The sequence below is a fragment of the Cryptosporangium japonicum genome (genome assembly GCF_039524755.1).
Lineage (GTDB): Bacteria > Actinomycetota > Actinomycetes > Mycobacteriales > Cryptosporangiaceae > Cryptosporangium > Cryptosporangium japonicum.
In genome coordinates this window covers 1-57,671 of record NZ_BAAAGX010000017.1, presented here as the reverse complement: position 1 = coordinate 57,671, position 57,671 = coordinate 1, and the positions used below count along the sequence as shown (strand labels likewise).

General features: G+C 72.5%; 53 protein-coding genes and 1 pseudogene (1 of these 54 running past the window's edge). 27 read left to right on the top strand and 27 right to left on the bottom strand.

Annotated elements, in window-relative coordinates; translation table 11 throughout:
* The 5 genes in view from aceB to ABD437_RS22170 are tightly spaced (at most 57 nt apart) and all read left to right on the top strand, a layout consistent with a single transcriptional unit that may run on beyond the window.
* A protein-coding gene (aceB, locus tag ABD437_RS22190) for a malate synthase A (RefSeq protein ID WP_425558214.1) crosses the window boundary here: on the top strand, positions 1-1,537 show its 3' portion. Its footprint begins 11 nt before the window's first position; 1,537 of the gene's 1,548 nt are visible here — the last part of the coding sequence; its start codon lies beyond the left edge, outside the window; the stop codon is at positions 1,535-1,537.
* Positions 1,538-2,764, top strand: coding sequence for a DUF6986 family protein (locus ABD437_RS22185; protein WP_344650819.1), 1,227 nt, complete (start codon positions 1,538-1,540; stop codon positions 2,762-2,764).
* Between the two features lie 57 nt (positions 2,765-2,821).
* On the top strand, positions 2,822-4,150 hold the full coding sequence (gene allB / locus ABD437_RS22180) for an allantoinase AllB (RefSeq protein ID WP_344651004.1): 1,329 nt from the start codon (positions 2,822-2,824) through the stop codon (positions 4,148-4,150).
* Entirely contained in the window at positions 4,147-5,235 is a 1,089-nt protein-coding gene (gene alc, locus ABD437_RS22175; protein WP_425558203.1) for an allantoicase, read from the top strand. Before allB ends, alc begins: the two co-directional genes overlap by 4 nt.
* Positions 5,201-5,686 carry a DinB family protein gene (locus tag ABD437_RS22170; protein ID WP_344650818.1) on the top strand — a complete coding sequence of 162 codons (486 nt, stop codon included), beginning with the start codon at positions 5,201-5,203 and terminating at the stop codon, positions 5,684-5,686. The genes alc and ABD437_RS22170 overlap by 35 nt, the downstream gene beginning before the upstream one ends.
* Here ABD437_RS22170 and ABD437_RS22165 read toward each other — a convergent pair.
* Complete coding sequence (locus ABD437_RS22165; RefSeq protein ID WP_344650817.1) at positions 5,683-7,134, bottom strand: PucR family transcriptional regulator; 1,452 nt, start codon at positions 7,132-7,134, stop codon at positions 5,683-5,685. The two genes, ABD437_RS22170 and ABD437_RS22165, sit on opposite strands and share 4 nt — an antisense overlap.
* Before the next feature lie 145 nt (positions 7,135-7,279).
* Here ABD437_RS22165 and uraD point away from each other — a divergent pair, with 145 nt between their 5' ends.
* Genes uraD through ABD437_RS22145 form a run of 4 tightly spaced genes read left to right on the top strand, consistent with a single transcriptional unit; the run spans position 7,280 to position 10,249 of the window.
* Complete coding sequence (uraD, locus tag ABD437_RS22160) at positions 7,280-7,771, top strand: 2-oxo-4-hydroxy-4-carboxy-5-ureidoimidazoline decarboxylase (RefSeq protein ID WP_344650816.1); 492 nt, start codon at positions 7,280-7,282, stop codon at positions 7,769-7,771.
* Positions 7,768-8,079 (top strand): hydroxyisourate hydrolase, encoded by a 312-nt coding sequence (gene uraH / locus ABD437_RS22155; RefSeq protein WP_344650815.1) that lies wholly within the window; start codon positions 7,768-7,770, stop codon positions 8,077-8,079. Before uraD ends, uraH begins: the two co-directional genes overlap by 4 nt.
* Positions 8,080-8,081: 2 nt before the next feature.
* Positions 8,082-8,906, top strand: coding sequence for a factor-independent urate hydroxylase (gene pucL / locus ABD437_RS22150; RefSeq protein ID WP_344650814.1), 825 nt, complete (start codon positions 8,082-8,084; stop codon positions 8,904-8,906).
* A complete protein-coding gene (locus ABD437_RS22145) occupies positions 8,903-10,249 on the top strand; it encodes an 8-oxoguanine deaminase (RefSeq protein ID WP_344650813.1) in 1,347 nt (448 codons plus the stop codon). Before pucL ends, ABD437_RS22145 begins: the two co-directional genes overlap by 4 nt.
* A 251-nt stretch (positions 10,250-10,500) precedes the next feature.
* Here the strand turns inward: ABD437_RS22145 and ABD437_RS22140 are convergent, their stop codons facing one another.
* Positions 10,501-11,157, bottom strand: coding sequence for a cutinase family protein (locus ABD437_RS22140; RefSeq protein ID WP_344650812.1), 657 nt, complete (start codon positions 11,155-11,157; stop codon positions 10,501-10,503).
* A gap of 214 nt (positions 11,158-11,371) precedes the next feature.
* On the opposite strand from ABD437_RS22140, the gene ABD437_RS22135 reads away from it, so the two are divergent.
* From ABD437_RS22135 to ABD437_RS22105, 7 genes are all read left to right on the top strand, one after another.
* Positions 11,372-14,239, top strand: coding sequence for an NACHT domain-containing protein (locus ABD437_RS22135; RefSeq protein WP_344650811.1), 2,868 nt, complete (start codon positions 11,372-11,374; stop codon positions 14,237-14,239).
* Between the two features lie 217 nt (positions 14,240-14,456).
* Positions 14,457-14,759, top strand: a complete 303-nt coding sequence (locus tag ABD437_RS22130) for an urease subunit gamma (RefSeq protein ID WP_035848995.1) — start codon at positions 14,457-14,459, stop codon at positions 14,757-14,759.
* Complete coding sequence (locus tag ABD437_RS22125; RefSeq protein WP_344650810.1) at positions 14,756-15,082, top strand: urease subunit beta; 327 nt, start codon at positions 14,756-14,758, stop codon at positions 15,080-15,082. The genes ABD437_RS22130 and ABD437_RS22125 overlap by 4 nt, the downstream gene beginning before the upstream one ends.
* On the top strand, positions 15,079-16,791 hold the full coding sequence (locus ABD437_RS22120; protein ID WP_344650809.1) for an urease subunit alpha: 1,713 nt from the start codon (positions 15,079-15,081) through the stop codon (positions 16,789-16,791). Before ABD437_RS22125 ends, ABD437_RS22120 begins: the two co-directional genes overlap by 4 nt.
* On the top strand, positions 16,791-17,483 hold the full coding sequence (locus ABD437_RS22115; RefSeq protein ID WP_344650808.1) for an urease accessory protein UreF: 693 nt from the start codon (positions 16,791-16,793) through the stop codon (positions 17,481-17,483). The genes ABD437_RS22120 and ABD437_RS22115 overlap by 1 nt, the downstream gene beginning before the upstream one ends.
* A gap of 46 nt (positions 17,484-17,529) precedes the next feature.
* Positions 17,530-18,192, top strand: coding sequence for an urease accessory protein UreG (ureG, locus tag ABD437_RS22110; protein WP_344651003.1), 663 nt, complete (start codon positions 17,530-17,532; stop codon positions 18,190-18,192).
* Positions 18,182-18,925 carry an urease accessory protein UreD gene (locus tag ABD437_RS22105; protein WP_344650807.1) on the top strand — a complete coding sequence of 248 codons (744 nt, stop codon included), beginning with the start codon at positions 18,182-18,184 and terminating at the stop codon, positions 18,923-18,925. Before ureG ends, ABD437_RS22105 begins: the two co-directional genes overlap by 11 nt.
* Positions 18,926-19,011: 86 nt before the next feature.
* On the opposite strand, the gene ABD437_RS22100 is transcribed toward ABD437_RS22105, so the two are convergent.
* Entirely contained in the window at positions 19,012-19,662 is a 651-nt protein-coding gene (locus ABD437_RS22100; RefSeq protein ID WP_344650806.1) for an ArsR/SmtB family transcription factor, read from the bottom strand.
* A 74-nt stretch (positions 19,663-19,736) separates the two neighbouring features.
* On the opposite strand from ABD437_RS22100, the gene ABD437_RS22095 reads away from it, so the two are divergent.
* Positions 19,737-20,933 carry an MFS transporter gene (locus ABD437_RS22095; protein WP_344650805.1) on the top strand — a complete coding sequence of 399 codons (1,197 nt, stop codon included), beginning with the start codon at positions 19,737-19,739 and terminating at the stop codon, positions 20,931-20,933.
* 162 nt (positions 20,934-21,095) lie between these two features.
* Here the strand turns inward: ABD437_RS22095 and ABD437_RS22090 are convergent, their stop codons facing one another.
* From ABD437_RS22090 to ABD437_RS22075, 4 genes are all read right to left on the bottom strand, one after another.
* Entirely contained in the window at positions 21,096-22,070 is a 975-nt protein-coding gene (locus tag ABD437_RS22090; RefSeq protein ID WP_344650804.1) for a DNA-3-methyladenine glycosylase family protein, read from the bottom strand.
* A gap of 33 nt (positions 22,071-22,103) precedes the next feature.
* Positions 22,104-22,637: an MOSC domain-containing protein gene (locus ABD437_RS22085; protein ID WP_344650803.1), complete on the bottom strand. Its 534-nt coding sequence runs from the start codon at positions 22,635-22,637 to the stop codon at positions 22,104-22,106.
* Between the two features lies 1 nt (position 22,638).
* Positions 22,639-24,768: a serine/threonine-protein kinase gene (locus tag ABD437_RS22080; RefSeq protein WP_344650802.1), complete on the bottom strand. Its 2,130-nt coding sequence runs from the start codon at positions 24,766-24,768 to the stop codon at positions 22,639-22,641.
* A 234-nt stretch (positions 24,769-25,002) separates the two neighbouring features.
* Complete coding sequence (locus ABD437_RS22075) at positions 25,003-25,488, bottom strand: MarR family winged helix-turn-helix transcriptional regulator (RefSeq protein ID WP_344650801.1); 486 nt, start codon at positions 25,486-25,488, stop codon at positions 25,003-25,005.
* 76 nt (positions 25,489-25,564) lie between these two features.
* Here ABD437_RS22075 and ABD437_RS22070 point away from each other — a divergent pair.
* From ABD437_RS22070 to ABD437_RS22060, 3 genes and pseudogenes are all read left to right on the top strand, one after another.
* A pseudogene (locus tag ABD437_RS22070) lies at positions 25,565-25,963 on the top strand (LLM class flavin-dependent oxidoreductase); the annotation flags it as partial.
* A 58-nt stretch (positions 25,964-26,021) separates the two neighbouring features.
* A complete protein-coding gene (locus ABD437_RS22065) occupies positions 26,022-26,363 on the top strand; it encodes a hypothetical protein (RefSeq protein ID WP_344651020.1) in 342 nt (113 codons plus the stop codon).
* A gap of 53 nt (positions 26,364-26,416) precedes the next feature.
* Positions 26,417-26,755: a hypothetical protein gene (locus tag ABD437_RS22060; RefSeq protein ID WP_344651019.1), complete on the top strand. Its 339-nt coding sequence runs from the start codon at positions 26,417-26,419 to the stop codon at positions 26,753-26,755.
* A gap of 696 nt (positions 26,756-27,451) precedes the next feature.
* Here ABD437_RS22060 and ABD437_RS22055 read toward each other — a convergent pair.
* The 7 genes from ABD437_RS22055 to ABD437_RS22025 all read right to left on the bottom strand — a co-directional run bounded on the left by ABD437_RS22055 (position 27,452) and on the right by ABD437_RS22025 (position 37,632).
* The gene (locus ABD437_RS22055; RefSeq protein ID WP_344650800.1) at positions 27,452-29,254 is read right to left on the bottom strand and encodes a diol dehydratase reactivase ATPase-like domain-containing protein; all 1,803 of its coding nucleotides are present in this window, start codon (positions 29,252-29,254) and stop codon (positions 27,452-27,454) included.
* 236 nt (positions 29,255-29,490) lie between these two features.
* Complete coding sequence (locus tag ABD437_RS22050; RefSeq protein WP_344650799.1) at positions 29,491-29,979, bottom strand: diol dehydratase small subunit; 489 nt, start codon at positions 29,977-29,979, stop codon at positions 29,491-29,493.
* Positions 29,976-32,201, bottom strand: a complete 2,226-nt coding sequence (locus ABD437_RS22045; protein WP_344650798.1) for a propanediol/glycerol family dehydratase large subunit — start codon at positions 32,199-32,201, stop codon at positions 29,976-29,978. The genes ABD437_RS22050 and ABD437_RS22045 overlap by 4 nt, the downstream gene beginning before the upstream one ends.
* Before the next feature lie 9 nt (positions 32,202-32,210).
* Positions 32,211-34,415, bottom strand: a complete 2,205-nt coding sequence (locus ABD437_RS22040) for a serine/threonine-protein kinase (protein ID WP_344650797.1) — start codon at positions 34,413-34,415, stop codon at positions 32,211-32,213.
* A gap of 179 nt (positions 34,416-34,594) precedes the next feature.
* Positions 34,595-35,029 carry a GlcG/HbpS family heme-binding protein gene (locus tag ABD437_RS22035; RefSeq protein ID WP_344650796.1) on the bottom strand — a complete coding sequence of 145 codons (435 nt, stop codon included), beginning with the start codon at positions 35,027-35,029 and terminating at the stop codon, positions 34,595-34,597.
* The gene (locus ABD437_RS22030) at positions 35,026-36,048 is read right to left on the bottom strand and encodes an acetamidase/formamidase family protein (RefSeq protein ID WP_344650795.1); all 1,023 of its coding nucleotides are present in this window, start codon (positions 36,046-36,048) and stop codon (positions 35,026-35,028) included. Before ABD437_RS22030 ends, ABD437_RS22035 begins: the two co-directional genes overlap by 4 nt.
* A 9-nt stretch (positions 36,049-36,057) precedes the next feature.
* Positions 36,058-37,632, bottom strand: a complete 1,575-nt coding sequence (locus ABD437_RS22025) for an APC family permease (RefSeq protein WP_425558202.1) — start codon at positions 37,630-37,632, stop codon at positions 36,058-36,060.
* 333 nt (positions 37,633-37,965) lie between these two features.
* Here ABD437_RS22025 and ABD437_RS22020 point away from each other — a divergent pair, with 333 nt between their 5' ends.
* Genes ABD437_RS22020 through ABD437_RS22005 form a run of 4 tightly spaced genes read left to right on the top strand, consistent with a single transcriptional unit; the run spans position 37,966 to position 41,712 of the window.
* Positions 37,966-39,189 carry a class-III pyridoxal-phosphate-dependent aminotransferase gene (locus ABD437_RS22020; RefSeq protein ID WP_344651002.1) on the top strand — a complete coding sequence of 408 codons (1,224 nt, stop codon included), beginning with the start codon at positions 37,966-37,968 and terminating at the stop codon, positions 39,187-39,189.
* Positions 39,186-40,142, top strand: coding sequence for a phosphotransferase enzyme family protein (locus tag ABD437_RS22015; protein ID WP_344650793.1), 957 nt, complete (start codon positions 39,186-39,188; stop codon positions 40,140-40,142). Before ABD437_RS22020 ends, ABD437_RS22015 begins: the two co-directional genes overlap by 4 nt.
* A gap of 9 nt (positions 40,143-40,151) precedes the next feature.
* Positions 40,152-40,916 (top strand): 3-oxoacyl-ACP reductase FabG, encoded by a 765-nt coding sequence (gene fabG, locus ABD437_RS22010; RefSeq protein WP_344650792.1) that lies wholly within the window; start codon positions 40,152-40,154, stop codon positions 40,914-40,916.
* 40 nt (positions 40,917-40,956) lie between these two features.
* Positions 40,957-41,712 carry a GntR family transcriptional regulator gene (locus tag ABD437_RS22005; RefSeq protein ID WP_344650791.1) on the top strand — a complete coding sequence of 252 codons (756 nt, stop codon included), beginning with the start codon at positions 40,957-40,959 and terminating at the stop codon, positions 41,710-41,712.
* Here the strand turns inward: ABD437_RS22005 and ABD437_RS22000 are convergent.
* Both ABD437_RS22000 and ABD437_RS21995 read right to left on the bottom strand, forming a co-directional pair.
* Positions 41,709-42,185, bottom strand: coding sequence for a hypothetical protein (locus tag ABD437_RS22000; RefSeq protein WP_344650790.1), 477 nt, complete (start codon positions 42,183-42,185; stop codon positions 41,709-41,711). The two genes, ABD437_RS22005 and ABD437_RS22000, sit on opposite strands and share 4 nt — an antisense overlap.
* Entirely contained in the window at positions 42,182-42,895 is a 714-nt protein-coding gene (locus ABD437_RS21995; protein WP_344650789.1) for an RNA polymerase sigma factor, read from the bottom strand. Before ABD437_RS21995 ends, ABD437_RS22000 begins: the two co-directional genes overlap by 4 nt.
* 44 nt (positions 42,896-42,939) lie before the next feature.
* Here ABD437_RS21995 and ABD437_RS21990 point away from each other — a divergent pair, with 44 nt between their 5' ends.
* Positions 42,940-43,578: a hypothetical protein gene (locus ABD437_RS21990; RefSeq protein ID WP_344650788.1), complete on the top strand. Its 639-nt coding sequence runs from the start codon at positions 42,940-42,942 to the stop codon at positions 43,576-43,578.
* A gap of 184 nt (positions 43,579-43,762) precedes the next feature.
* Here ABD437_RS21990 and ABD437_RS21985 read toward each other — a convergent pair whose 3' ends face one another.
* From ABD437_RS21985 to ABD437_RS21965, 5 genes are all read right to left on the bottom strand, one after another.
* Positions 43,763-44,878, bottom strand: a complete 1,116-nt coding sequence (locus tag ABD437_RS21985; protein ID WP_344650787.1) for a uroporphyrinogen-III synthase — start codon at positions 44,876-44,878, stop codon at positions 43,763-43,765.
* On the bottom strand, positions 44,871-45,224 hold the full coding sequence (gene nirD, locus ABD437_RS21980) for a nitrite reductase small subunit NirD (RefSeq protein WP_344650786.1): 354 nt from the start codon (positions 45,222-45,224) through the stop codon (positions 44,871-44,873). Before nirD ends, ABD437_RS21985 begins: the two co-directional genes overlap by 8 nt.
* Entirely contained in the window at positions 45,221-47,692 is a 2,472-nt protein-coding gene (gene nirB / locus ABD437_RS21975) for a nitrite reductase large subunit NirB (protein ID WP_344650785.1), read from the bottom strand. Before nirB ends, nirD begins: the two co-directional genes overlap by 4 nt.
* Before the next feature lie 171 nt (positions 47,693-47,863).
* Complete coding sequence (locus ABD437_RS21970; protein WP_344650784.1) at positions 47,864-48,106, bottom strand: hypothetical protein; 243 nt, start codon at positions 48,104-48,106, stop codon at positions 47,864-47,866.
* Between the two features lie 87 nt (positions 48,107-48,193).
* A complete protein-coding gene (locus ABD437_RS21965; protein WP_344650783.1) occupies positions 48,194-49,636 on the bottom strand; it encodes a gluzincin family metallopeptidase in 1,443 nt (480 codons plus the stop codon).
* Between the two features lie 262 nt (positions 49,637-49,898).
* Between ABD437_RS21965 and ABD437_RS21960 the strand changes: the two genes are divergently transcribed.
* Positions 49,899-50,309, top strand: coding sequence for a hypothetical protein (locus ABD437_RS21960; RefSeq protein WP_344650782.1), 411 nt, complete (start codon positions 49,899-49,901; stop codon positions 50,307-50,309).
* A gap of 62 nt (positions 50,310-50,371) precedes the next feature.
* Positions 50,372-51,637, top strand: coding sequence for an FAD/NAD(P)-binding protein (locus tag ABD437_RS21955; protein WP_344650781.1), 1,266 nt, complete (start codon positions 50,372-50,374; stop codon positions 51,635-51,637).
* Here the strand turns inward: ABD437_RS21955 and ABD437_RS21950 are convergent.
* The 6 genes from ABD437_RS21950 to ABD437_RS21925 all read right to left on the bottom strand — a co-directional run bounded on the left by ABD437_RS21950 (position 51,634) and on the right by ABD437_RS21925 (position 57,589).
* Positions 51,634-52,650 (bottom strand): hypothetical protein, encoded by a 1,017-nt coding sequence (locus tag ABD437_RS21950; protein ID WP_344650780.1) that lies wholly within the window; start codon positions 52,648-52,650, stop codon positions 51,634-51,636. The genes ABD437_RS21955 and ABD437_RS21950 overlap by 4 nt on opposite strands.
* Positions 52,651-52,729: 79 nt before the next feature.
* A complete protein-coding gene (locus ABD437_RS21945; protein WP_344650779.1) occupies positions 52,730-53,386 on the bottom strand; it encodes a response regulator in 657 nt (218 codons plus the stop codon).
* Between the two features lie 14 nt (positions 53,387-53,400).
* Positions 53,401-55,782 carry a sensor histidine kinase gene (locus ABD437_RS21940; RefSeq protein ID WP_344650778.1) on the bottom strand — a complete coding sequence of 794 codons (2,382 nt, stop codon included), beginning with the start codon at positions 55,780-55,782 and terminating at the stop codon, positions 53,401-53,403.
* 405 nt (positions 55,783-56,187) lie between these two features.
* On the bottom strand, positions 56,188-56,361 hold the full coding sequence (locus ABD437_RS21935; protein ID WP_344650777.1) for a hypothetical protein: 174 nt from the start codon (positions 56,359-56,361) through the stop codon (positions 56,188-56,190).
* Between the two features lie 173 nt (positions 56,362-56,534).
* Positions 56,535-57,038 carry a cysteine dioxygenase gene (locus ABD437_RS21930; RefSeq protein ID WP_344650776.1) on the bottom strand — a complete coding sequence of 168 codons (504 nt, stop codon included), beginning with the start codon at positions 57,036-57,038 and terminating at the stop codon, positions 56,535-56,537.
* Positions 57,039-57,220: 182 nt separating this feature from the next.
* On the bottom strand, positions 57,221-57,589 hold the full coding sequence (locus ABD437_RS21925; protein WP_344650775.1) for an STAS domain-containing protein: 369 nt from the start codon (positions 57,587-57,589) through the stop codon (positions 57,221-57,223).
* Positions 57,590-57,671 lie beyond the last annotated feature (82 nt).

Below are 57,671 nucleotides of genomic sequence, written 5' to 3'. Positions count from 1 at the left end.
CCCCACAACGGTCGACGGAGCGGAGACCATCCTCTCGCCCGAAGCGCTGGAGTTCCTGGCTGATCTGCACCGAACGTTCGGCGCTCGCCGCAACGAACTGCTGGCGCGCAGAAAAGAGCGTCGGGCCGAGATCGCGCGCACCGGCAAGCTCGACTTCCTCGCCGAGACCGCGACCGTCCGGGACGACTCGAACTGGAAGGTCGCGCCGGCTCCGGCGGACCTGCAGGACCGGCGGGTGGAGATCACCGGCCCCACCGACCCGAAGATGACGATCAACGCGCTGAACTCGGGCGCGAAGGTGTGGCTGGCCGACCTCGAGGACGCGAACACCCCGCACTGGGACAACGTGATCGGCGGCCAGGTTTCGCTGTACCGCGCCACCCGTCGCGAACTTCGCTTCGAGAGCAACGGCAAGAAGTACGAACTGGGCGACGATCTCGCGGTCGTCGTCACCCGTCCGCGCGGCTGGCACCTCGACGAGGAGCACATCACGGTCGACGGCAAGCCGGTCGCCGGCGCCATCGTCGACTTCGGCCTGTACTTCTTCCACAACGCGAAGGAGCTGCTCGCCCGCGGCAGCGGCCCCTACTTCTACCTGCCGAAGACCGAGAGCCACCTCGAGGCGCGGCTCTGGAACGAGATCTTCACCCGCTCCGAGGCCGCGCTCGGGCTCGGCAACTCCGTCCGCGCCACCGTGCTGATCGAGACGATCACCGCCGCGTTCGAGATGGAGGAGATCCTCTTCGAGCTGCGCGAGCACGCGTCCGGGCTGAACGCGGGCCGGTGGGACTACCTGTTCAGCGTCATCAAGAACTTCCGGGACGCCGGGCCGGAGTTCGTCCTGCCCGACCGGGCCAAGGTGACGATGACCGCGCCGTTCATGCGTGCCTACACCGAGCTGCTGGTGGCCACCTGTCACAAGCGGGGCGCGTTCGCGATGGGCGGGATGGCGGCGTTCATCCCGAGCCGGCGTGACCCCGAGGTGAACGAGAAGGCACTCGCCCAGGTCAAGGCCGACAAGGACCGCGAGGCCGGCGACGGCTTCGACGGGTCGTGGGTCGCCCACCCGGACCTGGTCCCGGTCTGCAAGGACTCCTTCGACGCCGTGCTGAAGGACAAGCCGAACCAGGTCGACCGCCTGCGCCCCGACGTCCACGTGGCCGCCAGCGACCTGCTCGACGTGGCCAACACCCCGGGTGAGGTCACCGAGGACGGCGTCCGGTCGAACGTCTCGGTGGCGCTGCAGTACCTCAAGGCGTGGCTCGGCGGGCTCGGCGCGGTCGCGATCAACAACCTGATGGAGGACGCCGCCACCGCGGAGATCTCCCGCTCGCAGGTCTGGCAGTGGATCCACCAGGGCACGATCCTCGACACCGGCGACGCGGTCACCGAGTCGCTCGTGCGCCGCATCCTCGACGAGGAGGTGGCGAAGCTCGGCGAGGGGTACGACCAGGCACGCACGCTGTTCGAGCAGGTCGCGCTGGCCGACGACTTCGTCGACTTCCTGACCCTGCCCGCCTACGCGCTGGTGCGCTAGATGCTCGACGACCTGCTCGACGAGCTCGACACCCGGCTGGCCGACACCGACGACGCCCTGAAGACCCAGCACGAGCGCACCCCGCCCGGCCGCCAGCCCGTGCACACCGTGTACGTGCCCGCGGACCGGTTCACGGCCGGGTTGCCCGCACGCTGGGGCACCGAGGCGCTGACGCTGCTCGACGAGCACGGGTCGAGCCCGGACGCGTTCGGGCTGCCGGCCGAGGCCGTGGCCGGCGCGCTGCCCCGGGTGCGGGTCAAGCTCGCGGCCGAGCCGATCGAGGACCTGCGTGTCGACTTCGAGGACGGGTACGGCTACCGGCCCGACGCCGACGAGGACGCCGACGCCCAGAAGGCCGGCCAGGCGGTCGCCGCGCTGGCCGGCCGGGACGGTGCCCCGTTCACGCTGGGGCTGCGGGTGAAGTCGATGGAGGCCCGGGACCGGCGCCGGGGTGTCCGGACCCTGGACCTGCTGGTGGGGGCGCTGACCGACGGCCCGGAGATCCCCGGGGCGTTCGTCGTCACGCTGCCGAAGGTGTCGTCGGTCGCGCAGGTCGAGGCGATGCTGTCGGTACTCGACGCGATCGAGACGGACCACCACCTCACCGCCGGAAGCGTGAAGCTCGAGCTGCAGATCGAGCTGCCGAGCGCGATCCAGGGGCCCGACGGGGTCGCGACCGTCGCGAACCTGGTGCGGGCGGCGGGCCCGCGGTGCGCCGGGGTGCATTACGGCACCTACGACTACAGCGCCGCGCTCGGCGTCGCGGCCGCGTTCCAGACGCTGGAACATCCGGTCGCCGATCACGCGAAGGCCGTGATGCTGCTGGCCGCGGTGCAGGCCGGGGTGCCGGCGGTGGACGGTTCGACGAACGTGATGCCGACCGGAACCGCCGACGAGGTGCACGCGGCCTGGGCGAACCACGCCCGGCTGGTGCGCCGCTCCCTGGAGCGGGCCTACTACCAGGGCTGGGACATGCACCCCGGCCACCTGGTGACGCGCTACCTGGCCACCTATGTCTTCTTCCGCGACGCGCTGCCGGCCGCGGTCACCCGCCTGACCACCTACCTCGGCCGCTCCTCCGAGGGCGGCAGCGTGGTCGACGAGCCCGCGACCGCCCGGGCGCTCTCGGCGGTGATCCTCCGCGGCCTCGACTGCGGCGCGTTCACCGAGGACGAGGTCCCGCTCGACGTCCCGGCGCTCCGGCAACTGTCGCGCCCCCGCTCGTAACGCACTCCCCGGCAGCGCGGCCGGTTTCCACAGCACCAGAAAGAAGGTGGCCCGGTGTTGGATGTGGTGATCCGCGCGCGGCGGGTGGTGACCGCGACCGGCGAGGTGGACCGGGCGATCGGCGTGGCCGGGGGCCGGATCGTCGCGATCGAGCCGTTCGACGCCGATCTCGGCGCGGCCGAGGAGCACACGCTCCCCGACGAGCACGTGCTCCTGCCCGGCGTCGTCGACACGCACGTGCACGTCAACGAGCCGGGCCGCACCGAGTGGGAAGGCTTCGCCTCGGCCACCCGCGCCGCGATCGCCGGTGGCGTCACCACGATCGTCGACATGCCGTTGAACAGCATTCCGCCGACGACGGACGCGGCCGCGCTGGAGGTCAAACGCAAGGCCGCGGCCGGTCAGGTGTACTGCGACGTCGGGTTCTGGGGTGGCGTCGTGCCGGGCAACGGCCCCGACCTGCGTGGGCTGCACGACAACGGCGTGTTCGGGTTCAAGTGCTTCCTGCTGCACTCCGGTGTCGACGAGTTCCCACCGGTCGACGCCACGCAGCTGGAAGAAGCACTGAAAGCACTGCACTCGTTCGACGCCCTGCTGATCGTCCACGCGGAAGATTCCCAGGCCATCGACCGGGCCCCCACCGCGCACGGCGAGCGGTACGCCGACTTCCTCGCCAGCCGTCCCCGCGGCGCCGAGAACGTGGCGATCGCCCAGGTGATCGAGCTGGCCCGGTGGACCGGCGCCCGCGTCCACATCCTGCACCTGAGCAGTTCGGACGCGTTGCCGATGCTGGTCTCGGCCCGCCGGGACGGCGTCCGGATCACCGCGGAGACCTGCCCGCACTACCTGAGCTTCACCGCGGAAGCGGTGCCCGACGGCGCGACCCAGTACAAGTGCTGCCCCCCGATCCGGGAGGCGAGCAACCGCGAGCTGCTGTGGGAGGGGCTGCGCAGCGGCGTCATCGACTGCATCGTCTCCGACCATTCCCCCTGCACGCCCGACCTGAAGCGCTTCGACATCGGTGACTTCGGGGTGGCGTGGGGCGGCATCGCGTCGGTCGAGGTGGGCCTGTCGGCGATCTGGTCGGAGGCGCGCACGCGCGGGTTCACGCTCGCCGACGTGGCCCGGTGGATGGCGCAGCGGCCGGCCGAGATCGCCGGCCTCCGGCACAAGGGCCGGATCGCGCTGGGCTACGACGCCGACTTCGCGGTGTTCGAGCCCGACGCCGGGCGGGTCGTCGACCCGGCCCGGCTGCACCACAAGCATCCGGTGACGCCCTACGCGTTCCGTCCGCTCGCCGGACTCGTGCGCGAGACCTGGTTGCGGGGTCGCCGGGTGTCCGGCTCGGAGCCGACCGGGCAGCTTCTGACCAGGGGGAACGCGTGATCGATCTGGCGGTGCGTTCGCTCGGCGGTGCCGTGATCGCGGCGAACGACGAGACGTTCGCGGAGAAGGAGAACCTGATCCGGCCGGACGTCCCGCTCTTCCGGCCGGCCACGTTCGGCCACAAGGGACAGATCTACGACGGGTGGGAGACGCGCCGCCGGCGCTCGCCCGGGCACGACTGGGCGGTGGTGCGGCTCGGCGCGCCGGGGTTCGTGCGTCAGGTGGTCGTCGACACCGCGCACTTCACTGGGAACTACCCCGAGGAGTGCTGGCTCGAAGGCCGGTACGCGAACGGATATTCGGCTCTCGACGACGACGGCTGGACGCCGCTCACCGGCCGGTTGCCGCTGGCCGGCGACTCGGCCAACACGTTCGACGTGCCCGAAGGGCCGCTGGTGACGCACGTGCGGCTGAACATCGCCCCGGACGGCGGGGTGGCCCGGCTGCGGGTGCTCGGCGACGTCGTGCCCGACCCCCGGCGGCTGGCCGGTCTCCCGCTGGACCTGGCCGCACTGGAGAACGGCGGCCGGGTCGAGGACTGCAGCAACCGCTTCTACTCCCCCGCCGACAACGTGCTGCTGCCCGGCCAGGCCCAGACCATGGGGCAGGGCTGGGAGACCCGGCGCCGCCGCGGCGAGGGCAACGACTGGCTGCTGATCCGGCTCGCCGGCCCGGGCCACGTCCGGCAGCTGGTCGTCGACACGACGCATTTCGTGGGCAACGCGCCGGGGGCGGTGCGGGTGCGTGCCGCGGACTCCCCCTCCGGCGACCAGGGCTGGACCGAGCTGCTGGAGCGGCGTCCGCTGTTGCCGGACACACCGCACTGGTTCGCCGTCGACCCGTCGATCCGGGCCACGCACCTGCGGGTGGACGTGTTCCCCGACGGCGGGCTCGCCCGGGTGCGTGCGTTCGGGGAACTGACGTCCGACGGGTGGGAATCGCTGGTGTCGCGCTGGCGGGCGGGCCTACCCGAGGCACTCCGGAACGGGCTCGACGACACCTGCGGGAAACACACCATTCACCGGCCGGTTGCACCTCACAATGAGTTCCATGACGGACCGCAGGGCTCCCTTCATCGTCGGTGACGAACGTACGACTCTGCTCTCGTTCCTCGCCTACCTCCGGCAATCCATCGTCCGCAAAGTCGAAGACCTGTCCGAGGAGGACGCCCGGCGCACGATCACGCCGTCCGGGTGGACCCTCGCGGGGTTGCTCAAGCATCTGACCGTCTCCGAGCGCTACTGGTTCCGGCACGTCTGGGCCGGTGAGCCCGGCGCCGAGTGGGACCGGCACAGCTGGGACGTCGCCGCCGACGTGACCGTCGACCAGCTGGTCGACGACTACCGGGAGGCCTGGAAGGAGTCCGACCGGTTGATCGAGGCCGCGCCGAACTTCGACGTGCCGTGCGCGGAGGAGCACCGCAACCACCGGATGTCACTGCGGTGGGTGATCGTGCACATGATCGAGGAGACCGCGCGGCACGCCGGCCACGCGGACATCTCGCGTGAGCACATCGACGGGTCCACCGGGCGCTAACCCAGGCGCAGCGCCAGGAACAGATCGACCCGGTCGTCGAGACGGCTCAGGTTCCGGTTCGTCAGTTGCTCCACCTTGGCGATCCGGTACCTGACCGTGTTCACGTGCAGGTGGAGCACCTCGGCGCAGCGGCTCCACGAGCCGGCGTGGTCGAGGAACGCGGTGAGCGTGGCCACCAGCTCGGCGTCGTGCGCGCTGTCGTAGGCGAGCACCGGGCCGAGCACCCGGTTGCGGTAGGCGCGACGCACCTCGTCCGGGACGCTGCCCAGCAGCAGCATGTGCGAGTCGATCTCGTCCGCGGTGACGACGGCGGCGGGTTCGGCGCGCGCGGCGGCCAGTCCGGCGGCGTGCCGGGCTTCCTCCAGCGCGGCGAACAGCGCGGGCCCGGCCGGCACCGGGCCGCTCAGCCCGGTCGGTAGCCGCAGGTCGCCGAGGCCGGGCCGGACGGCCGCGAACCCGGCCCTCAGCACGTCGGCCAGCCGGTCACCGGCCCGGGGCACGACGGCGAGCGTGGCCCCGTCCCGGTGACCGACGACCGGGTCGGGCACGGCGGTGCGCAGGATCTCGTCGACGAGCGCGGTGGCTCTGCCCGCGCTGACCAGCACGGTCACCGGGGTACCGGGGGTGATGCCGGCCACCCGCAGCTCGGCCGACACGTCCTGGCCCGCGGTCAGCGCACGCAGCACCTGGTCGGCCAGGCGTCGCTCGGCCCGCCGCCCGGCGTCGACCCGGGCTCGTTCCAGCGCGACCAGGCCGGCCAGTTCCTCGGCGAGCGCGGTCGCGTCGGCGTTCCCGGGCTCGGCGGGGCACGCCACGAACCAGCTGACCGTGCGGTGCCGGTCGGGGGCGTCGGCGGAGAGCAGCCGGATCGGCCCGACCGCGGCCGGAAGCCGCGGTGCGGCGAGGAACGCCCTGGTCAGTGCGGTCTGCTCGGGCGGCGGCGCGCCCGCGATGACCCCGGCCACCGGGCTCAGCACCGCGCACGGTTCGCCGAGCTCGGCCGCGGCGACGTCGAGCAGGCGGTTCAGCCCCGCGCGCCCCGCGAGCACCGCCAGCAACCGCCGACCGACCGGGCGGGAGGGTCGGCCTTCGGCCAGCACCCGCCGCGTGATCTCGGCGAACGACACCGACGCCGGCACCGCGAACAGCGGCAGCCCACGCGTGCGGCACTGCTCGACCAGCTCGTCCGGGACACCGCCGCGGGCCGCCTCCCCGGCGCCGAGCGCCGTCGCTCCGCTGGTCACGACCGCGTCCACGAACGCTTCGACGGCGTCCGGCGACCACCACACCAACCCGGTGAGCACCAGCTCACCACCGGCCAGGTACCGGCCCGGGTCGGGCAGGTCGGTCGTGTAGACGTCGACGATCGCCCGGCTGTCGGCGCCCGCCGGCAGGACCAGCGGCCGCAGCCCCAGGTCATCGGTTCCGAGCAGGTCCCCCAACAGCACCGGCCGCACCTCCTTGGAGGAACCTACAAGCTCCCCGACGCCCAGCTCGCGCGGGTTGGAGCGCGCCCGTCTGTCGCGCCGGCCGCCAAAGATGGCAGAGTTCGCCACACGCGTACCACACGACTAGGGGGCACCGTTGACCAGCGTGGACGCCTTCAACGACGCCGACGCCGAGACGGCCGCGGCGCTCCTGCACCCCTGCTGCGCGTCGACGGCCTGGGCGAAGGCGGTGGTCGCGGGGCGTCCGTACCCCGACCTGGACGCGCTGATCGCCGCGTCGGACCCGGTGGTGAAGGACCTGAGCTGGGCCGACGTCGAGGAAGCCCTGGCCGCGCACCCGCGGATCGGCGACCGGCCGAAGGTCGCGGTCACCACCGAGAAGAGATGGTCGCAGGGCGAGCAGGCCGGGGTCGCCGACGCCGACCGGGAGGTGCTGGCCGCGCTGGCCGACGGCAACGCCGCCTACGAGGCCCGCTTCGGGCACGTGTACCTGGTGTGCGCGTCGGGCCGGTCGGCCGAGGAGCTGCTGGGCATCCTGCAGGACCGGCTGGACAACGACCCGGCGCACGAACACGACGTGGTGCGCGGCGAGCTCGCGGCGATCACCCGGCTGCGCCTGGCGAAGCTGTTCTCATGAGCCTCTCGACGCACGTCCTGGACGCGGTGCACGGCCGACCGGCCACCGGCCTGCGGGTCATCTGGCACGCCGGTGACACGGTCGTCACCCGGGAGACCGACGCCGACGGGCGGATCTCCGCCTTCGGCGACACCGCGCCCGGGGTGCACCGGCTCGTGTTCGCCACCGGGGAGTGGTTCTCCGCGCGAGGTCAGCGCACGTTCTATCCGGAAGTGTCGGTGGTGTTCGAGATAGTCGACGCCGAGGCGCACCACCACGTCCCGCTGCTGCTCTCCCCGTTCGCCTACTCCACCTACCGAGGGAGCTGACCATGGCGTTCACGCTCGGGCCGAACCAGTACGGCAAGGCCGGGGTGCGGTTGGTGAGCGTCGACCGGTCCGGCGATCGGCACGTCGTCACCGACCTCACGGTCGCCAGCGCGCTCTCCGGTGATCTCGAGGGCACGCACCTCACCGGCGACAACAGCGCGGTGCTGGCCACCGACACGCAGAAGAACACCGTGTACGCGTTCGCCCGCGAGTTCGGTGTCGGCGAGCCGGAGGCGTTCGGGCTGCGGCTCGGGCAGCACTTCGTGTCCACCCAGGCGTCGATCCACCGCGCGCAGCTCACGATCGAACAGCACCGGTGGGAGCGGTTCGGGCCGCACTCGTTCGCGCGGTCCGGGGCGGAGACGCGTCGCGCCCGGGTCGTGGTCACCGAGGACGGGGCGGAGGTCTCCTCCGGGCTGGGTGACCTCACCGTGCTGAACACTACCGATTCGGAGTTCCACGGCTTCCCGCGCGACGCGTACACGACGCTCCCGGAGACCACCGAGCGGATGCTCGCCACCTCGGTGGAGGCCTGGTGGGACCACTCGTCCGCCGAGGTGGACTGGGGTGCGGCCTACACCGCGGCGCGCGAGGCCCTGCTGGCCGCGTTCGCCGGGACCTACAGCTACTCGCTGCAGCAGACGCTGTTCGCCATGGGCTCGCGGGTGCTCGCCGAGGCCCCGTCGGTGGCGGAGATCCGGCTCTCGCTCCCGAACAAGCACCACAACCTCGTCGACCTGACGCCGTTCGGCCTCGACAACCCCGACCAGGTGTACGTCGCGCCCACCGAGCCGTACGGGCTGATCGAGGGCACGGTGCGCCGATGACCACCGTGATCGACGGCTGCGCGGTCGCCACCGTCGACGCGGCCGGCACCGAGTACTCCCGCGGGCACGTCGTGGTGTCCGACGGCGTCATCGTGGCCGTCGGTTCCGGTCCGGCCCCCGCGATCGCCGGCGCCGACCGGGTGGACGCCGCCGGGTGCCTGGCCACTCCCGGCCTGGTCAACACCCACCATCACCTGTACCAGTGGGCCACCAGGGCGGTCTCGGTCGACGACGGGCTGTTCACCTGGCTCACGACGCTCTACCCGATCTGGGCGGGCATCACCGAGGCCACCGTGGGCGCGGCGGCCCGGGCCGGGCTGGCGCGGCTGGCGCTGACCGGGTGCACCACCTCCACCGATCACCACTACGTGTTCCCGGCCGCCGGCGGCGACGTGCTCGGCGCCACCATCGCGGCCGCGGCCGAGGTCGGGCTCCGGTTCCACCCGACACGCGGCTCGATGGATCTGAGCGAGAAGGACGGCGGGTTGCCGCCCGACTCGGTCGTGCAGCCGCTGGAGGAGATCCTGGCCGCGGTCGACGCCGCGGTCGCGCAGTGGCACGACCCGTCGCCCGGGGCGATGGTGCGCATCGCGGCCGCGCCGTGCTCGCCGTTCTCGGTGACCCGCGACCTCATGCGCGAGTCGGCCGCGCAGGCCCGGCAGCTGGGCATCCGGTTGCACACGCACCTCGCGGAGACGCACGACGAGGACGAGTACTGCCGCGACAAGTTCGGGATGACGCCGGTCGAGTACCTGGCCGACGTGGACTGGCTCGGCCCCGACGTCTGGCTCGCCCACGGGGTGCACCTGTCCGACGCCGACGTCGCCACGGTGGCCGGAGCGGGCACCGGGGTGGCGCACTGCCCGAGCTCCAACGCCCGGCTCGGGTCGGGCATCGCGCCGGTCGCGGCGCTGGTCGCCGCGGGCGGGCCGCTCGGGCTGGGTGTCGACGGGGCGGCCTCGCAGGAGAACGGCGGGCTCTCCGACGAGCTGCGCCAGGCGCTGTTCGCCGCTCGGCTGCGGTACGGACCGTCCGGGCTCACCGCCCGCGACACGCTACGCATCGCGACGATCGGCGGAGCCCGGTGCCTGGGGCGGGCGGACGAGATCGGGTCGCTCGAGGTCGGGAAGCGGGCCGATCTCGCGCTGTGGCGAGTGGACGGTCCGTTCCACTCCGACATCGTCGACCCGGTCGACGCCCTGGTCTACGCGTCGCCGCCGCCGCTGGCGCGGCTCTACGTCGAGGGTCGCGAGATCGTCCGCGACGACCGGCTGCAGACCCTCGACGTCGAAGCCGCAGGCCGCGCGTTGCGCTCAGCGGCCCAGGCGCTAGCGGCCCGCTGACACCCCCGTAGCCCGCGGGCTCGTCGTAGCCCGCGGGCTCGTCGTAGCCCGCGGGCTCGTCGTGGCCCGCGGGCTCGTCGTGGCCCGCGGGCTCCGTGCGGCCCGCGGGCTCCGTGCGGCCCGCGGGCTCCGTGCGGCCCGCGGGCTCCGTGCGGCCCGCGGGCTCCGTGCGGCCCATGGGCTCACCCGGGGTCGCGGGATCTGGCCGGCCGCCGGACGGCCCCGGGCCGGCGGCCGGTGTCGGGGGGTGGTCAGGTGGTCTTCACCAGGTTGGCGGCGAACTGGGCGGCGCGGGTCACCGAGCCGTCGAACGCGTACCGCAGATGGGCGGCCGCGTTGGCCCCGTTGCCGCAGACCGGGTCACCAGTCGCACAGATGTCGAGCGCCTTGGGCCCGTACAACCGGCTCGCGGAATTGATCGTCTGCCGGGAGAGCCGCAGCGGATTACCGAACACGGTCACGGCCTTGATCCGCGGCGCGAGATTCTCCGGAATCGTGCCACCCCGGCCGAGCGTGGTCCGAATTCCGATCGCGATATCGGTGACGCTCGCACCCTGCGAATACCCACCGATCACGAACTCGGTGTCCGGGCACTGCGCGGCCACCTCGGTGATGTGGTCGCTCATGTCGGTCGCGCCCGGCCCGGCGCTGGTCTGGCTGACGTTCGCGGCGTAGTCGACGGCGTACGAGTCGACGGTGAACCCCGGCAACTGCTGCTGCACCGCGCTGACCAGCGGCCGGCCGAGAATGCCGAGCCCCGGCGCTTCGGTGCTGCCCCGCGCGAACACGACCTGCACGTCGGAGCAGGCGGCGGTGGCCGGCGACGCGGCGAACGCCATTCCGGTGAGACCGGTCGCGGTGAGCGCGACCGCGGTGACGACACGGCGAACCACGAGTAAGACGGACATTGGCTGAGTGGCCCCTCAGTCGGAATGAATGGGACCGGATCACCGTAGGAAGCGAGGGCGCCATCGGGGATCGGCAAGATCACCGGCACCGGCCTTAATTCGCGTTAATCAATTCCTGATTAACGGAATACATTCGCTCAGCGGTACCACTGAACCATGTCATTGCGTCTCCACTTTCGACAATGGCCGTGACCGAACCGATACGCTGCCGGGCATGTGGACGGATCCCGCCCTCACCTACCGGGGCGCGTTGAGCATCCTGGGGAAATACGACCGTCCGCTCTTCGACCGGCTCGAACGGCTGGTGTCGGTCTCGCTGCTCGGCGGCGGTCTGTTCGCGCTCGTCGACCCGAAGAACGACGGCGTCCGCCTGCTCCGCGGCTTCCTGGACGACGTCCACAGCAGGCTGTTGGGCGTCTCCGGTCACGACCGCCTGCAGTTGATCGCGGCGGCACACACCACCGTGGTCGTGTCGGCGTTCTTCGAGGCTGTCCAGGCGCAACTCGGGCCGGGCTACGACGAGCTGGCGTTCACCGACGCGGAGAAGGTCCGGCTGGCGACCGGCTGGCCCGAGCAGCCGCGGCTCGACGCGCTGTCCCAGGCCCCGGTGCCGATCCCGGGGCCCCGGTTCGGGTTCCGGGAGAACCTCGACGAACGACTGGTGCCGTACTTCGCGCGCCTGGCCGCCGACTGCGCGGCGTTCGTGAGCGGGCTGGCCGGGGGCGTCTCGCTCGACCAACCCGATCTCGTGCGGCGCGCGGTGGGCACCTACGAGGCGACGTTCGTCCGCCTCGCCACCGACGTGCCGGAGTTCGGGTTCTGGCTGGTGCTCGGCGAGTCGTCCGCGACCAGGCACGAGATCCGCGCCCTCGAGGAGCGCTTGCGTTCGGTGATCGGGGCGGCGCGCGCTCCGGCGCTGCCGACGCTCGAGGTCGTCGGCCGCCTGAACCGCGGCGTGCTGGGCCGCCCGGTGCTGGGCGATCCGGGTCCGGACGTCGTCGCCGCGCTGCCGACGGTGGAGCAGGCCTACGTCGCGCCGCACCTGCGGGTTGCGGAGGCGGATCGCGGTTCGTCGCCCGCGAACGACCGGTGGTGGTCCGACCAGCGGCTGGTCACCGACGCCTGGCTGTTCTTCGCCGACTACCTGACCTCACCGACCAGCGTCAGCGTGCCGTTGCTGCTGCTCGGGCTGCCCGGCGCCGGGAAGTCGATGCTGACCCGGGTGCTCGCCGCGCGGCTGCCGGTCTCCGGCTGGACCGCGGTGCACGTGCCGCTGCGCCGGGTGCGTGCCGACGCCTCGATCGCGGCCCAGATCCAGGAGGCGCTGGATCTCTCGACCCACGGACGGGTCGGCTGGCCCCAGCTGGCGGAGGACGCCGCGGCCGCCGGGACGATCCGCGTGGTCGTGCTCGACGGCCTGGACGAACTCGTGCAGGCCGGCGGGGTGTCGCAGTCGCGGTACCTGCACGAGGTCGCGGAGTTCCAGGCGGTCGAGGCCGCGCTGGGGCGTCCGGTGGCGGTCGTGGTCACCTCGCGTACGGTGCTGGCCGATCGGGTGCTGATCCCGTCCGGAACGCTCGTCGTGCGCCTGGAGAGCTTCACCGACGAGCAGGTGGCGCAGTGGCTCAGCAGGTGGAACGGGCTGAACGTGGGTTCGCCGGGGTTCCGGGCCCTGTCGTCGGTGCCGCCCGCGCTGGCCGAGCTGGGTCGGCAGCCGCTGTTGCTGCTGCTCGTCGCGCTGTACACGGCGGATCCGGCGGCGCCGTCGCTGGACTCCGGCGTCACCACCGCCGTGTTGTACGAGCGGCTCGTCACGCACTTCCTGCGCCGGGAGGCGCACAAGGAGCCGCACGCCGACGTCGAGCGGGTCGTCGCCGAGCGGCTCCGGCCGCTGACGCTGGCGGCGTTCGCGATGCTCAACCGCGGCCGCGCGTACGTCACCGGGCCCGACCTGGAGGCCGATCTGGCCGCGTTCCTCGGTGGCGCGCCGGAACCGCTCGACCACACGATCCGGACGGTCGGCCGGTTCTTCTTCGTGCACGCGTCGGCGGCCGGGGCCGCCCACGAGCTGCCGACGACGTACGAGTTCCTGCACTCGACGTTCGGCGAGTACCTGGTGGCCTCGCACCTGGCCGCCCAGCTGCGGCCGCCGGTCCGCCGGCCCGAGGAAGCACGGGCGCTGCTCTCGCACGTGCCACTGGTGACGTTCCCCCGGGTCCTGGAGTTCGTCGCCGAGATCGCGGACGACGTCCTGGCCGTACCGCGCGAACTGATCGGCGGGGCGCGGGACCGGCTGACGCCCTGGGCGGCCGCGTCGTACAACCCGCTGGGCCGGGACTCCATCGACCACTACGCCCTCTACACGTTGAACCTGGTGTCGCTGGCCGTGTCCCGGTCACCGGTGCGCCTGGAGGAACTCGCCCCGCCCGGGGCCGAACCGGTGACCTGGTGGCGTTCGCTGGTGCCGCAGTGGCGTGCCGCGCTCGACGACGAGTCCTGGCTGGCGGTGGTGGGCACGTTGACGGTGCGGCCGGGGTGGGTGCTCGAACGGGCGGCGTCCCGGGCGCATCTGGGCACCGCGCCCGCGAACTGGCGGGCCCGCGGCGAGGCGCGCCTGCTCGGAGACGTGCGCCTCGACGCGCTGATCGGAGCCGGCGCCGCCGCCTGGCGCGGAACCGTGCCGGCCGACACCGAGGTCGCCGTGGTGTTCGCCGGCCTGGTCGAGATGCAACTCCACGGCTGGATCCACGTCCGTGTTCTGCGTGCCGCGATCGCGCTGGGTGACCGCCTCCCGCCGCCGGCGTTCGACGTGCTCCTCACGCTGGTGACCCGGATCGCGGCCGTGCTCGCCGATCGGGGATCGGTCGAGCGGGAGGTCGCGCTGGCCTTGATCAACGCGCGGCTACGGCTGTCGGACGATTTCGGGGCCAGCCGTGGCGAGATGTCGGACGAGGCGGTGGTGGCCGCTCACGCCGTGGGTGTTCGCCTGTCGGCACGGGACGAGCCGCTGGACTGGAACGAACTCGGCGCGGAGGTGCTGGAGATCGCGCGGCGCCGGATCGCGGCCCGCGCCGCCGATTAGCGCAGGGCGTCGACGTCGATCGACACCCGGAACGGGACCTCGGTCGTGAGGGTGCCGGTGGTGACGGTCGGCACGATCTCGGCGCCGCCGTCCGGGGTCAGGCGGTACTCGAGCTTTCAATAGCCCGGTGAACAGCGATCGGCGGGGCAAAACATGCTGGTAACACGGCGCGGTTACGCTGCCGGGCGGACTGGCGCCCGAGGATGAGGACGACGCTGTGCACCTGACCCCGCACGAGCAGGAGCGCCTGCTCATCTCCTACGCGGCCGACCTGGCGCAGCGTCGCCGTCAACGCGGCCTGCGCCTGAACCACCCGGAAGCGGTCGCGGTGATCACCTCGTTCCTGCTCGAAGCGGCCCGGGACGGGCGCACCGTGTCCGACCTGATGGAAGCCGGGCGGCACGTGCTCGGCCGGGACGACGTGATGGACGGCGTCCCCGAGATGATCGAGGAGGTGCAGGTGGAAGCGACTTTCCCGGACGGGACCAAGCTGGTCACGGTCCACCACCCCATCCCGTGACGCCCGGCGAGATCATCGTCGCGGCCGACCCGGTGCCGCTGCTCGAGGGTCGCGAACGGCTGAGCCTCGAGGTCACCAACACCGCCGACCGGCCGATCCAGGTCGGCAGCCACTACCACTTCGCGGCCGTGAACACCGGCCTGAGCTTCGACCGGCGCGCGGCCTGGGGTTACCGCCTCGCGATCCCGTCGGGCACCGCGGTGCGGTTCGAGCCGGGCGTCGTCCGCGAGGTCGACCTGGTCGCGATCGCCGGTGCCCGTGACATCCCCGGCCTGCGCCCCGAGTTCGCCGGCCTCCTCGACGAACGGGGCCCCGAAGCGTGATCGACCGCAGCCGTTACGCCCTCCTGTACGGCCCCACCACCGGTGACCGCGTCCGGCTGGCCGACACCGATCTGCTCGTCGAGGTCGAGCAGGACCTGTCCCGCGGTCCGTCGGCCGGCGAGGAGGTCGTGTTCGGCGGCGGCAAGACCATCCGCGAGTCGATGGGGCAGTCCCGGGCCACCCGCGCGGACGGCGCCCCCGACCTGGTGATCACCGGCGCGCTGATCCTCGACCACTGGGGCATCGTCAAGGCCGACATCGGGGTCAGGGACGGCCGGATCGTCGGCATCGGCAAGGCCGGCAACCCCGACACCCAGGACGGCGTCGACGAGAACCTGGTGATCGGGCCGTCGACCGAGATCCTGGCCGGCAACGGCAAGATCCTCACCGCCGGCGGCATCGACAGCCACGTCCACCTGATCGCTCCCCAGCAGATCGAGGAGGCGCTCGGCTCCGGCATCACCACCTGGATCGGCGGCGGCACCGGTCCGGCCGAGGGCACGAAGGCCACCACGGTCACCGCGAGCGCCTGGTACCTGGCCCGGATGCTCGAGGCGCTCGACGACTACCCGATCAACGTCGCGCTGCTGGGCAAGGGCAACACGATGTCGGCCGAGTCCATGGTGGAGCAGTTGAAGGCCGGTGCGTCCGGCTTCAAGCTGCACGAGGACTGGGGCTCGACCCCGTCCGCGATCGACGCGTGCCTGCGGGTCTGCGACGAGTACGGCGTCCAGGCCGCGCTGCACACCGACACGCTGAACGAGGCCGGGTTCGTCGAGGACACGCTGGCCGCGATCGCCGGCCGGGGCATCCACACGTACCACACCGAGGGCGCCGGGGGTGGCCACGCGCCCGACATCATCACGGTCGCGAGCCACCCGAACATCCTGCCGTCCTCGACCAACCCCACCCGGCCGCACACCGTCAACACGCTCGACGAACACCTCGACATGCTGATGGTCTGCCACCACCTGAACCCGGCCGTGCCGGAGGACCTCGCGTTCGCCGAGAGCCGGATCCGGCCGTCGACGATGGCCGCCGAGGACGTACTGCACGACCTGGGTGCGATCTCGATGATCGGGTCGGACAGCCAGGCGATGGGGCGCGTCGGCGAGGTCGTGCTGCGCACCTGGCAGACCGCGCACGCGATGAAGGTGCGCCGGGGCTCGCTGCCCGGCGACGGTGCCGCGGACAACGCGCGGGCGAAGCGGTACGTCGCGAAGTACACGATCGTCCCGGCGATCGCGCACGGCCTCGAGGGCGAGGTCGGCTCGGTGGAGGTCGGGAAGCTCGCGGACCTCGTGCTGTGGGACCCGAAGTTCTTCGGGGTCCGGCCGCACGTCGTCGTGAAGGGCGGGATGATCGCGTGGGCGCAGATGGGGGACGCGAACGCGTCGATCCCGACGCCGCAGCCGATCTTCCCCCGGCCGATGTGGGGTGCGCGGCCGACGGTCGCCAGCGCCACCAGCGTGCACTTCGTGGCTCCGGTGGCGATCGAGGACGGGCTGGCCGGCCGGCTGAACCTGCGGCGCCGGCTGGCCGCGGTCAGCGACGTCCGCCGACGGGGTAAGGCCGACCTGCCGCTGAACGACGCCACGCCGGAGATCCGCGTCAACCCCGACACGTTCGCGGTGTACGTCGACGGTGAACTGATCGAGGAAGCGCCGGCGGCGGAGCTGCCGATGGCTCAGCGCTACTTCTTGTTCTGATGCGCCAGGCTCTCCTGCTCCTGGCGGATTCCCGGCTGCCGGCCGGGGCGCACGCCCACAGTGGTGGGGTCGCCCCGGCCGTCGACGCCGGGCTGGTCGACCACGACCTCACGCTGGTCACCGATTTCCTCCGCGGCCGCCTGCACACCGCGGGCCTGCTCGCCGCCGCGATTGCCGCCCGCGCCTGCCACCTGGCCGGCACGCACGTCCCCGAGCCGGCGCCGGTCGGAGCCGCGGCGGTGTGGGCGGAGCTCGACGGCGAGGTCGACGCGCGGACGCCGGCGCCGGAGCAGCGGAAAGTGTCCCGTGCTCAGGGGCGGGCGCTGCTGCGGGTGGCCCGCGGGGCGTTCCCGCACCCCGGGTACGCCGCTCTCGGCACCCACCCCCACCACCCGATCGCCCTCGGTGTCGCCGTCCACGCGGCCGGCGGCACCCCGCCGGAGGCCGCGTCGCTCGCCGTCGCCGCGGCGATCAGCGGCCCGGCGTCCGCCGCCGTGCGGTTGCTGGGCCTGGATCCGCTGGCCCTGACCGCCGCGCACGCGGCCCTCGCCCCGATGGCGGACGCGGTGGTGGCCGACGCCACCCGCTACGCCGATCAACCGTCGGACGCGCTCCCCGCGCCGTCCGCTCCCCTGCTGGACCTGCTCGCGCAGGCCCACGCCCGTTCGGAGGTGCGTCTCTTTGCTTCCTGATGCTCACGCCCAGGCCCACGCCGCCGGCGAACCGCACGACCACGACGTGTTCGAGCAGCACGCGCCGCTCACCGGCGAGGCCGCTCCCCGCACCGCCGGCCGGGCGTTCCGGGTGGGCGTCGGCGGCCCCGTCGGCTCGGGCAAGACCGCGCTGGTCGCGGCGCTGTGCCGGACGCTCGGGCCGGAGATGCAGCTCGGCGTCGTCACGAACGACATCTACACGACCGAGGACGCGGACTTCCTGCGCCGCTCGGGCGTGCTCGCGCCCGAGCGCATCGCGGCCGTGGAGACCGGCTGCTGCCCGCACACCGCGGTGCGCGACGACATCGCCGCGAACCTCGACGCGGTCGAAGGCCTCGAGGAGTCGTTCGCGCCGCTGGAGCTCGTGCTGGTGGAGAGCGGCGGCGACAACCTGACGATGACGTTCAGCCGCGGTCTCGTCGACGTGCAGCTGTTCGTTCTGGACGTGTCCGGCGGCGACAAGGTGCCGCGCAAGGGCGGCCCCGGTGTCACCGGCTCCGACCTGCTGGTGATCAACAAGACCGACCTGGCCCCGCTGGTGGGCGCCGACCTCGGCGTGATGGACAGGGACGCCGCCGCGGTGCGCCGGGGCAAGCCGGTGGTGTTCCAGTCGCTGCGTGAGGACCCGTCGGCGTCGACCGTGGCGGAGTGGATCCGCGACGCACGCAAGGCCTGGCTTGAGGGCTAGTGCGCGTGCGGTCGTCGAGCAGGTCGGCGACCGCACGGTCTTCCGCGAGCTGGCGTCGCAGCCGCCGATCGTGCTGCGCCGGACCGATCGGGGCCTCACGATGGTCACCGGCGCCGCGGGCCCGCTCGGCGGCGACCGGACCGACCTGACCGTGGTGGTCGGCGACGGGGCCTCGCTCACCGTGGGCTCGGCCGGAGCCTCGCTGGCGCTGCCCGGCGCGCACGGCGGCACGAGTCACGCGTCGGTGTCGCTCGACGTCGGCGCCGGGGCTTCGCTGCACTGGGAGCCGCAGCCGCTGGTGGTCGCCCGCGGCGCGGACCACGTCGTGTCCCTGGACGTCACGCTGGCCGAGTCGGCGAGCCTCACCCTGGTCGAGACGCTGGTGCTCGGCCGGCACCGCGAGCCGTCCGGGCGCCTGCGTACCCGCTGGCGCGTGCGGCGCGGTGGCCGGTCCCTGCTCGCCCAGGACCTGGACGTGGGTACCGGCGCCCCCGCCGGGTGGAACGGACCCGCCGTACTGGGCGATTCGGTGGTCCAGGCGACAGCCCTCACCGTTGTGCCTTCCCGTTCCCGGATCGACGCCGAGCCGGTGGACACCGTGGGCGGGGTGCGGTGCGACGTCTTTCCGCTGACCGACCCGGCGGCCGCTCTGGTGGTGGCGATCGGGCCGGACACCGTCCGGGTAGGACGCGCGCTCGACGCCGCTCTCCAGCGCCGCCTGCTGCTGACGTGATGAACGCCGCGATGCGCAGCCTCACCGCGGACGCGATTCCCCGGGCGAGGGTCGCGGTGCGGATCTTCCAGCAGCTCGGCGGCGGGTCAGGCCAGGAGGCGGTCCAGGGCCGGGTGTTCGATCAGGCTGCGAGGCGACGGGCCCGGTAGGAGGAGGCCCCGGCGGAGGAAGACGCGCAGGATCTCGCCGCCGAGTGCGCCGCCCAGGTGGGGGCGCCCGGCGGTGGCGTCCAGGCAGCCCACCGCGAGTTTCCGCCGCCCCACCTGCGGATGCGGCACCTCGAGGCGGGCCAGGGCCGCGTCCAGCCCGTCGCCGACCGTCAGCTCGGACTCGACCTCCGGCCCCGGAACCAGCGCCCCCTCCGCGACGAGCCGCTCGAGCAGCACCACCCCCACCTCACCGGCCAGGTGGTCGTAACACGTCCGGGCCCGCGCGAACGTCGACGGCACCGTCCTCTTCGGAGGAGCGGCGCCGGCCAGCACGTTCACCGCGGAGAGCAACGCCCGGACCGCGTCCGGGTCGGGCAGGTGGTACCGGGACGAACGCCCCACGCGGACCGGCTCCACCAGGCCGGCCGCCCGCAGCGTGGCCAGGTGGTTGCCGAGCCGGGACGGCGTGACCCCGATGCGCTCGGCCAGCGCGGCCTGCGCCGCTTCACCCTCCTCGGCGAGGAGCCGCAACACCTCGAACCGAATCGGCTCCCCGATCGCTCCGAGTACCTCCGTGAGGTCGGCCACCGCACTCCCCTCCCCGGTTCCACGTTTGAGTCTGCCCCACAGCGATAATTCATGTTCCCATGAAACATGACCGCGTGAGCACTCGACTACTGCTCGGCGCCGGCATCAACGGCGTCGGCGGTGGGCTCTGGTTCACGATCTGGGCGCTCTACCTCACCCGCGTCGTGGGCCTCTCCCCCGGTGAGCTCGGGGTGTCGCTCGCGGTGGCCGGTGTCGTCGGCATCGTGCTGTCGCTGCCGGGCGGGGCGATCGCCGACCGGGTGGGGGCCCGCCGGGTGTCGCTGACGATCAACCTGGTGCGCGCCGTCGCCTGCCTCGCGTTCCTCCGTGTCGACGGCATGCTCGCGCTCACCGGAGTCGCGGCCGTGTTCAACGGCGCCCAGGTGGTGGGGTCGGGCGTGAGCAACGCGCTGATCACCGGCCTGTTCACCGGCGACCGGCGGGTCCGGATGCTGGCCCGGTCGCGGGCCGCCGTGCACGCCGGGAACACCGTGGGCGCCGGACTGGGCGCGGCGGTCCTCGCCGTCGACCAGCAGTGGGCGTACGTCGCGGCGATCGTCGGGAACGCGGTGACGTTCGTCGTCAACGCGGCCCTGCTGACCGGCGTGCCGGAGACGACGCGGGGGCGGCGGCTCAGCCGGTGGGCCGGGCTGCGCGGCACCGCGATCCGCGACCGCCGGTACCTCGCGGCGATGGTGCCGATCACCGCGTTGACGGCCTGCTGGGCCGTGCAGTCGACCGGCATTCCGCTGTGGGTGGTGTCGTCCACGGAGGCACCGGCCGCGGTCGCCGCGACCACCGTGATCGTGAGCTCGATCCTGATCGCGGCCCTGCAGAGCGCGGTGAGCGCCCGGATCACGACGATCCGGCGGGGCGCACGGGCCGCGACCGTCAGCGGTGTGGTGCTGGCCGCCAGTTGCCTGGTGTTCGTGCCGGCCGCGTGGGTGGGGGCCGGCTGGGCGGTGGTGATCATCCTGGTGGGCGGCCTGCTGCACGTCGCAGGAGAGTTGCTGTTCGTGTCGGGGCAGTGGGGGGTGTCGGTAGGGCTGATGCGCGAGGAGTGCCGCGGCGAGTACCAGGGCCTCAACGCCACGATGACCGGCGCCGTGCAGGAGTTCGCGCCCGCCGCCGTGGCCGCGCTGGTCGGCGGCCTGGGCGCCGAAGGGTGGCTGGTGCTGACCGGGTTCTTCGTGTTCTGCGCGGCCCCGATCGTGCCGCTGGCCGCACACGCCGCGGCCGGCCGCCCGGCGCCCGAACCGGTTCCCGCCTAGGCCGTGTCCGGTGAATCTCGCTCGCAGCGAGGCACCGCTCAGGCGTCGTCAGGCAAGGCGGAGGAATATCCGGATACCGCTGTTGTATCAGGATATTCCGACAACGCGGCCTGGCGGCGGCTGAGCGGTGCCGCAGCCGAGCACGGATTCGCAGGACACGGCCTAGGAGAAGGCGGGGAGCAAGGGCTGAGTGGCCAGGTGGCCGGCCGGGAGCTCGGGTGGGCGGGGCCGCTCGACCGGGGCACGCAGGCCCGCCTCGCGGGCGGAGCGGATCAGCACGGACACCCAGCTGCGGTACGGGGACCAGCGGCGAGCGACCTCGCGCAGCCGGGCGGGCTCGCTGCCCCGGAGGCGGTACAGCTCCACCATCGACGCGTGGAGCCGGCGTTCGGCCAGCGCGAACACGTCGGGTGCTCCGGCGCCGCGGATCAACGTCAGCTCGGCCGAGAACGGACCGACTCCGGGCAGGCCACGCAACTGGGCCAGCGCCTCGGTGGGGCGCAGCGCGCGCAGCCGCTCGGCGGCGAGGGAACCGTCGGCGGCGGCGCGGGCCAGGCCGTGCAGCCGCTCCAGCTTCACCTCGGGAAGGCCGTCGAACGCGTCGATCGTCAGCAGGGTGGCCGGATCGGGGAAGGCCGACGTGTCGAAGCCCTCGATCCGCCGCCGCTCGCCGTACTCCGCGGCGAGACGGGCCTTCACCGCCGCCGCTTGGCTGATCCGCACCCGGTGGCTGATGACCGCCCAGCACGCCGCTTCGTACGGCGAATGGAAACAGACCGGACGCAGGCCCGGGAACTGCCGCTGCAGACCACCGACGACCGGGTCGGCCGCGCCGACGTCGGGGAAGCCCGAGCCGTCCACGTCGAGCGAGAGGATGCGAGCCAGCTGGGCCGCCGCCCGATCGCGCACGACCGGCGACGGTGGCACGTCGAACGTCGCGCGCACGACGTCGTCAGCACCGGTTTGTTCGACCGTGAGGCCGACGACGGGCCAGACGGCACCGGGAGTTTCCACCGGGAAGGCCATCCGCAGGATGCCGTCAGCCGGGCCGCGGTAGCGGGCCGGGCCGAACCCCTCCAGGAACTGGGCACTGGCCGCCAACGAGAACGGGCCGCGGGGCGTCAGCGTGATCGTCATGACCACTGTCGTACGCCCCCGGTACGACAAAAATCAGACCCGCTCCAACGCCCGATGGGGAAGCGGCGGCAGCGTCACCGCGATCGGGTCACCGGGGCGGACCTCTCCCCCGGCCGTGACCACCCCCATCACCCCGGCCCGGCGGACGACCGCACCGCGCTCGTCCTTGGTGAGGACCTGTTTGAGCAGACCGGAGCGGTAACCGTCGATCTGACGGCACGGGTTGCGCAGCCCGGTGATCTCGACCGTGGCCTCCGCGCCCAGCCGCAGCACCGTGCCGGTGGGCAGCGCGAGCAGGTCGACCCCACGGGTCAGGACGTTCTCCCCGAGCCCGCCGGGAGCGAGGTCGAAACCGGCGAGCTCGTCGATCAGCTCGCTCTGGATCAGGTGGACCTGCCGGAGGTTCGGCTGGGTGGGGTCGGCCGCGACCCGGGAGCGGTGTTGCACGGTGACCCCCGCGTGCGCGTCACCCTCGACGCCCAGCCCGCTGAGCAGGACGATGCGGTCGGCGGGGCGCTTGCTGAAGCGGTGCTCGGAGTCTTTGCTGACGGAGACGACGAAGCTCACCTCACCACGGTAAGCGGAACAACGCCCCGGACGGGCTCCGTCGGTACAGGCGGTGGACACGGTCGCCGGACCCGTTCTCCTGCTCGGCGACGAGATAGATCGTGCCGTCGGCGGTCACCGCCAGCGAGATCGTGCGCAGCCCCGCCACCGGGTGGACAAAACCCTGCGAATCGATGCGGCGGGCGTCGGTGCCGCCGAGGTACACGGAGCCGTCGGCGGTGGCGGCGAGCGCGTAGACGCTCGAGAGTCCGACGGTCGTCGCCTGGACGTTGTTCTTGAACGGTCCGCTGGTGCCGTCGCCGGCGTGGGTCCGGATGAAGCCCGACCCCACCCGCACCTCGCGAATGCGGCGATTGCCCTGGTCGGCGACGTAGAGGCGGTCGCCGGACGGGTTGAGCGCGACCGCGGTCGGCGCGTTGAGCAACGCCCAGCTGGCGTAGAGGCCGTCGCCGCCGAAACCGGGTTGGCCGGTGCCGACGTAGGCCTCGACGGTGCCGTCGGGCTTCACCCGGCCGATCCGGTTGCGCTGCTGCTCGGCGACCCAGAGGACACCCTGACCGCTCACCGCGATCGAGAACGGCTGGGTGAGCCGGACCTGGCTCGCGTCGAGCCGGCTGCTCAGTGCGCGTGATCCGCCGCCCAGCACCGTGCTGATCCGGCCGTCCGTGCCGACCTTGCGGATCCGGCGGTTGCCCACGTCGGCGATGTAGAGGTTGCCGTCACCGTCGACGGCGAGCGGACCGGGTTCGCTGAGCTCGGCGTCGACGGCGCGGCCGCCGTCGCCGGAGAAACCGTCGCGCCCGCTGCCGGCCACGACGGTGCCGCCCGCGCGGCTGACCCGGCCGGAGTCGAAGCGACGGACCTGGCTGTGCGCCGGATCGGAGACGTAGAGGCTGCGTCCGGACGCCACGACACCGGCCGGGCCGGGGACGACGGCCGGTCCGGTGTCGAAGGTGCTGACGCCGAGTCCGACGACGACCGCGGCGAGAACGGCGCCCAGCAGGGCCGCGCCGATGGCCGGCGCCCGGCCCCGGAAGCGAGGCGCCCGGCGGCGGAGCAGCCACTCCGGAGCGGGAGTCGTCACCAGAGTTCTCGAGCGCTGCTCCTTCACCGGGGGAAGGTCCGTCACCGCCGGACGCGCGGCCGCACGAGTACGCGACGGCGCGACCGGGAGCACCTCGTCGAGACGTGCGGGCGGCAGTCCCCACGGCCAGTCCGGCAGCCGTCGGCCGACAGTGGTCCCGAACGACCGGGTCGCGCGGGCCGCGTCACGCACCTCCTCGTCGACCCGCACCGGGAGCCCGGCCCGCGCGAGCCAGTCCCCGCCGAACGACTCCGCCGCCGCCGACGCCAGATCGAGCGCGTACGAGCGCGCGGTGGGCTGCCGGTCGTCGATGTCCTTGGCCAGCCCGCGCAGCACCACGCCCCCCACCCGGGCGGCGACGTCCGGCATCGGCGGCGGCTCCTGGCTCAGGTGCGCGAGCAGCATCGCCGGGGGCGGCAGTTCGGCCGGGAACAGCGGACGCCCGGTCAGCAGCTGGTACAGCACGACGCTCAGCGAGTACAGGTCGGTGGCCGGCCCGAGCCGCCCGAGCGCCGCCTGCTCGGGCGCCATGTACACCGGCGAACCGACGAACGAGCTCGACGCCGCCGTCGTCCCCTCGACGATCTTGGCGATGCCGAAGTCGGTCACCTTCACCGTGCCGTCACCGGCGAAGAGCAGGTTGTCGGGCTTGACGTCGCGATGCAGCACCCGCAGGCGGTGGGCGGCCTCGAGCGCGTCGGCGACCGCGAGCCCCAGCGCACACGCGTACTCGGGCCGGACCCGGTCCAGCACCAGGCTGCCGCCGCTCAATCGCTCCATCACCAGCAGGAACAGCCCGCCGTGCTCCACGTAGTCGTAGAGCCGGACGACGTGCGGATGATCGAGATCGGACAGTACCCGCGCCTCGGCACGGAACCGGCTCTCCTCGACGGAGTCACCGGGCCGCCCCAGGACCTTAATCGCGACGTCGCGAGCGAGCTGTCGGTGGCGCGCCGCGATCACCAGCCCGAACGCGCCCCGGCCGAGTTCGGCGCCCAGCTCGTAGCCGGGCAGCGCCTCCTCGATACGCGCGCGATCGACGATCATTCGCGTCGTCCGTTCCGGGTCGACGGTACGCTTCGCGGGCAATTTTCCTATCTGGTCCGCGGAATCCACAACGCGCGGCGCGTATCAACCGGGCAACGACCGGCGCTGTTCTTGCGGTGGGCGCTGTTCTTGCGGTGGGCGCTGTTCTTGCGGTGGGCGCTGTTCTTGCGGTGGGCGCTGTTCTTGCGGTGGGCGCTGTTGTTGGCGGGTCGGCTGGGATTCGGACGGCTTGTACTAGGGCGGGCCGCGGAAGCCGGGGTGGACGCCGGGGACGAGCCCGCGTAGCTCGGCCAGCCGGGCGAGCAGCGCGTGGAGCTGGGCGCGCTCGGCCCCGTCGAGCCCTTCGCACACCTCGTCGTCGTGCGAGACCGCCAGCCCGGCGAGCTCGGCCAGTAGCGCGACCCCGGCGTCGGTGAGGTGCAACGACGACAGCCGCCGGTCGGCCGGGTTACGCCGCCGAGCCAGCAGTCCGCGCTCCTCCAGCCCGTCGACCAGGGCGACCAGCCGACTCGGCGGCGTACCGAGCTGAGCCGCGACGGCCTGCTGACTCTGCCCCGGCGTCCACGCGACCAGCCGGAGCAGTCCAGCCTGCGGAGGCGTCAGATCGAGGGCGGCGACCCGCTCGGCGAACATCCGCGCCGACAGCGCACCCAGCTGGGAGAGCAGGAACGCGCTGGTGCCCTCCGGGGGCGCCCCCTCGGCCGGGCACGCGGTTTCCACAGCGGAACGGTAGCACTTGACGAATGCTATCCAGATTGTAATCGTTACTTGGAAGAACGATTAGCGGGAGGAATCGATGACGTCTCGCAGGTTCCGTTTCGGCGTCGTCGCCGGGGTGGCCGGCAGCGGCGCCGAGTGGATCGCGCTGGCCCGACGGGCGGAGTCGCTCGGGTACGACACGCTGCTCGTCCCCGACACCGATCACCTCGGCGCACCCTTCCCGGCCGCCGCCCTCGCCGCCGGGGCCACGACCACGCTCCACGTCGGCACCTACGTGCTCGTCGCTCCGGTACGCACCCCGGCCGCAATAGCGCACGAAGCCGCCACCATGCACCGCCTGACCGGAGGTCGGTTCGAGCTCGGCCTGGGCACGGGCCGACCGGGCGCCGAGCGCCTGGCCGAGATGTTCGGCACCGAGTTCCCAGCATCGGCCGAGGAACGAATAACCCGAGTCAAACAAGCCGTTTACGCCGTCCGCGCCGCCGCTGGTGGCACCGCCGCTGGTGGCACCGCCGCTGGTGGCAGCGCCGCTGGTGGCAGCGGGCCTGGTGGCGCTGGGGCTGCTGGCGCTGGCGCTGGGGCTGCTGGCGCTGGGGCTGGCGCTGGGGCTGGCGCTGGGGCTGGCGCTGGGGCTGGCGCTGGGGCTGGCGCTGGGGCTGCTAGCGCTGGGGCTGGCGGCGCTGGGGCTGGCGGCGCTGGGGCTGCCGGCGCTGGGGCTGCCGGCGCTGGGGCTGCCAGCGCTGGGGCTGCCAGCGCTGGGGCTGCCGGCGCTGGGGCTGCTGGGGCTGGGGCTGGCGGCGGGGGCGGTGGTGCCGCTGCCGACGTTGCCGCTGCGGCTCCTCCTGCTGGTGGCGGTGGCGGGCCGCGGATTCTGATTGCTGCCGGTGGGCCGAAGATTCTGGCGCTGGCGGGCCAAGTCGCCGACACGGTGGCATTCGCCCTGCCCCCGAGCGCCGACGAGGCGGCCCACGCCCGCGCCGCCGCGATGGTCGCGGACGCCGCCGGTGACCGCTTCGACGACATCGAACTCGCATCGAGGCTCATGGTCGTGGGCGACCAGATGATCCCCGGCGCGGAACGCTGGCTAGGAGGCACGCCGGCGGAACTGGCAGCAGCAGGGTCGACCGCCGTGCTCCTCGGTACACCACAGGAGATGGCCGATTCGTTGGCCCGACTACGCGACAACACCGGCGTGTCCTACATCGCCGTCGACGCAGCGGCAATGGAAGAGCTGGCACCGGTCGTAGAACGTCTCGCCCAGAACTGATGCCCTAGAAGGAGCCTCCCCCACGGCCAAGCGCGGGCCGCAGGACGCCCCACCCAGAGCCAGCGCACCCGCGCGGGGCCGCCCCACGGAGCAAGAGCCACCAGGCTGTGCCCCGCATGTGGCCAGCGCCATCGGGCAGCGCTCCGCACGAAACCAACGCCACCGAGCAGCGCTCCGTACGCAGCCAGCGGCACCAGGCAGCAGCCCCACACGGAACCAGCGCCACGGGGCAAAGCTCCGCACCGGCCCAACACCCCGAGGCAAAGCTCCGCACGGGCCCAACACCACGGGGCAAGCTCCGCGCGGGGCCAGCGGCACCAGGCAGCGCTCCGCACAGCACAAGCACCACCAGGCAGCGCCCCACACGGAACCAGCACCACCGGGCAGAGCCCCACACGGGGACCACGCCACCACGCAGCGCCCCACACGGGGACCACGCCACCACGCAGCGCCCCACACGGGGACCACGCCACCACGCAGCGCCCCACACGGAACCAGCACCACCGGACAGCGCTCCGCACGGGGACCACGCCACCGGGCAGCGCCCCACACGAAGCCAGCACCACCAGGCAGTGGCCCGCACGAAGCAAGTACCACCAGGCAACGCCCCCGCACGAAGCAAGCGCCGCCGGGCGATGCTTCGTACCGAGCTGAAGAACACGCCGGATAGCGAGCCAGCGCGTACGCCGCGACTAGCTAAGCCTCCTCGCAAAGAGCTAGCGCCAGACCCCAGGCCACCGCGTACCGATGGCCCAACGAACCCGCGACGTTGCCGCGGCCCAAGCCCGCCCCGGGAGGCAACACCTCGTCCACCACACGCAGAACCTCGTCGTCGCCCGCTGGGCCGCCCACCACCAGGACGGTGCCGGCCCGGCCAAGGCCACGACGCACCGCGGTTCCCAGCACCGCCTGCTTCATGGCCAGTCGGAACGTGCGCCACTCCGCTGGTCCCAGACGGACGGTGATCGGCAACAGACCAGCCGGGCCCGGCGCCGCCAGCCAACCAACCGTGCCAGCCGGCTGGGGCGCCTCCAGGAAGGTCCTGTCGCCGTTCTCCTGCGACGCGAGTTGCGGGGTCTCCACGCGCACCGCTGGGCCGCGCTTGGCCCACTCGGCCGCGCCGCGGGTCACGTCGAGGCCCAGTGCCACGGCGGCGGTCAGCAGGTCTCCGCCGCCGGCGAGTACTCGTTCCCCGTCGGGGCCGATCACGTCCACGGTGCCGCCGCCGATGTCCACGACCACGGCGTCGGGCGGGGCGCCGGGGGTCGTGAGGGCTCCCGACCGGGCCGCGGCGGCCTCGCTGGAGGCACTCACCACCGGCACGCCCAGCGCCTCGGCCAGTAGCGCGTCCGCGGGGATCGGACCAGTGGTGGCGGCCAGTGCGGCGAGCGCGTACCCGCCGTTGCCCGCGCCGGTTCGTACGAGCAGCGACTTGGCCAGCGCTCCGATGTCCACGACCGCCAGGTCGGCTACGGAAAGGACTTCTTCGCCGTCGAGCGTGTACGCCGCGAAGGCGCCGGGCCCGCTCTCCCCCAGTCGGCGAGCAGCCTCGCGCAACAAGATCGCCTCGCCACCGGTCCGGTGGTCCCCGATCGACGAATGCCCTTCGGCCCCGCCGCCCGCCCCGAGCGACAAAACGTCCCCGCCATCCGAGCGCACCCCAGCCAGGGAAGACCCATCCGCCTCACCGGCGGCCGGGTACGCCTCGATCGCAGGAACCCCTGCCGTCCCACCACCGAACGACGAAACCCCACCCCTATCGGAACGCACCCCGAACGAAGAAAGCCCCTCCCGACCAGCACCGGACGAAGAGAACCCCTCCCGACCACCACCACCGGGCGAAGCGAGCCCCTCCCGGCCACCACCAGCCGAAGACAGCCCCTCCCGACCAGCACCAGCCGAAGAGAACCCCTCCCGACCACCACCAGCCGAAGGGAGGCCCTCCTGACCGCCGCTAACCGAACGTGGCCAGATCCGCGCGCCGGAGACGACCCCCGAGTTCACCACCCCCACCCCCACTGCCACTGCCACTGCTGCGCTGGAGACATCAGCGAGCTGCCGGGCGACCCCTCGCAGCAGGTCGTTCTCCGCTGCATCCGCCCCGAACTCACTCGCCAGGAACAGCGGGTCGGTCAGCTTCCGCAACGGACGCCCCGACGCCACCACCTCGACCGCCACCAGCGTCGCGTCGGCGGCCACCGACAGATCCACCCCGTCGATCACCGGAACCGGCTGGTCGAGACGGTTCGCTACCAGCCTTGCCTCGTCCTCGGCCAGCAGCACCGCGACGATCGGGGCACCGTTCTCCAGCAGCTCGTTCAGGCGGGCAGCGGCTTCGCGGTAGCCCGCGGACACCAGCGCCACCACCGGCGCCCCACCAGCGGAGTCGATCTCGGTCAGGGCGACCGGCCGCCCCACGCCCACGCCGGTTCCGCCCGGGGAGGTGACCCCGGCGGCCAGCACCGCGAACCGGCCGGTGTCGGGGGCGGGTTCGGGCACCGTTGTGGTCGAGGTGCGTACCGGGCGTAGCGGTGCCACCGCCGCCGAGACCAGCTCGCCGTCGGGAACCCGGCGTACCAGTCGGCGGACGAGGGCGGCGGCGCCCTGGACCGAGGCCGGTGAGCCCTTCGCGCCCCGGGTCATCGTCCGGTCCCAGGCCACTGGTCGTGCGGTGGTGGCGTCGGCCAGTACCACTTCGGTGGTCGAGTTCCCGATGTCGACCCCGGCGACCAGCTTCAACGGCACAGGCCGCGGCGTTGGTAGACCTGGGCGGCTTCGCGGACCAGGGCGGCGTTGATGACGGCTCCGCGTTCGGAGAGCCAGTCCGCTATCTCCTCGAGTTCGGCGAAGGTGCTGCGTCGTGGGCGGAGGGCCTCGTAGATGCGCATGACGTCGGTGTCGTCGATCGCGGTGAGTTCGGCGGCGCGTCGGAAGTTGGCGGCCAGCTGCGGGTTGCCGTGGTCGGCGGCCACCTGCGCCTGGTGTTCCAGGGTCTCCGGGTGGATCCGCAGGTCGTCGGTCGACACCTCGCCGGCCCGCACCGCATCGAGCGTCACCGACTCCAACGCCCGCCCCGAAAACGCCCGCACCCCATCCGGCGCCCCCGCGTCGAACGACCGCCCCACGACCCGCGCCGAATCCGGCGCCACCGCGTCCGGCGCCACCGCGTCCGGCGCCACCGCGTCCGGCGCCACCGCGTCCGGCGCCCCCTGAGAAATACTCACTCCGCCACCTTCAGCTCGTCCGGGCCGGTCGGCGAACAGCAGCCGCGTTCCACGGCGATCAGCGACACGACCGCCGTGTGGTACCGCGCCTCGATGGCCTCGTCGGTGTACGGGTTCTTCGCCGGTTCCGGAACGGCGCCGCGGGCGTGGCGGGCCGCGTTCACTCCGAGCAGCCGGTAGTCGGCGCGGGAGAGCACCGGCGCCACCGAGTACAACTCCAGGTTGGCCAGCGGCGGCAGGTCCCGGCGATGGATCAGCGCCGTGCCTTTGGCCTGGAGCCCGACCGAGATCCCCGACCCGGCCAGCCGCGCCGCGGACAACCCGATCATCCCCAGGTCGAGCGTGTCGTTGATGCGCACCACCCGCCCGAGCGCGCCCTCCTCCTCGATGCCCGCGAGGATCTCCTGGAGCACGTCGACGACCAGCAGGCCGGACAGCGTCCGCCAGATCTCCCGCCCGGTCGCCGGCGAGACGCCGACCACCACCTCACGCGGATCCGACCCCACCGGCGCCGGGCCGACCGACACGATCGACGAGGACGCCCAGGAGGCCTGCTCCGCCCGCAGGTCCGCCACCGAGCGCGCCTGCCGGATGTCGTCGATCTCCGCCTGACGCGCCGCCGACGGCACGTACCCGGTGCCCGGACCGGCGTAGTCGTTCGGGTCGGTCACCAGCGACAACGCGTCCATCGAGGGGCTGAAGATCGCCGCCGTCTGCAGGTAGTCGCCCACCACGCGCGCCTTGAGCATCGACAGCACCCGCGACGCTTCCTCTTCGAACCCCGACTCGGCCAGCGCCGACACGACGTCCACCATCGAGAGCCCGGATTCCCGGATCGTGCGTGCGGCGTTCAACACGCCCAGCGCGTCGTCCCCGACCAGGTCCTTCGACCCGACGGCGTCCACCGCGGCGTCGATCGACTCGTCGGAGAGGTCGGCCAGGCCGAACCAGCGGTACACCGCCTGCACCGCCTCGGCGGCCCGGCGCCGGAGCGGCTCCAGCGACTCCGGTGGCGCGGTTCGCAGGCCCCCGTCGACGCCCCAGTCGCGCTGCATCGCGAGCCAGTCGTCGAGGTCCTCGGCGTTCCAGTTGCTCGGGCCGAACATGTTGTCGTAACGCTGGATCGTGCCGAAGCCGCTGCAGACGAAGTCCGAGCCGGCCAGCAGGATCGGGAGCGTGCGTGAGGTGCGCCGGACATCGGACTCGCTCATCAGCGCGTCGTTGCCGGTGCAGGCCTCGAGGTTGCGTGCCATCACCATGACGTTCTCGGCCATCAGCTCGCGCACCCCGGCGGGTACGGCGGCCGCCACCGACGCCCCGTCGATGCCGCCGTTCTGCACACCCTGGGCCCCGATCGCCCGCGCCAGCGCCACGCACCGGGACTCCAGGTAGAGCATCGAACGCTTCTCGGCCCCACCCATCAGCACCTCGGCACCGGCCCCCGACGACACCCGCATCTTGATGCCCCGGGACGCGTATCCCGACGTCAGGAACGCTTTGGACCAGGGGGTGTCGTCGCCGTCGGTGAACACGCCCTCGGTGCCGTAGAGCGAGACGGTCTCGGCGTAGGAGACGAAGCCGCGCAGGCCGAGTTCCAGCTCCAGTGCCTCCTCGACCGAGCACTGCACGAGCACGCCGGCCGCCCCCACCGCGGCGCCGATGCTCACCGCCACCGCGTTGGACGGCGCGTCGGCGAGCACCGGAACCGTGGTCTCCAGCTCGCGGAACCCATAGGCGGCCGCGGTGGCGGCGTCGGCGGCGAGCAGCAGCGGGTCGTCGGCCCGGTTCGTGACGTGCCCCTGGTTGCTGGGCGTGCGCCGGGCCCGCAGTTTCGTCATCGCCATCGTCAGCTCGGCCGGGCGCAGCAGCGCGAGCACGCACGCCAGTTTCGCCGGCGTGCAGCCGTTCACGAGTCGGACCACCTCGGCCCGGGGAACGGCAAAATCCACGAGCAACCGCGCCAGTTCGACGTCGGTCAAGGCCATCGCCTCGGGCGCGACCGACAGATCGAGCCCGTGAGTGGCGATGAACGCGTCGATCGTGTCGAAGTCGGCCTCGGCCACCCCGTCCAGCTCGACGACCCGCCCGTCCTCGATCCGCAGCGACGGCGCCGGGTCGTGCGGTGAGCGCAGTGCGATCAGGCCGAGATCGGCGTTCTCCACGGCGAACCCGTCGAGGTTCACCGGCTGGGCGTCGAGACGCCGAATCCGCCCTACCGCCATGCGGAGCCCCTAGCTGTCTTCGACCTCGGTCACCACGCCGGCCGACGTCCGCTTGTAGATGGTGTTCTTCGAGAGGTAGTAAACGTCACCGTTGCGGCCCGCCGCGACCGCGTCGATGTACTGACTTTTGACCAGTTCACGCGCCGATCCGCCGTCCTTGAGCTCGCAGAGCCCGTAGGAACCCACGTAGAGCTCGCCGCCGTCGCCGATCGCGAGCGTGTCGGGCCCGTTGTAGACGATCTTCGACGGGCAGTCGGCCAGCGTGCCACCGCCCGCGACCGCGGCGGGCGTCTCGTCGCCGGGTTGGAATCCCCAGATCAGCTTGTGTCCCCGGTCGGCCACGTAGATGCGCCCGTCGCTGCCGATCGCGATCGACCGGATCGACTGGATGGCGTCCGCGTCGGAGTTCGTCTCGCCCTCGTCGTTCGTGGCGTTCTTGACGACGGTGGCCAGCCCGCCGTTCGCGTTGAGGCGCCGGACACGCTGGGTGCCGCTGCCCGATTCGGCGATGTAGAGCTGGCCGGTGCGGCTGGTCGCGATCACGAAGAAGTTCGGGAGCTGCGCGGCCTGGGCGTCGGTGGTGTCGTCGTCCTCCTCGGCGGTCGGCTTGGCGCCCACCACCGTGCGGATCTTGCCGTCGGCGGTGACCTGACGCACCCGGCCCTCGGCGGTGTCGGCGATGTAGACGCTGCGCTCGGGGCCGATCGCCAGCGACTGCGGGAACGCCAGCTGGGCGTCCACGGCCGGGCCGTTGTCGCCCCCGGAACCGGCGGTGACCTCGGGGCCGGTGCCGGCGAACACGGTGATCCGGCCGGACGGGCTCACTTTCCGGACCTGCCGGTTGGAGACGTCGCTCAGGTACAGGTTGCCGTCGGAGTCGACGACCATGCCGCGCGGGGTCGACGTCCGGATCGTGCGCACGTCGTCGCCGGAGTCGGTCTTCCACGGCGCGATCACCACGAGCGCGGACCCACCGATGACGCCCAGCGCGACGAGCGTGCTCAGCGCGATCGTCCAGCGGCGCCGGTACCAGGGACGGCGCGGACGGTCGTCACCACCGAATCCGTCGTCCGGGTCGGTGAAGTCGTCCGGCGGCGGTGGCACGTCGTCCGGCGGGGCGTCTTCGGTGATCGTCGAGTGCCGGCCGGTCGCGCCGAACGCCTGGCGGGCGCGGCGGGTGACCTCGGACTCGGTCTCGCCGAACGAACCGGCCGGGTCGGGCGGAGCGGTGACGACGCCCCCACCGACCGGCGCGCCGCTGGTGGGCGCGGAGCCGGCCGCCGGCAGCGCCACCCCCGCGCGGGCGGTCACCGCCGGCCGGGCGTCGGTCTCGGCCAGCCGGCCGCGCGCGGCGTCCCGGACCCGGCCGCTGACCCGGATCGGCACCGAGACCTGGTCCAGCCAGTCCGGGCCGAGCGCGCCCGCGGCCGCCGAGCCGAGCTCGACCGCGAATTCGTGACCCGATCGGGGCCGGTCGTTGGCGCTCTTGCTCAGCGCCCGGTCGAGCACCGCGGCCAGCGGCCGGGGCACGTCGGACAGCCACGGCGCCGGCACGTTGACGTGGTGGTGCAGGAGCGCGGAGAGCGGCAGGTCACGGCCGAACGGCAGGCGTCCGCTGAACAGCTCGTAGAGGACGACGCCGAGCGAGTACACGTCGGTCGCCGGGCCGAGCCGGAAGCCCTGGATGCGCTCCGGCGCGGTGTAGGCGGGCGTTCCGGAGGCGGCGCTGATCAGCGACGCACCATCGGAGACCGTGCCGAAGCCGACCAGCTTGAGCGTGCCGTCGGAGCTGTAGAGCAGGTTCTCCGGACGGACGTCCCGGTGCAGGATCCCGCGCGCGTGCACGGCCGCGAGCGCGTCCGCGATCGCCAGGCCCGCCCCGCAGGCCTCCACCCCGGTCAGGCCGGGGCGCTGGTGCAGCATCGGGCCGTTGAGCCGTTCCATGACCAGCAGACAGAGCCCGTCGTGCTCTATGTAGTCATGAATCCGCACGATGTGCGGATGGTCGAGTTCGGCCAGTGACGTGGCTTCGGAGACGAACCGTTCACGCAGCGGTCCGTCGGTGTCGCCGTCGGCCAGCACTTTGACCGCGGCCTGCCAGCCGATACGACGATGACGTGCGGCGTAGACGACGCCGTAGCCACCACGTCCGATCCGATCCCCGAACTCGAATGCGGGTAACGCGGCGTCGAGACGCGCACGATTCATGAGCATGGCAAGCACCCGTCCAGTTCCTCGGGCCCCGCAACCCGCATGGCTGATACGAACGCGATTCTGCCGAGCTAGGGAGGCCTGGGGGAATTGGCGCCGCAAAGTATGGGGGGATTTCGACCGTGTCGGTGACACAGTTCCACCGGGCCGATTACGCAACGTCCCCCGAACGGCCAATATGATCATGGTGCGGATTCCGCAGGTGCGGAGTGGGGCCACCGGTCGGCTGCGGCCTTGACGCAGGCCACGTCCTGCTCGACGGTCCCACCGCTCACACCGACCCCACCGACCACGCGGCCCTCCGCCCACAGTGGCCGGCCGCCACCGAAGCAGATGTAACGACCGCCCGCGGCCGAGGCGAGCCCCTGCAGCGGACCACCGGGCCCGGCGAGCACGCCGAGCACGTCGGTGGACACCCGGTGCGCGACCGCGGTGTAGGCCTTGTCGACCGCGAGCGTCGGGCCGGCGATCTCGGCGCCGTCCATCCGGACGAACGCCACGAGGTTGCCGCCGCCGTCCACCACCGCCACCGACACGAGCGCGCCGACGTCCCGGGCCGTGGCCAGCGCGGTGGCACACAGCATCAGCGCGGTGTCCAGGTCCGGCCCGGTGGTCATGACGCGGCGAGCCAGGCGGCGCCGATCGCGCGCAGGCGGGCGTGCACGCCGCCCATCGCGGTCACGCCGGGGAGCGCGGTCTTCGGCATCTTCGCGGTCATCGTGTAGACGGTGTCGACGACGTTCGCGACCGGCGTCAGCGTGGCCTGGGAGACCAGCTGGTAGGCGTCCAACGTCGACAACCCGGTCTCGGCCGCGACCCACCCGACCAGCTCGGAGTGCGCGATCCGGAACGCGTCCTCGAGCGGCTTCGTCGAGCCGGTCGTGATCAGGAAGTCGTCGCTCTCGATCCGCGGCCAGCGGCACGGCCGTCCCTTGATCACGTCCACGACCAGCGCGGTGTCCATCGCGGTCTCCACCGCGACACCGCACGTCTCACCCTCACCCTGCCGGGCGTGCCCGTCCCCGAAGCTGAACAACGCCCCGGGCACGTTGACCGGCAGGTAACAGGTCACCCCGGCACGCATCTCCGGGGTGTCCATGTTGCCGCCCCAGTCGCCGGGCGCGAGCGAGTTGCGTACCTCGCCCAGCGCCGGTGCGACCCCGACCGTGCCGTGCATCGGATCCAGCGGCAGATCCACCACGAAATCGGAATCCAGCGCGCGGTAGCGCACGGTCCGCGCGACCCGGTCGAGGTCGTAGATCCAGGTGCGTTCGGGCAGCGCCGCGTGCAGCAGCGGCGTCACCGGGGTCGCCGTCAGCGCGCCGAAGAACGGCACGGTCGTGCTGACGCCCCAGGTCTCCCGGGGTTCGATCGAGATGAAGTGGACGGCGAGCGTGTCACCCGGCTCGGCGCCCTCGATGTGGAACGGGCCGGTCTGCGGGTTGAGGTAGCGCGGGTCGCACAGCTCGGAGCTGCGGTCGTCGACCGAGCGCACCACCCCGGCGAAGCAGTCACGCGTCCAGGTGGTGAGCACGGTGCCCGGCCTCAGCGACGCGACCGGAGCGACCCCGCCGAACGTGTAGACCAGTCCGGCCGGGTCGACGTCGGGATCCGGTTGGTAGTCGAAGCTGGGCACCGTTCTCCCCTAGCGCTCGTGCGACTCGGCCATCACGGTGGAGCCGATCCGCGCGTACCGCTCCGGGCTGCGGTACTTCAGGGCCAGCGCGACGGCCGCACCGAGGATGCCGATGCCGAGCACGACGTACGGCGTCGCCTTGAAGATCGGGCTGCCCGCGGCCGCACCGGCGGCGAAGTCGATGTTGCTGAACAGCAGGTAGACGACGTAGAGCATGCCCACCGCCCCGACCAGCGGCGCCAGGAACGTACGCCACCAGCTCGCGGTCTCCGGGTGCTGCTTGCGCACGTGGAAGTACCAGATCACCGCGATCGAGCAGATCGACTGCACGATCAGCAGCGCCATCGTGCCCATGAGCGCCATCAGCCCGTACTGGTGGATGTAGGCGACGTCCGGCGCGGCGTCGGTGGGCTTCTGCAGGAAGAAGAAGCCCAGCGTGATGACGACGGTGATCGCGGTCTGCACGAGCGAGGCGATGTGCGGCGAACCGTGCTTGCCGTGCGTCGCCCCGAGGGTTTTCTTCAAGCCGTCCGCGACGCCGTCGCGGCCCAGCGCGTACAGGTACCGGGAGGCCGCGTTGTGGAACGCCAGCGCGCAGGCGAACGAACCGGTGACGACCAGCACCAGGTAGACGTCCTTCACCCAGCCGGCCAGGAACCGGTCGGTGATGCCGTAGAACAGGTCGAACGCGTTGCCGGTGCTGCCGCGCGAGATCGCGATGGCCTGGTCGAGTCCGTTGCCGGCGATCGCCATCCAGGACACGAACACGTAGAACAGGCCGAGCCCGATCACCGCGATCATCGTCGCCCGGGGAACGATCTTCTTCGGGTCCTTGGACTCCTCGCCGTAGACCGCGGTGGTCTCGAAGCCCACCCATGACCAGAACGCGAAGAACAGGCCGATCGCCGCGCTGCCGGTGATCGCGGCGCTCGGGTCGCTCGCCACCGCGGAGAACGCGTTCGCCGGGTTGAGCGCACCGGCCTCCAGACCGCTCGGGCCGCCGCCGCGCACCAGGATCGAGATCGCCAGCGCGGCCAGGATGATGACCTCGGCGACCAGGAAGACGCCGAGCACCTTGCCCGACAGCGAGATCTCGAAGTAGCCGAGCGCGGCGATGATCACGATGCCGATCAGCGCGTAGACCAGCCAGCTGATCGAGGGACCGCCGAACGTCTCGATCGTGCTCTTGGTGAACGACGCCAGGATGCCGATCAGCGACGCTTCGAACACGACGTAGGCGAGCGTCGCCATCAGCCCGGCGCCCATTCCCCACACCTTGCCGAGCCCGTGCGAGATGAATCCGTAGAACGCGCCGGTCGTCGTGATGTGCTTGGCCATCGTGACGTAACCGATCGCGAAGATCGTCAGGATCACGGTGGCGAAGAAGAAGCCGGCCGGCGCGCCGATGCCGTTGCCGTAACCGATGGCGATCGGGACGTTCCCGGTCATCGCGGTGATCGGGGCCGCGTTGGCCAGCGCGATGAAGAGCACCGCCCACAGCCCGATCGTGCCCGGCTTGAGGCGATTCACCTCATGTGGTGCTAGCCCCTCGGATTCGGCCGAGACGTCCTTCGTGGTACTCACGGGGCCCACGCCCTTCCTGACAGCAGGAAATGAGGAGAAATGGCCGAGGCGCAGCGCCGCGTCCGGGCTCGAAGGGATTGTTGGCAAGAAATGTGGCACCGCGTTGACCAGCGATCAATAGCCGGGCGGTTACGGTCATGTTTCGGTGCAACCGATTGACGAATCGGTCCGACCAAGGCAAGTTAGTGGCCCTACCGCAGCGCGGCGGATGACGTTCGACCCGGCGCGGAAGGCTCCTCCATGACCGTGCAGCCCGACCAGACCACCGACCGTGTCGCCGAGCTCGCTGCCGCGGTGACCGGCGGCGGCTTCCCCTGGGCGTCGAAGAACGCGATGCTCGAAGCCTCCGAGACCTACTGGAACCCCGGCAAGACCCGGTTCTGGAGCGACGAGGGCGTCCCGCTGGTCATCGACCGGCGCGAGGGCTACCACCTGCACGACGTCAGCGGCCACACCCTGATCGACGTCCACCTGAACGGCGGCACGTACAACCTCGGCCACCGCAATCCCGAGGTGGTCGCCGCCGTCACGAAAGCCACCGAACGGTTCGACGTCGGCAACCACCATTTCCCGTCGATCGCCCGCACCGCACTGGCCGAAGCACTGGTGCGCACCGCGCCGCGCGGCCTGACCAAGGTGATCTACGGCAGCGGCGGCGGCGAGGCGATCGACATCGCGATCAAGTCGGCCCGCCACGCCACCAAGCGGCGCAAGATCGTCTCGATCGTGAAGGCGTACCACGGGCACACCGGGCTCGCGGTCGGCACCGGCGACGACCGGTTCTCCCGGATGTTCCTGGCCGACCAGCCGGCCGACTTCCCGCACGTCGAGTTCAACGACCTGGCCGCGATGGCCGACGCACTGCGCGGCGACGACGTGGCCGCGGTGATCATGGAGACGATCCCGGCCACCTACGGCTTCCCGATGCCGGCGCCGGGTTACCTGGCCGCGGTCAAACGGCTCTGCGAGGAGCACGGCACGCTCTACATCGCCGACGAGGTGCAGACCGGGCTCGGCCGCACCGGCGAACTGTGGGCCATCACCAAACACTCCGTCGAACCCGACATCCTGGTCACCGGCAAGGGCCTGTCGGGCGGCCTGTACCCGATCACCGCGGTGCTCGCGAGCGACCGCGCCGCGGCCTGGCTCACCGAGGACGGCTTCGGCCACATCTCGACGTTCGGCGGCGCCGAGCTGGGGTGCGTCGCCGCGCTCACCACGCTCGACGTGACGCTGCGCGCGTCGACCCGGGACAACGTGGCCGCGCGGTCGGAGCAGTTCGAGGCCGGGCTGCGTGCCGTCAAGGCCGAGTTCGGAGATTGGCTGGTCGGCATCCGCAAGGACGGTCTGGTCGTCGGGCTCGAGTTCGCGCACGCCGAGGGGGCCAAGTACGTGATGCGCCGGCTCTACGAGGGCGGCGTCTGGGCGATCTTCTCGACGCTCGACCCGCGAGTGCTGCAGTACAAACCGGGGCTGCTGGTCACCGCGGAGCTGGCCGCGGACATCCTGGAGCGGACCCGGACCGCGGTGCGGCTCTCCCGGGACGACGTCCGGTGATCGCGTCCGCCGCCATCGCGCGCTACGGGCTGCCCCCGTCCACCACCGTCGAGTTGCTGAACGTCTCCGAGAACGAGACCTACCGGGTGCACGACCCGGACGTGGTTCTCCGGGTCCACCGCCTCGACTACCACCCGCCGGGCGCGATCCCGTCCGAGCTGGCCTGGCTCGACGCGCTGCGTACCGAGGCGGGGATCCGCACCCCGAAAGTGATTCCGGCGCTCGACGGGTCGCGTGTCGTCCGCGTGCCGGACCCCGCGGGCGGGCCGGACCGCGACTGCGTGATGTTCGAGTTCCTGCCCGGACGCGAGCCGAGCGAGGACGACCTCGTGACGGACTTCGAGCCGCTCGGCGCGCTCACCGCGCGGATGCACCAGCACGCGCGCTCCTGGGTGCGTCCGGCGGAGTTCGTGCGTTTCCACTGGGACGCCGACGCCGCGTTCGGCACCGCGGGCCGGCCGGGGCGCTGGGGTTCGTGGCGGTCGGCGCCGGGCTGCGGACCGGCCGAACACGTGGTGCTGGACCGTCTGGAGGCGACGCTGCGCGACCGGCTGACCCGGTTCGGCACCGGCCCCGAGCGGTACGGGCTCATCCACGCCGATCTGCGGCTGGCCAACCTGCTGGTGTCCGACGACGCCGGCGTCAGCGTGATCGACTTCGACGACTGCGGATTCGGCTGGTACCTGTACGACCTCGGTGCGGCGCTGAGCTTCTTCGAGCACCTCCCCGAGGTGCCGGAGGTCATCGACGCCTGGACCCGCGGCTACCGCTCGGTGGCGCCGCTGCCGGCCGGCGACGAGGCCGAGATCTGGACGTTCGTCCTGCTCCGCCGCCTGCTGCTCACCGCGTGGATCGGATCGCACTCCGAAGTGGAGATCGCCGCCGCGCTGGGAGCCGAGTACACCAGTGGCACCTGCGCCCTGGCCGAGCAGTACCTCTCCACCCATTCCTGAGGGGACTCCATGTTCACGTCGCTGGCAGGTAGATCGGTCGTCGTCACGGGTGGTTCGCGAGGCATCGGAAAAGGCATCGCCCGGGTGTTCGCGAACGCGGGCGCGTCCGTGCTCGTCGTCGGGCGCGACCTCGACGCGGCGCGGGCCACCGCGGACGAGATCGGCGGCAGCGCGTTCGCCGCCGACATCGCCACCCCGGACGGTTGCCGCCGCGTGGCCGAGGCCGCGATCGAGCGGCACGGCGGCATCGACGTCCTCTGTGCCAACGCCGGGATCTTCCCCGACCGGAAACTCGCCGACCTCACCGAAGCCGACGTCGACGAGGTCTTCGGCACGAACGTCAAAGGCACGATCTTCGCCGTCCAGGCCTGTACGAGCGCGCTGGCCGCGTCCGGCCACGGCCGGGTGATCCTGACGTCCTCGATCACCGGACCCATCACCGGCTACCCCGGCTGGTCGCACTACGGCGCGAGCAAGGCCGCCCAGCTCGGTTTCCTGCGCACCGCCGCGCTCGAACTCGCACCGGCCCGGATCACGGTCAACGCCGTGCTGCCCGGCAACGTGCTCACCGAAGGGCTCTCCGACCTCGGCGCGGACTACCTGCGCACGATGGAGGCGTCGATCCCGCTGGGCCGGCTCGGAGCGGTCGAGGAGATCGGCAACACGTGCCTGTTCCTGGCGACCGACGAGGCCGCGTACATCACCGGCCAGACGATCGTGGTCGACGGTGGACAGACGCTGCCCGAGTCGCTCGACGCGATCGTTCCCGGCTGAGCGATATCCTGAACGCCTCGGGCCAGGGGGTGAGAACAGCGTGACCAGCGATGTCACCGACGGCACTGCGGTCGACGGCGCTCGCCGCCGGATGCTGGAGCTGATCAAGTCCGGCTCGCTCGAGCCGGGCCAGCGCCTGGGCTCCGAGCGGGAACTGGCCAGCGACCTGGGTGTCAGCCGCACGACGCTGCGCCAGGCCCTGGGCGCGCTCGAACAGTCCGGTGTGGTGCGCCGGGTGCCGGGTCGCGGCGGCGGCACGTTCGTGAGCCGCGCGAAGATCGAGCGTGACCTGTCGAGCGTCGTCGGGGTGCCCGCGCTGCTGCGTGCCCAGGGGTTCACGGCCGGGTCGCGGGTGATCAGCGCGAGCATCATGAGCGCGGACGAGGCCACCGCGGCGGCGCTCGGGCTCGACGTCGGCGGCCTGGTCACCGAGATCGTCCGGATCCGGCTGGCCGACGGGGCGCCGGTCTCGCTCGAACACGCACGCTTACCGGCCGAACGGTTCCCCGGCCTGCTCGAACTGCCGCTCGGCGGGTCGGTGTACGAGCTGCTCGAGGAGCACTACGGGGTGCGCCCGGTCGAGGCGCTGGAGCGCATCGAAGCGGTGTCGGCCGGGCCCACCGAGGCGTCGGTGCTCGACGTCGAGGCCGGCGCGCCGCTGCTGTCGATCACCCGCACCGCGAAGGACGGCGACGGCGTCCCGTTCGAGTTCTCGCACGACCTGTTCCGCGCCGACCGCACCCGCATCCTGGTCCGCACGCCGGGCGCGGCCGGCGCCGCCGCGGAGTTCCCCTAACGTGTGGTCGCCGCGGGTTGCTCGTTCGGCACCGCGGCGGTCCGGTCCTCCGGTACCAGCCCCGGGTACCGGCTGGTGGCCGGAGGTAGCGGGCGATCGGTGGGGGTCGGTTCGGCCTCCGGGTACTTCGTCGCACCGGTGGCCGCGGTCGAGGACACGCTCGGCGTCGTCTCGAGCGGACCGTCCAACGGGCCGGGGGCCGGTTTCGCCGGGGTCGCTCCGGGGGTGGCCCGCTGGGAGGGTGGCGGCTGGTGGCTCGGCCGGATCGGCTCCTCGCGTACCTGCCCGATCACCACGAACACGGCGATCGCCAGCAGCGCGGCGGCCATCGTCACGGTGGCGAGGACCCAGCGGTTGGCGGAGCGGCGCCCACGGACCGGCGGTGCCGGCGGGCGCAGATCGGCCGCGGTGACCTGGTCGGCGCGGGCCCGCAGCGCGGCCGTCAAACGGTGCTCGAGCTCGGTGGGCGTCATCTTCCGGCCTCCAGCAGCTTCTCGAGGGCCGCGAGAGCCCGGCTGGCGGTCGATTTCACGGTGCCGCGTGAGATGTCCAACGTCTCGGCGATCTGGGCTTCCGACAGGTCGGACCAGTACCGCAGGACGAGCACCTCGCGCTGGCGCCGCGGGAGCCGGCGCAGGGCGGCGAGCACCTCGCGGTGCTCCTCGGCGAGCAGCACACCCTCGTCGGTGGCGGGTGAGAGCTCGAAGCGCGGTGGCGCCGCCCGGAACGTGCGCCGGCGGCGCAGGACGGACCGGGCCGCGTTGACCACCGCGGTGTTCAGGTAGGCGTCGGGGTTCTCGACACCGGAGAACGCGGCGCCGTGGCGTCGGTACGCGGCGGCGAACGCGTCCTGGACCACGTCCTCGGCGGTCGCGAGGTCGTCGACGAGGAGCACGGCCAGCCGTACCAGCGCGAGACGGCGGTGGTGGTACAGCTCGACGAGCTTCGGCCCGCTCGCCTCGGGTGCGGCGGTCGCCCGCCGCGGCGGCCAGGCCAGTTCGTCGGGCTCGGCGCCGGGCGACCGGGCGTCACCAGACCGGGCGTCGGCGGGCCAGGCTGCCTCGAACGGCCCGTTGGCGGTGCGGCCGGCGGCTCCACCGGTGCGGGCCGAACTCGAGCGGGTGAGCCAACCCCACCAGCGGCGCGAACGGCGCGCCGCGGTGGGGAGGGCCAGCGTGGTCATGGGTTCATCCTCACCGATGAGGCCGTCACTTCGGCGCAAGCGCCGTGGTGGCGGGCTTCGGCTCGGCGGGCACCACGCGCGGCGCGGTGGTCGCGGCCGGCTTCTTCGTGGCCGGTTCGGCCGGAACGGGCGTCGCGGTGGTCACCGGCCTCTGGTCGGTCGGCTGGCCCGGAACCGGCCTCGCGGTGGTCGCGGGCTGCTTGTCCGGGGCCGGGACCGGGCGTGCCGAGACGGTCGCGTCGGGTGCGGCCGGAGCCGGGGTCGCCGCCTCCGCCGGAGCGAGCTGGTCACAGTCCGGCACCGCCGACGCGCTCTCCGCCGGCTTCGGCCCGGTCGCCGGAGACTCGGCCGGCACGTCCCGCGGCACCACGGTCTCCGCCGGTTTCGGCGTGGTCACCGGAGCGTCCCGCGGCGGCACCGGCGCCACCGTCTTCGCCCCGGTCTCCGGGGACGCGGCCGGCACGTCACGCGGCGGCTCGGCCGGGCCCGTCTTCGGCCGGGTCGCGGAGGTCTCCGCCGGCGCAGCAGGCGCAGCGGTCTCCGCCGGCGCGACGGGCGCCGCGGTCTCGGCCGGGACACACGACTCGTCGGTCGGCGGTAACGGGCTCGGTGCGGCCTCCGCCGGCGCCGCGGCCGGCGTCGAGGACTCGACCACCGTCGGCGACGGCTTCGGATCGTCCTGACCGATCGCGGCGTTCGCCGCGAACCCGCCGCCGACGATCAGGGCCGCGGCCGCCGCGGCGGCCATCACCAACGTGCGCGGTCGGATTCGAGGCACGACGTACTCCCAGGGTCACAGGCCCGCGAATGGGCCCTTCACCCCGACAGACGCCGCACCCACCCCGAGGTTGCTTCCCCGCCCCGGATTTATCCGACGGTGGTGAGGACGGCCTCGGTGCGCAGGCGGTAACCACGCTTGATGACGGTCTCGACCAGGTCGGCCTCGCCGAGCGCCGCACGCAACCGCGTGATCGCCATCTCGACCGCGTGGTCACCGGCGTCACCGGCCGGCAACACCTCGCGCAGCTCGGCCCGGCTGAACACCCGTCCCGGCCGCGACGCCAGCGCACGCAGCACCGCCATCGACGCCGGCGGTGCCGCCACCGCGACCCCGTCGACCATCACGGCGAAGCCACGCACCTGCACCTCGTGGTCACGCACCCGGAACGTCGGGCAGCGGGCGGGCAGCTCCACCGCCACCGACCGCACCAGCGCGCCGAGCCGGTAGCGCTCGGGGCTCACCACCGGGATCCCCCGACGCACGAGCACGGACGCGGTGACCGGCCCGACGCAGGCCGCGACGACCGACGTCGAGAACGCCTTCACCACGGCCGGACCGCGGTCGCACGCGTCGGCCGTCGCCAGGAAGTTCGCCGACGCCGCCGCGCTGGTGAACGTCACCGCGTCGACCGCGCCGACGCACACGCTCTCGACCAGCCGGCGCAGCGGCGCGACGTCCTCCGGCGGCACCCACCGGTACACCTCGACCTCGACGACCTCCGCGCCGGCCGACGTGAGCGCCGCGGCCACGTCACGCAGCGGCTCGCCGTGCAGCTGGATCGCCACCCGCTTGCCCGAGACACCGGCGTCCAGCAGGTACGACAGCACCTCCGCGCTGGTCTCGGACGCCGCGTGCCACTGCTCGGTGAGCCCGGCCGCCCGGATCGCCCCGCGTGCTTTCGGGCCCCGCGCCAGCACGGTCGACGAGGCCAGCACCGCGAGGAGCGGATCGGCCAGCCCCCACCCCTCGGTGGCCTCCAGCCAGCCCCGGAACCCGATGCCGGTGGTGGCCACCACGATGTCGGGCGGGTTCTCGATCAGCCCGCGCGTGGTCGAGAGCAGCATCTCGTCGTCGGGGAGCGGGATGATTCGCAACGCCGGTGCCATCACGACCCGGGCACCCCGCCGTTCGAGCAGAGCGGCGAGCTCGTCCTTGCGACGCTCGGCCGTCACCGCGACGGTGAAGCCGTCGAGCTCACCCACGTTGCAGCTCGACCTCGACGACTCCGTCGCGGACCCGGACCGGCCAGGTGGGCAGGGACGGTACTCCCTGGTCGGAGAGGCACTCACCGGTCACCAGGTCGTACACCTGCTTGTGCAGCGGGGACGCCACCGTGCGACGACCAGCGCGGGTGCCGACCAGGCCCCGGGCCATCACGTGCGCCCCGGTGTACGGGTCCCGATTTCCAACCGCATAGACCTGATCGTCCCATAGCCGGAAGAGCGCGATCTGGGCGCCGTCGAACAGCGCGCACGCTCCCCGCTCCGGGAGGAGGTCCGAGACCCGGCAGGCCACCCGCCAGTCGACGGCGATCAAGGAAGCAGTCATCGGGGCAGTACCTCCAGAGGCAGCTCACCGGGACGGGCCGGCCGGGGCTGGCCGCGCTCGTACACGATCTCGATGCTCGTATCGGTCACACCGGGTGCGTTGATGAAGGGGACGAACCGGGCCAGGCGCTCCGGGTCGGCGAGCGTGTCCGCCCACTCGTCGGAGTAGTTCGCGACGTGGGCCGCCATCGAGGCGTCCAGGTCGGCGCCGATGCCGAGCACGTCGTCGCAGACGACCGACCGGAGGTAGTCCAGCCCGCCGTCCAGGCTCTCCAACCAGGCCGCGGTGCGCTGGAGGCGCTCGCCGGTCCGGAGGTAGAACATCAGAATCCGGTCGACGTATGTCAGAAGTGTTTCGGTGTCGAGATCACTGGCGAACAGGTCGGCGTGTCGGGGGCGGAATCCCCCGTTTCCGGCGACGTAGAGGTTCCAGCCGTTCTCGGTGGCGATCACCCCGATGTCCTTGCTGCGCGCCTCGGCACACTCCCGGGCACACCCGGACACCGCCATCTTGATCTTGTGCGGCGCCCGCAGTCCGCGGTAGCGCAGCTCCAGGTCGATCGCCAGGCCCACCGAGTCCTGCACGCCGTACCGGCACCAGGTCTCGCCGACGCACGATTTCACCGTGCGCAGCGCCTTGCCGTACGCCTGACCGGACTCGAACCCCGCGTCGATCAGCCGCTTCCAGATCTGCGGCAGCTGGTCGAGGCGGGCGCCGAACAGGTCGATGCGCTGGCCACCGGTGATCTTCGTGTAGAGGTTGAAGTCGCGGGCGACCTCGCCGATCACGATCAGCTTCTCCGGCGTGATCTCGCCGCCGGGGATGCGTGGTACGACCGAGTACGTGCCGTTGCGCTGCATGTTCGCCAGCGCGTGGTCGTTGGTGTCCTGCAGCGCGGCCTGCTCGCCGTCGAGGATGTACCCGTTGCCGAGCGACGCCAGGATCGAGGCCACCGCGGGCTTGCAGAGGTCGCAGCCGTGCCCGGTGCCGTGCGCGGCGATCAGGCCGGAGAACGTCCGGATGTCGGAGGTGCGCACCAGCTCGAACAGCTCCGCCCGCGAGTACGCGAAGTGCTCGCACAGCGCCTTCGACACGTGCACACCGCACTCGTCGAGCAGCGACTTGAGCATCGGGATGCAGGAGCCGCAGCTGGTGCCCGCGCGGGTGCAGGCCTTGATCGCCGGGACGTCGGTCGCGCCCTGCTCGGTGATCGCGTCGACGACGTCCTTCTTCGTCACCGCGTTGCAGGAACACACCTGGGCGTCGTCGGCGACCGAGACCTCGCCGAACAGCAGCGTCTCGGGCGTGGCCGGCAGCGCGCGGCCGATCAGCGGACGCAGCCCCGCGTACACCGACGCGTCGCCCACCAGGACGCCGCCCAGCAGCGTCCGGGCGTCGTCGGAGATCACGAGCTTCTTGTAGATGCCGGCGACCGGGTCGGAGAAGACCACGTCCAGCGGGCCCTGGGTCGCCCCGAACGAGGCCACCTCGACGCCGAGCAGCTTGAGCTTCGTCGACATGTCGGGCTCGGCCAGCTCGCCGGAACCGCCGAGCAGCCGGTCGGCGACGACCTCGGCCATCGCGTACCCCGGCGCGACCAGCCCGTAGACCGAGCCCTCCACGGCCGCGCACTCGCCGACCGCCCAGATCGCCGGGTCCTCGGTACGGCAGGACCGGTCGACGAGCACACCGCCCCGGGTGCCGACGCCCAGGCCGACGGAACGAGCCAGCTCGTCACGCGCCCGGATACCGGCCGCGAACACCACCAGCTGCGTGTCGAGCACGGTGCCGTCGGTCAGCGTGGCCGAGACGACCCGCCCGTCGGCGTCGGACTGCAGTGACGCGGTACCGACGCCGGCGTGCACCCGGACGCCGAGCCCTTCGACCAACCGGCGGAGCGCCTCGCCCCCACCGGCGTCGACCTGCTGCGGCATCAGGTGCGGGGCGAACTCCACCACGTGCACCGGCACCCCGAGGTCGCGGAGGCCGCCGGCGGCCTCCAGGCCGAGCAGACCGCCGCCGACGACGACCGCCGCGCGCGCCGACGTGGCTTCCGCGCGGATCCGGTCGAGGTCGTCGAGCGTGCGGTAGACGTGGCAGCCGCCCAGGTCGGCACCGGGCACCGGCGGGACGAACGCCTTCGAGCCGGTGGCCAGCACCAGCGCGTCGTAGGTCAGTTCCCGGCCGGCCGCGGTACGGACCGTTCGCGCGGAACGGTCGATCGCCACCGCCGGATCACCGAGGTGGCAGGTGCGCCGACCGCCGTCGTACCAGCCCTCGGACACGAGGCCGAGCGCGGCGGCGGGGTCGGTGAGGTAGCGGGAGAGCGCCACCCGGTCGTAGGCGGAGTGGGTCTCCTCGCCGAGCACGGTGACCCGCCACTCGGCCTTCGTGTCGCGGTCGGTGAGGGCCTCGACCATGCGCTGGCCGACCATGCCGTGACCCACCACCACGAGGTGGCGGGTCACGATGCATCCGCATCGTCGGGACGGTCGTCACCGAGCGCGTAGTCCGTGCTCTCGTCCGGTTCGTCGAAGCTGGTCATGACGACGAGCGTCGCCAGGAGGAGTTTCGGTGCCGGTGCGCCGAGATTTCCGCGCCGAAAACTGGATCTCACACCGGCCGGAGCCGGCCGTGCGTCAGAAGGCGCGGTAGCGCCGCCTCTTCACGGCCGTCTCGCCGTCCCGGCGCACGACCTCGTGCGTGGCGCCGGGCGGCAGCGGCTTCTCCACCGCGTCGTTCTGCGTGTCGGCTCCGTCGGCCGGAGTGCGGTCGACCTCGACCGCCTCACCGCGGGCGATCAGGTCCGCGATGAACTTCTCGGCCACCTCCACCTCGGCGGAAGTCTGTTCAGCCGTGTCCACTCGTCGTGCAGCGCTCACGGTCGCCTCCTGAGAGTCGGCTGCTTCTCCTCGAAGGTAGCCCTTTCCGCGCCGAAGCGAACCAGGTCGGAGGTCCCGACTTCCGGTTCAGTCGAACACCCGCCGCACCAGCACCAGGCCCGCACCGTTGTTCGCGACCTCGTGGGTACGCAGCGTGCCGTCGACCCCGGAGGCGGCCACGAACCCGCGCTGGTACTCCCGCGGAACCGCGACGCGGCCCTGGCGGAACAGGTCCTCGACGAACGCGGCGGCGACGTCCTCGCCGGGAGTGGTCGCCAGCTCGCCGCGGGACGGCGCCGCCGGAGCCACCGAGAACCGCGGCGCCTCGACGGGAGCGCGCACGGTCAGGTCCTCCGGCAGCCCGTAGGGCCGGCCGGGCACGGCGACCTCGGACGTCGACGCACCACGCGCGTGCGCGGCGCCCGGCGCGATCGACCGCTCGGAGACCTTGTCGTCGTCGTCGGGGGCCGCGCCGTCGATGATCGCCTCGGCCGACGCCGGGGACAGGATGCCGTGACGCACGAACGCCGCCTGCAGCGCCGCGGAGTACCGGCCGCCGAACTTCTCCTGGTCGGCCTCGATCAGGTGCGCGGCGACCTGCGCGTAGTACGCGGGCACCGCCGCGGTGTCGGTGACCGCCGTGACCAGCAGCGTCGCCGCGTCCTGCCCGGCGGTGCGCAGGGCCTCGTCGTCCACCTGGCCGGTGCCGGCGACGGTGTGCACCATGCCGGCCAGCGAGCGGAGGAACGCGCCGGTGAAGACCCGGGAGAACGAGTGCGGCTCGCTGGAGAGCTGGCTGGCCGGTGCGCTCGGCGGCAGCGTCACCGGGTCGCGGTAGAACAGTTCGTTCGACGCGTTGCGCAGGCAGTCGGGGTCGGCCGAGCTCGGGGCGAGCTGGCGCACCGCCCAGCCGAGCTGTTCGGCGAGCCGCGACAGCCGCGACGAGCGGGACAGCTCGCCGCCGGTCTCGCCGATCACCTGCTCGCGCAGGGTGGCCAGCCGGAGCCCGGCGAGCACGGCGGTCATGTCGCCGAACGACTCGTGGAACGCCGCGATCTCGGCGCTGGCCGCGTCCCACATCCACGGGCACAGCGCGTCGAGGACGGCGTGGCCGGTCTCGTGGCTGACGATGTCGGGGCTCTCCCCCGACCAGACCGTGACGCCGGAGACGTGCTGGCGGAAGAACGCGAGGCCGCCCCGGTCGTAGTAGGCGTTCAGATCGACGCCGGCGTTGAGGTCGGCCACCAGGACCTCACCGACGGCCGGGTTCCAGGTCGCGCCGTTCGGGAACTCGTCGGCCGGGAACAGCGGTGCGTAGAGCGCGACCGTCCGCCCCAGCGCCTCGGCGGCGGTCCAGTACCGCACCGCGCCCTCCGCGTCGGGCGGCACCGTTCCCTGGACGTCCACCGCGAGCGGAGCGGTGCGTAACGCCGGACGGGCCCGGAGGACAGGGGTCCGGCTGGACGGCGGCGCACCGGGATCGTCCTCCCAGACGCTGACCTCGTCGCTCGCCTCGTGAACCGTGGTCACCGATCAGTTCCTCTCCGTCGTCACTGACGGTCCCCATGATGGACCGTCAGCGCCACCAGTGCGGCCCTTCCCGGCAGACGCACGTAAACGCGAAATGTCACGCGGGTTCCCAAATGACGCACCGGTATACGCGTGAAACAACCATTGCGAGAACAAGGGCCTTCTTGATCGAAAAACTCAACACTAAGACTCCTTTTCGTCACATTTATGTGCTTTCGTGGGAGGGACGCGGGAGCACCCGCCACCCAGAAGGGAGTGCCGAATGACGACGACGGGCATCCAGGCCACGCGCGCTCTCTGGACCGACCACGACGCCGAGGTCGTGGACCCTCCGGAGCAGGCGTTCGCCGACGTGTTCGGCGACGCGGACCGGGTGCGGATCGCGCTCTGGATCGATCGGACGGCACCGGCACACGGCGGTCTGTTCTGCAGCGACACCGCCGCCGCCGACCTCGGACTCCCGGAAGCAACGGTGCGTGCCGCACTGGGGCCGTTGCAGCACATCGGAATGGTGCGCTACCGCAACGGTCTGTACATGCGCTGCGACCACACGCTGTGGTCGGTGCTCAAGGTGCTGCGCAACTTCGCCGGACCGACGCTGACCCCGTCGCCCGCGCCGGCGCCCGAGCCCGAGCCGCACGACACCCGCGCCGCGACGTTCTACTTCGGCTGAAAGACCCGTCCGACCTGCTTTGCCTACTTGATGAGTAGGGAATGTGCGGTTACGGTCGGGCCATGACAGTGGTGATCGGCGCCGGCGCGAGCGGCGTACTCACGGCGGTCGCGCTCGCCGCCCGCCCCGGCGGCCCGGTGACCGTCGTCGAATCCGCGCCGGACGTCGGTCGGGGCGTCGCGTACGCCACGACCGACTACGGTCACCTCCTCAACTCGCGCACCGAGACGATGAGCCTCTACGCCGACCGTCCCGGTCACTTCCTGGAGTGGTGTCGCGAGCGCGGGCTCTACTGCGGTCCCGCCGGGTACGCACCACGCACCACGTACGGCCGCTACCTCGGTGAGGCGCTGGAGAACCTGGGGCGCGGCTCCGGCGGCCGGGTACGCATCGTGCGCGGCCGGGCCGTCGCGGTCACCGGCGCCGGGGTCACGCTGGCCGACGGCCGGGTGCTCCCGGCCGAAGACGTCGTTCTCGCGCTGGGCCACTCGCCCGCACGCACCCCCGACATCGACCCCTGGGCCTCCGGCGCACTCGACCGGATCGGCCGTCACGACGACGTCGTGCTGCTCGGCACCGGGCTGACCGCGGTGGACGTCGTCGTGACGCTGGCCGGGCGGGGTCACCTCGGCCGGGTGACCGCGCTCTCCCGGCACGGGCTGCTGCCCCGCGTCCACGTGGACCCACCGCCCCGGGTGGTGGCGTCCGGGGTGTCCGGCCACACGGTCAGCGAGTTGATCCGCCAGGTGCGGCGGGCGGTGCCACCGCACGGTGAGTGGCGCGGTGTCGTCGACGGGCTCCGTCCCGACGTGGAACGGCTCTGGACCGGGATGACCGTCACCGAGCAGGACCGGTTCCTGCGGCACGTGTCCCGGCTGTGGGAGGTGCACCGGCACCGGATGGCCCCGCCGATCGGTGCCCAGCTGCGCCGCCGGGCCCGCGAAGGGCGGCTCGAGGTGATCGCCGGCTCGATCGTCGCCGTCGGGGCCGACGGCGTCTCGTGGGTCCCCCGCGGCGGCGGCCCGGTCGTGCGGACGCCCGGCGCGGTCGTCGACTGCCGGGGGCCGGGCGCCTGGGTGGGGAGCGACGACCCGCTCGCGCGCCAGCTGGCCGGGGCGGGCCTGGTGAGCCCGGACCCGCACGGCCTGGGCTACGCCACCACCGACGACGGGCAGCTCGTCGGCACGGACGGCACCGTGGTGCCGGGGCTGTGGACGCTCGGCCCGGTGCGCCGCGGGTCGCGGTACGAGACGACCGCGATCCCGGAGATCCGGGCCCAGGCCACGGCGATCGCCGAGCGGGTGAGCTCGGCGCTCATGGTCGCCTAGGTCCGAGCCGGAATCAGTTCCGCCGCCCGGTCGATGAGTGCGCTGACCACCGCCGGGCGGTTACGCAGCTCGCGCAGCCAGGACGGGTTCCCGTCCTCGGCGGCCAGCTTCTCGGCCTCCTCGACCAGGAGCGTGCGCAGTTCGGCCGGCCGGGTCACCTCGCCCACCCGGCCGAGGAACCGCCGAAGCAACGCGCTCGTCGCCGCCACGTGCTCGGTACCCACGATCCACCGCCCCCGCTGATCGATCACGACCTCGGCGACGTCGTCGCCGGCCGGAACCCCGGCCAGGTGAGTGAACTCGACGTCCGAGCGCATCCCGGCCACGTCGAGGCTGAGCACGGTCCGGTTGGCCTCGGCCAGGCCGACCAGGGCCGCGTACTGCTCGGGCCGCAGCTCGCGCCAGGCCACCAGCGCACCGGCCAGGTGCCCGGCCGCCTTGCCCAGGTCGGGCTCGTCGTCGCTGGGCCAGGCCCGGGTGAGCGCCGACGCGAACGCACCGCGGCGCACCCCGTCGATCAGCGGCTGGACCACCTGCGGGCCGAGCCGCACCCGCCCGCCGGCCGTCGGGATGCAGGTGTAGTACCCGACGCTGACGATGAGCGCGACCAGCAGCACCCGACCGGCCGGGTCGACGTGCGGCAGGAACGACTTCTGGTCCAGCCAGCGCTCCGGCCGCGCCACCAGACCGGAGGCGGACAACCGGGTGCGCACCCGGTCGGCGAGCACCGACTGCGCGCAGCTGACGATCCGCGCGTGCGTCCACGCCTCCCGCTCGGCCTGACGCTGCCAGGACACGACCACGCGCTCCTGGGCGTCCAGCGCGAGTTCGTCGCAGACCAGGCAGTGCTGCGAATGCGCGTCGCGCAACAGCGGACTGCGTGTCGCGGTGCAGCGGCGGCCCTGGTGGAGCTGCTGACGCTGTCTCGTCAGCGCTCCCCAGACGACCCGCGCCACCTCCGCGGAGTCCTGATCCGGTGCCAGGCGGGCCGGCCCCGCCGTTACCATCGCCACCTCGACTCCGTTCACCGTGTCTGTTGCGGGACAAAAGTGTCGTTGTTGCTCCTGGTACAGCGCGCCCTCCGAACGGCGGTCATCCGCTGACCCTCCGCACCGCTCGTGGCCCCAGCGCCGTGGTGCCGCGCAGGATGCCGTCCTCGAGGGCCCGCTCGCGCAGGTCCAGCTTGGTGCGTGCCGCCCGGCCCGCGTCGTCGTACTTCGCGCGCACCCGGTCGAGGTACCCCTTGGCCGTGGACGGCTTGACCCCGAGCCGACGCGCCACGTCGGTCATCCGCAGGCCGGACGCGTACAGCCGCAGCGACTCGGTCTCCTGCAGGCTCAGCGACGGCCGGGTCGGGCGCTGGTCACTGCGTAACGCGAACGCCAGCGCCGGGGTCATGAACTTGTGCCGGGACGCGGCCGAACGCACCGCGGCTCGGATCTCGGTCGGGTCCAGGCTCTTGTGGACGTAGGACAGCGCGCCCGCCTCGATCGACTCCACGATCAGGTCAGTGATGTCCTGCGTGCTGATCGTCACCACGGCCGGCCCCACCGCGGTGATGGCCCGGACGTTGTCGCCGACCCGGCTGTCGTCGCCGAGCCAGACGTCGAGCAGGACGACGTCGGCCTCGCGGCCGCGCCCGTGCAGCAGTTCGTCGACGGACTGGGCGAGATCGATCACGACGATCCCGCTGTCGGCCGGCGCGAGCCACGCCGACAGACCCTGCAAGACCAACGGATCGTCGTCCACAGCAGCCACGGTGATCAGGAGACCCACCTCACTTCTACCCAGAACTTGCTCGAACCTGGTTCCTCGACGTCCGCGCTGACCGTTCCGGGAATCGCGGCCCGGACCCGGTGGAGGAGCGTCCACATCGCTTCTTTGACCGCCGGACGCTCGGACGCGACCGGCAGCAGTACGGTCGCCGACGCGTCACGCACGCAGCCGCTGAGCGTCACGACCGCTTCGCCGGGGCTGGTCAGGCGCAGGATCGCCAGCACGGCGGCGACCAGCTCGGCACGCACCGGCTCCGGCACGTCCCCGAAGTCCGGGGCGATGCGCGCCTCGATCGTCGCGGACCGGTCGGCGGCCGCGCCGGAGAGCGACGAGACCATGTCGCGCCGCCACATCGAGTGCTCGCCGGTCTCGGTGAGTTCGGAGAGCATCGCGCGCAGCCGGCTGGCCTCGATCGCGCACCGCGCGCGGACGTCGGGGTCGGCCGGGTCGAGCGTGCCGTCGGCCAGCGCCCCGACCAGCGGACGCAGCGACTCGCCGAGCTCGCGCTGCCAGCGGCGCCGGTCGTCGGCCACGGCCACCAGCGCGTCGCGGGTCTCCCGGATACGGCCGGCCTCGCGTACACCGGCCTCGGCCAGCGCCCCGTTGCGGCGCACCAGCCCGAACGCCACGACCGCCGCCAGCTGCAGGACCAGCGCGCAGAGCAGCGCGGTGACGATCCGGGTGACCGCACCGGTGTCCGGCCCGGTCTCGACGAGCACCACGCCCACCGAGAGCGCGACGACCGCAGCGGACCAGGCGAGGTACTCGGCCACCGGCCGGTGCAGCGCGAGCAGGGCCAGCGGCCAACCGATGTCGCCGGTGATCCAGTTGGCGGCGATCTGGTCGACGCCGTCCATCGCGGCGAACCCCGCGACCGCGGCCGCGAACACGACCAGCTGCGCGGCCAGGTTGACCGGCACCGGCAGCGGCCGGGTGGGGCCGCGGAGGGCGACCGCGAGCACGACCAGCCCGATCGCGAGCCACGCGGTGAGCTCGAGCCAGAACGGGTCGAACGCGTCCGGCCGGGTGATCAGCGACGTGCTGCTGTAGAGGTGCCAGACCACCGCGATGACGACGAGCGCCCAGCCCATGCCCGCGCGGTACCCGGCCGCCACCGACGGTTCGTGCGGCTCCGGGTGCGTCGGCGCCGCGCCCGGCTCCGGCGGCCGCCAGCTGAGCGTCACGGTCGTGCCCGCGCCGGGTGCGGAGGCCACGTCGGCCCGCCCGCCGACCGTCCCCATCCGCTCGTGGATCGAGCGGCGGACCCCGGTCTGGTCGGTGGTCGTGGCGGCCGGGTCGAAGCCCTGCCCGTCGTCGCGGATCACGATCCGGATGCCGCCGTCGGCGACCGCCGCGCTGACCTCGGCCCCGTCCGCCCTGGCGTGCCGCTCCACGTTGGACAGCGCCTCGCGCACCGCGCCGGCGACCGCCTCGATGACGTCCGGCGGCAGCGCGGGCTCCTCCTCGGGGAGCGTGAGCCGCACCGGCATCGCGCGGCACCCCGACTCCCAGGCGATGCTCGCGAACAGCCCGGCGCTGCGCGGTAACTCGTCGAGCCGGTCGAGGATCGCGACGTCCCGGCCGCAGCGGGCGCGCACCAGGTCGAGACGGGTGCGCAGGGTTCCGCGGGCGACGACGGTGAGCGTGCTCAGCACGGTGTCGTGCAGGTTGCGCTCGAACTGGCGCCGGCTGTGCAGGCGGCTCCGCTCGATCGTGAGCTCGGCGCGGGCGCGGGCCACGTGGTCGAGCGTGGCGTCGGCGCGGCGCGCACCGCCACGGATCAGCCGCATGACGACGACGGCCAGGAAGCCCTGCAGCACGAAGATCGCGACGACGCTGTCGTGGCCGCCGACCGCCGGCCGCCCGGCCGCGACGACGCCCACCAGGAACGCGGCGCTCTGCGCGACCGCGAGCGTGATCGTCCACACCGGAGCCAGGGACCACGAGGCGATGAAGATCGCCACGCTGGCCCCGCCGATGATCCAGGTGGAAGGGTTGCCCACGTACTCGGCGGGCAGGATCCAGTGCGCGAAGCCGAGGTACACGCAGAACAGCGCGCTGTCGGCGACCGCGACCGCCGGAACCAGCCGGCCGGAGCGCAGGAACCAGGCGTAGGCGCCGCCCCACACGACCGTGCTCACGACGGCGACGTGCTGCCACGTGCCCACCCCACCGGCCGCGACGGCCTGCGGATACGCCAACGCCGGCGTCAACGCCGACCACGCCACTCGGAAGATCAACGCGATGCGCGCCGCGGAGCCCTCCAGGGCGTCCTGCGCCACCGTGCCCGGAACTAAGTGCTCGTTCATCTCGCCGCCCGCACCGACGTCGTTCGTCTCGCCGGCGCCCCCACCCGCTGTGGACCGCACGGCCCACCCGCGTCGCTGCCGAACGCTCCGGTTCCCCGTTCCGGAGCGGGTCCGGCACCTACCGGACCTTCGGCGCGGCGCGAAAGCTTTCGCCGCCATGAACTGCTGCCCCTCCGTCCCCCCAGCACGGCACCCCCCGGCACCGCCCGCACGCCCACCGCAGCCGGAAAGCTACGGATCGTCGAGAGGGCTCACGCTGCCAGCCCGTAACAGGCCGCCTCCACCGTGCTAGCCCTAAGAAAGAAACCGCCCTAACCCCCGAAAGAACGGTTCTTCCGTCTCCCCGACGTTGGTCGACGCAGTTTAGCTGGGAAAACGTGGCCGACCTGAGCGGCGACAACAACGTGGCCGACCGTACCGACCGTGGTCATCCGTTGGTGCCACGAGCCTGGCCCCAAACAGGAGTCAGTACGGATGACCGATCGTGGCCCGCGGCGGTACCAGGCCGTCGGCGATCAGGACGTCGAGCCAGGAGGCCAGTACCTCGTCCTCGACCGTCACCCGGGCGGCCGTGGTCTCGGCGGGCCGGGCGGACGAGCCGATCGCGGGCCGGACGGGGAACACGCCGGACACGTCCATCACCGCTCCCCCTCGATTTCGCAACCGTGCCAGCCCCCAAGTCGGACCAACCTCGTCCGCTCAATGTTGACGGACACAGTCGGATTGTGCGGCTGAACAGCGCGCGACGACGCCGGGCGGGCTGCTCGGTGCGGCAACCGGTCCGGCGTCGTCGGTGGGCGGTCGAACGGCGGCTACCAGTCGGCGCCGGCCTTCTCCACAGTGGCGACCTCGGGGCCGTAGTCGGTCCAGCGGTAGCGGGTCATCGTGGTCAGCCGCGGCGCGTAGACGTGGATGCTCACCGCGGGCTCGGCACCGTCGTTGACGACCTCGTGCAGGTGCCGGGGCCCGAAGACGCGCTGCTCGGACGCGTGGAGGGTGCGACCGCGCAGGCGGGGCAGCTCACCGGCCGGGGCGTGGACGGTGTCCTCGCGCAGGCGGCCGCGAACCACGGCGAACGCGCCGGCCGAGCCGCCGTGGTCGTGCAGGCCGGTGCGCTGACCCGGCCACCAGCTCAGCAGCCACGCCTCGACCTGGACGCCGTCGACGAACTCACCGGCGTCGATCGGGGCGTACCAGCGGTCGTCGACGTCGTACTGGACCCGGGCCCGCCAGTCGACGGTGGCGACGAGTCGTTGCAGCACCGTGCCGAGCCGAAGTCCGGACAGCGCGGGCGCTGGAAGAGCGTTGATCGTCATCGTGTGCTCCTTCGGATGGTCGCGATCGGGGCCTCACACCACGAATCGCGGACATCGCGGCACGCCGCCCGACGGCAGTCCCTGGAAGCACTCCTGACCCATGTATTCAGTAAAGCACATAAGGCCTACCAGTTTGGTAGGGCTATGGCCGCGAGTCGGCCCCGCGTCGGGGATCCGACGCGTCAGTTCTTCGACGCCGCGGCGGCCGCCAGCTCGATCGCCTGCTCGAGCGAGGTTGCGGTCGGGAGGACGGTGGAGAGGCCGGAGATCGCGAACACGGCTTCGACGTCCGGCCGGAGCCCGCAGACCACGAGGGAGCCACCGACACCCATGACCCAGCGCGCGTGGGTAGCCACCGTCCCGAGCCCGGTGGAGTCACAGAACGTGACCCCGCTGAGATCGAGTACCAGGTTCTCCCGGCCTTCGTCACGCAACGCTTCGAGGGATTGGCGCAGTGTGCCGGACGTGGCAATGTCGAGCTCTCCGGAGAGCCGGAGAACGCCGACGTTGCCGGACTCCCCCGCGCTGCTCACCACGACGGACAAGTTCATCTCCACCCCTTCAGCACGTGTCAACGGATACCCCTCGAGGAGGGCGCAATGACCGACACCGACCTGATTCCGCCCGACGAGG

Coding starts and splice junctions, on each gene's coding strand:
- ABD437_RS22185 (WP_344650819.1), top strand. CDS start 1,538: ATGCTCGACGACCTGCTCGACGAGCTCGACACCCGGCTGGCCGACACC.
- ABD437_RS22170 (WP_344650818.1), top strand. CDS start 5,201: ATGACGGACCGCAGGGCTCCCTTCATCGTCGGTGACGAACGTACGACT.
- uraH (WP_344650815.1), top strand. CDS start 7,768: ATGAGCCTCTCGACGCACGTCCTGGACGCGGTGCACGGCCGACCGGCC.
- pucL (WP_344650814.1), top strand. CDS start 8,082: ATGGCGTTCACGCTCGGGCCGAACCAGTACGGCAAGGCCGGGGTGCGG.
- ABD437_RS22145 (WP_344650813.1), top strand. CDS start 8,903: ATGACCACCGTGATCGACGGCTGCGCGGTCGCCACCGTCGACGCGGCC.
- ABD437_RS22140 (WP_344650812.1), bottom strand. CDS start 11,157: ATGTCCGTCTTACTCGTGGTTCGCCGTGTCGTCACCGCGGTCGCGCTC.
- ABD437_RS22135 (WP_344650811.1), top strand. CDS start 11,372: ATGTGGACGGATCCCGCCCTCACCTACCGGGGCGCGTTGAGCATCCTG.
- ABD437_RS22115 (WP_344650808.1), top strand. CDS start 16,791: ATGCGCCAGGCTCTCCTGCTCCTGGCGGATTCCCGGCTGCCGGCCGGG.
- ABD437_RS22090 (WP_344650804.1), bottom strand. CDS start 22,070: ATGACGATCACGCTGACGCCCCGCGGCCCGTTCTCGTTGGCGGCCAGT.
- ABD437_RS22080 (WP_344650802.1), bottom strand. CDS start 24,768: ATGATCGTCGATCGCGCGCGTATCGAGGAGGCGCTGCCCGGCTACGAG.
- ABD437_RS22045 (WP_344650798.1), bottom strand. CDS start 32,201: ATGGCGGTAGGGCGGATTCGGCGTCTCGACGCCCAGCCGGTGAACCTC.
- ABD437_RS22040 (WP_344650797.1), bottom strand. CDS start 34,415: ATGCTCATGAATCGTGCGCGTCTCGACGCCGCGTTACCCGCATTCGAG.
- ABD437_RS22035 (WP_344650796.1), bottom strand. CDS start 35,029: ATGACCACCGGGCCGGACCTGGACACCGCGCTGATGCTGTGTGCCACC.
- ABD437_RS22020 (WP_344651002.1), top strand. CDS start 37,966: ATGCTCGAAGCCTCCGAGACCTACTGGAACCCCGGCAAGACCCGGTTC.
- fabG (WP_344650792.1), top strand. CDS start 40,152: ATGTTCACGTCGCTGGCAGGTAGATCGGTCGTCGTCACGGGTGGTTCG.
- ABD437_RS22000 (WP_344650790.1), bottom strand. CDS start 42,185: ATGACGCCCACCGAGCTCGAGCACCGTTTGACGGCCGCGCTGCGGGCC.
- ABD437_RS21995 (WP_344650789.1), bottom strand. CDS start 42,895: ATGACCACGCTGGCCCTCCCCACCGCGGCGCGCCGTTCGCGCCGCTGG.
- nirD (WP_344650786.1), bottom strand. CDS start 45,224: ATGACTGCTTCCTTGATCGCCGTCGACTGGCGGGTGGCCTGCCGGGTC.
- ABD437_RS21960 (WP_344650782.1), top strand. CDS start 49,899: ATGACGACGACGGGCATCCAGGCCACGCGCGCTCTCTGGACCGACCAC.
- ABD437_RS21955 (WP_344650781.1), top strand. CDS start 50,372: ATGACAGTGGTGATCGGCGCCGGCGCGAGCGGCGTACTCACGGCGGTC.
- ABD437_RS21935 (WP_344650777.1), bottom strand. CDS start 56,361: ATGGACGTGTCCGGCGTGTTCCCCGTCCGGCCCGCGATCGGCTCGTCC.
- ABD437_RS21930 (WP_344650776.1), bottom strand. CDS start 57,038: ATGACGATCAACGCTCTTCCAGCGCCCGCGCTGTCCGGACTTCGGCTC.
- ABD437_RS21925 (WP_344650775.1), bottom strand. CDS start 57,589: ATGAACTTGTCCGTCGTGGTGAGCAGCGCGGGGGAGTCCGGCAACGTC.